This window comes from Bradyrhizobium sp. I1.14.4, assembly GCF_050435825.1.
GTDB lineage: Bacteria > Pseudomonadota > Alphaproteobacteria > Rhizobiales > Xanthobacteraceae > Bradyrhizobium.
The window spans coordinates 1-55,588 of sequence record NZ_JBNDLA010000037.1 but is presented as its reverse complement, the minus strand read 5'-3'; the positions used below and the strand labels follow the sequence as shown (position 1 = coordinate 55,588).

General features: G+C 65.1%; 52 protein-coding genes. 20 read left to right on the top strand and 32 right to left on the bottom strand.

What is annotated here, in order from left to right; genetic code table 11:
* Positions 1 to 133 precede the first annotated feature (133 nt).
* Entirely contained in the window at positions 134 to 919 is a 786-nt protein-coding gene (locus tag ABIB78_RS36305; protein ID WP_429033757.1) for a 2-keto-4-pentenoate hydratase, read from the bottom strand.
* A 108-nt stretch (positions 920 to 1,027) separates the two neighbouring features.
* Positions 1,028 to 2,056: an SDR family oxidoreductase gene (locus ABIB78_RS36300; protein ID WP_429033756.1), complete on the bottom strand. Its 1,029-nt coding sequence runs from the start codon at positions 2,054 to 2,056 to the stop codon at positions 1,028 to 1,030.
* Between the two features lie 98 nt (positions 2,057 to 2,154).
* On the opposite strand from ABIB78_RS36300, the gene ABIB78_RS36295 reads away from it, so the two are divergent.
* Positions 2,155 to 2,583 (top strand): winged helix-turn-helix transcriptional regulator, encoded by a 429-nt coding sequence (locus ABIB78_RS36295; RefSeq protein ID WP_429033754.1) that lies wholly within the window; start codon positions 2,155 to 2,157, stop codon positions 2,581 to 2,583.
* A 30-nt stretch (positions 2,584 to 2,613) separates the two neighbouring features.
* On the opposite strand, the gene ABIB78_RS36290 is transcribed toward ABIB78_RS36295, so the two are convergent.
* The 3 genes from ABIB78_RS36290 to ABIB78_RS36280 form a co-directional block, all read right to left on the bottom strand.
* Positions 2,614 to 3,420: a phytanoyl-CoA dioxygenase gene (locus tag ABIB78_RS36290; RefSeq protein WP_429033752.1), complete on the bottom strand. Its 807-nt coding sequence runs from the start codon at positions 3,418 to 3,420 to the stop codon at positions 2,614 to 2,616.
* A gap of 237 nt (positions 3,421 to 3,657) precedes the next feature.
* Positions 3,658 to 4,023 carry an RNA polymerase-binding protein DksA gene (dksA, locus tag ABIB78_RS36285; RefSeq protein WP_021077973.1) on the bottom strand — a complete coding sequence of 122 codons (366 nt, stop codon included), beginning with the start codon at positions 4,021 to 4,023 and terminating at the stop codon, positions 3,658 to 3,660.
* A gap of 222 nt (positions 4,024 to 4,245) precedes the next feature.
* Entirely contained in the window at positions 4,246 to 4,857 is a 612-nt protein-coding gene (locus ABIB78_RS36280; RefSeq protein WP_429033749.1) for an NAD(P)-dependent oxidoreductase, read from the bottom strand.
* Positions 4,858 to 4,960: 103 nt separating this feature from the next.
* Here ABIB78_RS36280 and ABIB78_RS36275 point away from each other — a divergent pair, with 103 nt between their 5' ends.
* On the top strand, positions 4,961 to 5,347 hold the full coding sequence (locus ABIB78_RS36275) for a winged helix-turn-helix transcriptional regulator (RefSeq protein WP_074131694.1): 387 nt from the start codon (positions 4,961 to 4,963) through the stop codon (positions 5,345 to 5,347).
* Between the two features lie 38 nt (positions 5,348 to 5,385).
* On the opposite strand, the gene ABIB78_RS36270 is transcribed toward ABIB78_RS36275, so the two are convergent.
* Complete coding sequence (locus ABIB78_RS36270) at positions 5,386 to 5,799, bottom strand: flagellar assembly protein FliX (protein ID WP_429033747.1); 414 nt, start codon at positions 5,797 to 5,799, stop codon at positions 5,386 to 5,388.
* A gap of 265 nt (positions 5,800 to 6,064) precedes the next feature.
* On the opposite strand from ABIB78_RS36270, the gene ABIB78_RS36265 reads away from it, so the two are divergent.
* The 4 genes from ABIB78_RS36265 (at position 6,065) to ABIB78_RS36250 (ending at position 8,605) form a co-directional block, all read left to right on the top strand.
* Positions 6,065 to 7,189, top strand: a complete 1,125-nt coding sequence (locus tag ABIB78_RS36265; RefSeq protein WP_429033745.1) for a flagellar basal body P-ring protein FlgI — start codon at positions 6,065 to 6,067, stop codon at positions 7,187 to 7,189.
* Complete coding sequence (flgJ, locus tag ABIB78_RS36260) at positions 7,189 to 7,545, top strand: flagellar assembly peptidoglycan hydrolase FlgJ (protein ID WP_429033743.1); 357 nt, start codon at positions 7,189 to 7,191, stop codon at positions 7,543 to 7,545. Before ABIB78_RS36265 ends, flgJ begins: the two co-directional genes overlap by 1 nt.
* Positions 7,546 to 7,567: 22 nt before the next feature.
* Positions 7,568 to 8,068, top strand: a complete 501-nt coding sequence (locus ABIB78_RS36255) for a hypothetical protein (protein ID WP_429033742.1) — start codon at positions 7,568 to 7,570, stop codon at positions 8,066 to 8,068.
* Between the two features lie 159 nt (positions 8,069 to 8,227).
* Positions 8,228 to 8,605, top strand: coding sequence for a hypothetical protein (locus ABIB78_RS36250; protein WP_429033740.1), 378 nt, complete (start codon positions 8,228 to 8,230; stop codon positions 8,603 to 8,605).
* Positions 8,606 to 8,623: 18 nt separating this feature from the next.
* Here ABIB78_RS36250 and ABIB78_RS36245 read toward each other — a convergent pair whose 3' ends face one another.
* The 3 genes from ABIB78_RS36245 to ABIB78_RS36235 all read right to left on the bottom strand — a co-directional run bounded on the left by ABIB78_RS36245 (position 8,624) and on the right by ABIB78_RS36235 (position 10,766).
* Positions 8,624 to 8,989, bottom strand: coding sequence for a hypothetical protein (locus tag ABIB78_RS36245; RefSeq protein ID WP_429033738.1), 366 nt, complete (start codon positions 8,987 to 8,989; stop codon positions 8,624 to 8,626).
* A gap of 28 nt (positions 8,990 to 9,017) precedes the next feature.
* The gene (gene flaF, locus ABIB78_RS36240) at positions 9,018 to 9,383 is read right to left on the bottom strand and encodes a flagellar biosynthesis regulator FlaF (RefSeq protein WP_429033736.1); all 366 of its coding nucleotides are present in this window, start codon (positions 9,381 to 9,383) and stop codon (positions 9,018 to 9,020) included.
* A gap of 207 nt (positions 9,384 to 9,590) precedes the next feature.
* Positions 9,591 to 10,766 (bottom strand): flagellin, encoded by a 1,176-nt coding sequence (locus ABIB78_RS36235; protein WP_429033734.1) that lies wholly within the window; start codon positions 10,764 to 10,766, stop codon positions 9,591 to 9,593.
* Between the two features lie 359 nt (positions 10,767 to 11,125).
* On the opposite strand from ABIB78_RS36235, the gene flbT reads away from it, so the two are divergent.
* Positions 11,126 to 11,557 carry a flagellar biosynthesis repressor FlbT gene (gene flbT / locus ABIB78_RS36230; RefSeq protein WP_429033732.1) on the top strand — a complete coding sequence of 144 codons (432 nt, stop codon included), beginning with the start codon at positions 11,126 to 11,128 and terminating at the stop codon, positions 11,555 to 11,557.
* 76 nt (positions 11,558 to 11,633) lie between these two features.
* Here flbT and ABIB78_RS36225 read toward each other — a convergent pair whose 3' ends face one another.
* From ABIB78_RS36225 to ABIB78_RS36205, 5 genes are all read right to left on the bottom strand, one after another.
* Entirely contained in the window at positions 11,634 to 13,517 is a 1,884-nt protein-coding gene (locus ABIB78_RS36225) for a flagellar protein (RefSeq protein ID WP_429033730.1), read from the bottom strand.
* A gap of 7 nt (positions 13,518 to 13,524) precedes the next feature.
* Complete coding sequence (flgK, locus tag ABIB78_RS36220; RefSeq protein WP_429033728.1) at positions 13,525 to 15,402, bottom strand: flagellar hook-associated protein FlgK; 1,878 nt, start codon at positions 15,400 to 15,402, stop codon at positions 13,525 to 13,527.
* Positions 15,403 to 15,448: 46 nt separating this feature from the next.
* A complete protein-coding gene (locus ABIB78_RS36215; protein WP_429033727.1) occupies positions 15,449 to 17,284 on the bottom strand; it encodes a flagellar hook-basal body complex protein in 1,836 nt (611 codons plus the stop codon).
* 267 nt (positions 17,285 to 17,551) lie between these two features.
* A complete protein-coding gene (msrB, locus tag ABIB78_RS36210) occupies positions 17,552 to 18,052 on the bottom strand; it encodes a peptide-methionine (R)-S-oxide reductase MsrB (RefSeq protein WP_429033725.1) in 501 nt (166 codons plus the stop codon).
* A 99-nt stretch (positions 18,053 to 18,151) separates the two neighbouring features.
* On the bottom strand, positions 18,152 to 19,648 hold the full coding sequence (locus tag ABIB78_RS36205; RefSeq protein ID WP_429033723.1) for an NAD(P)/FAD-dependent oxidoreductase: 1,497 nt from the start codon (positions 19,646 to 19,648) through the stop codon (positions 18,152 to 18,154).
* 95 nt (positions 19,649 to 19,743) lie between these two features.
* Between ABIB78_RS36205 and ABIB78_RS36200 the strand changes: the two genes are divergently transcribed.
* Together ABIB78_RS36200 and ABIB78_RS36195 are read left to right on the top strand one after the other, a co-directional pair.
* The gene (locus tag ABIB78_RS36200) at positions 19,744 to 20,286 is read left to right on the top strand and encodes a SixA phosphatase family protein (RefSeq protein ID WP_429033721.1); all 543 of its coding nucleotides are present in this window, start codon (positions 19,744 to 19,746) and stop codon (positions 20,284 to 20,286) included.
* A 170-nt stretch (positions 20,287 to 20,456) separates the two neighbouring features.
* A complete protein-coding gene (locus tag ABIB78_RS36195; RefSeq protein WP_429033719.1) occupies positions 20,457 to 20,882 on the top strand; it encodes a universal stress protein in 426 nt (141 codons plus the stop codon).
* A gap of 189 nt (positions 20,883 to 21,071) precedes the next feature.
* Here ABIB78_RS36195 and ABIB78_RS36190 read toward each other — a convergent pair whose 3' ends face one another.
* Positions 21,072 to 21,308 (bottom strand): DUF1127 domain-containing protein, encoded by a 237-nt coding sequence (locus ABIB78_RS36190; RefSeq protein WP_429033718.1) that lies wholly within the window; start codon positions 21,306 to 21,308, stop codon positions 21,072 to 21,074.
* A 181-nt stretch (positions 21,309 to 21,489) separates the two neighbouring features.
* Between ABIB78_RS36190 and ABIB78_RS36185 the strand changes: the two genes are divergently transcribed.
* Positions 21,490 to 22,833: a PLP-dependent aminotransferase family protein gene (locus ABIB78_RS36185; protein ID WP_429033716.1), complete on the top strand. Its 1,344-nt coding sequence runs from the start codon at positions 21,490 to 21,492 to the stop codon at positions 22,831 to 22,833.
* 100 nt (positions 22,834 to 22,933) lie between these two features.
* Here the strand turns inward: ABIB78_RS36185 and ABIB78_RS36180 are convergent, their stop codons facing one another.
* Positions 22,934 to 23,293, bottom strand: coding sequence for a hypothetical protein (locus ABIB78_RS36180; protein WP_429033714.1), 360 nt, complete (start codon positions 23,291 to 23,293; stop codon positions 22,934 to 22,936).
* A gap of 89 nt (positions 23,294 to 23,382) precedes the next feature.
* Positions 23,383 to 24,003 (bottom strand): hypothetical protein, encoded by a 621-nt coding sequence (locus ABIB78_RS36175; RefSeq protein WP_429033712.1) that lies wholly within the window; start codon positions 24,001 to 24,003, stop codon positions 23,383 to 23,385.
* Positions 24,004 to 24,074: 71 nt separating this feature from the next.
* On the opposite strand from ABIB78_RS36175, the gene ABIB78_RS36170 reads away from it, so the two are divergent.
* Positions 24,075 to 24,509 (top strand): hypothetical protein, encoded by a 435-nt coding sequence (locus tag ABIB78_RS36170; protein WP_429033710.1) that lies wholly within the window; start codon positions 24,075 to 24,077, stop codon positions 24,507 to 24,509.
* Between the two features lie 21 nt (positions 24,510 to 24,530).
* Here ABIB78_RS36170 and ABIB78_RS36165 read toward each other — a convergent pair whose 3' ends face one another.
* Positions 24,531 to 26,933 carry an EAL domain-containing protein gene (locus tag ABIB78_RS36165; RefSeq protein WP_429033708.1) on the bottom strand — a complete coding sequence of 801 codons (2,403 nt, stop codon included), beginning with the start codon at positions 26,931 to 26,933 and terminating at the stop codon, positions 24,531 to 24,533.
* A 182-nt stretch (positions 26,934 to 27,115) separates the two neighbouring features.
* Positions 27,116 to 28,534 carry an MFS transporter gene (locus ABIB78_RS36160; protein WP_429033706.1) on the bottom strand — a complete coding sequence of 473 codons (1,419 nt, stop codon included), beginning with the start codon at positions 28,532 to 28,534 and terminating at the stop codon, positions 27,116 to 27,118.
* A gap of 605 nt (positions 28,535 to 29,139) precedes the next feature.
* Between ABIB78_RS36160 and ABIB78_RS36155 the strand changes: the two genes are divergently transcribed.
* Both ABIB78_RS36155 and ABIB78_RS36150 read left to right on the top strand, forming a co-directional pair.
* On the top strand, positions 29,140 to 30,216 hold the full coding sequence (locus tag ABIB78_RS36155) for a lysylphosphatidylglycerol synthase transmembrane domain-containing protein (protein WP_429033704.1): 1,077 nt from the start codon (positions 29,140 to 29,142) through the stop codon (positions 30,214 to 30,216).
* A gap of 118 nt (positions 30,217 to 30,334) precedes the next feature.
* On the top strand, positions 30,335 to 32,293 hold the full coding sequence (locus tag ABIB78_RS36150) for a hypothetical protein (protein WP_429033703.1): 1,959 nt from the start codon (positions 30,335 to 30,337) through the stop codon (positions 32,291 to 32,293).
* Between the two features lie 187 nt (positions 32,294 to 32,480).
* Here the strand turns inward: ABIB78_RS36150 and ABIB78_RS36145 are convergent, their stop codons facing one another.
* Positions 32,481 to 33,056: a DUF2147 domain-containing protein gene (locus ABIB78_RS36145; protein ID WP_429033701.1), complete on the bottom strand. Its 576-nt coding sequence runs from the start codon at positions 33,054 to 33,056 to the stop codon at positions 32,481 to 32,483.
* A 126-nt stretch (positions 33,057 to 33,182) separates the two neighbouring features.
* On the bottom strand, positions 33,183 to 34,211 hold the full coding sequence (locus ABIB78_RS36140; protein WP_429033699.1) for an NAD(P)/FAD-dependent oxidoreductase: 1,029 nt from the start codon (positions 34,209 to 34,211) through the stop codon (positions 33,183 to 33,185).
* A gap of 161 nt (positions 34,212 to 34,372) precedes the next feature.
* Between ABIB78_RS36140 and ABIB78_RS36135 the strand changes: the two genes are divergently transcribed.
* Complete coding sequence (locus tag ABIB78_RS36135; protein WP_429033697.1) at positions 34,373 to 34,828, top strand: acyl-CoA thioesterase; 456 nt, start codon at positions 34,373 to 34,375, stop codon at positions 34,826 to 34,828.
* Between the two features lie 24 nt (positions 34,829 to 34,852).
* Here ABIB78_RS36135 and ABIB78_RS36130 read toward each other — a convergent pair whose 3' ends face one another.
* Positions 34,853 to 35,173 carry a 2Fe-2S iron-sulfur cluster-binding protein gene (locus ABIB78_RS36130; protein ID WP_018272592.1) on the bottom strand — a complete coding sequence of 107 codons (321 nt, stop codon included), beginning with the start codon at positions 35,171 to 35,173 and terminating at the stop codon, positions 34,853 to 34,855.
* Positions 35,174 to 35,362: 189 nt separating this feature from the next.
* On the bottom strand, positions 35,363 to 35,740 hold the full coding sequence (locus ABIB78_RS36125; protein ID WP_429033695.1) for an Hpt domain-containing protein: 378 nt from the start codon (positions 35,738 to 35,740) through the stop codon (positions 35,363 to 35,365).
* A 380-nt stretch (positions 35,741 to 36,120) separates the two neighbouring features.
* Between ABIB78_RS36125 and ABIB78_RS36120 the strand changes: the two genes are divergently transcribed.
* Positions 36,121 to 42,015 carry a negative regulator of septation ring formation gene (locus tag ABIB78_RS36120; protein WP_429033693.1) on the top strand — a complete coding sequence of 1,965 codons (5,895 nt, stop codon included), beginning with the start codon at positions 36,121 to 36,123 and terminating at the stop codon, positions 42,013 to 42,015.
* A gap of 106 nt (positions 42,016 to 42,121) precedes the next feature.
* Positions 42,122 to 42,484 carry a hypothetical protein gene (locus ABIB78_RS36115; protein WP_429033691.1) on the top strand — a complete coding sequence of 121 codons (363 nt, stop codon included), beginning with the start codon at positions 42,122 to 42,124 and terminating at the stop codon, positions 42,482 to 42,484.
* Positions 42,485 to 42,538: 54 nt separating this feature from the next.
* Here ABIB78_RS36115 and ABIB78_RS36110 read toward each other — a convergent pair whose 3' ends face one another.
* From ABIB78_RS36110 to ABIB78_RS36100, 3 genes are all read right to left on the bottom strand, one after another.
* Positions 42,539 to 43,402, bottom strand: coding sequence for an MlaD family protein (locus ABIB78_RS36110; RefSeq protein WP_429033689.1), 864 nt, complete (start codon positions 43,400 to 43,402; stop codon positions 42,539 to 42,541).
* A gap of 119 nt (positions 43,403 to 43,521) precedes the next feature.
* Complete coding sequence (locus ABIB78_RS36105; protein ID WP_429033688.1) at positions 43,522 to 44,292, bottom strand: ABC transporter ATP-binding protein; 771 nt, start codon at positions 44,290 to 44,292, stop codon at positions 43,522 to 43,524.
* Positions 44,293 to 44,294: 2 nt separating this feature from the next.
* The gene (locus tag ABIB78_RS36100) at positions 44,295 to 45,428 is read right to left on the bottom strand and encodes an MlaE family ABC transporter permease (RefSeq protein ID WP_429033686.1); all 1,134 of its coding nucleotides are present in this window, start codon (positions 45,426 to 45,428) and stop codon (positions 44,295 to 44,297) included.
* Between the two features lie 143 nt (positions 45,429 to 45,571).
* Here ABIB78_RS36100 and dgcA point away from each other — a divergent pair, with 143 nt between their 5' ends.
* Complete coding sequence (dgcA, locus tag ABIB78_RS36095; RefSeq protein ID WP_429033685.1) at positions 45,572 to 46,573, top strand: N-acetyl-D-Glu racemase DgcA; 1,002 nt, start codon at positions 45,572 to 45,574, stop codon at positions 46,571 to 46,573.
* On the opposite strand, the gene ABIB78_RS36090 is transcribed toward dgcA, so the two are convergent.
* Positions 46,543 to 47,742 carry an MFS transporter gene (locus ABIB78_RS36090; protein WP_429033683.1) on the bottom strand — a complete coding sequence of 400 codons (1,200 nt, stop codon included), beginning with the start codon at positions 47,740 to 47,742 and terminating at the stop codon, positions 46,543 to 46,545. The genes dgcA and ABIB78_RS36090 overlap by 31 nt on opposite strands.
* 75 nt (positions 47,743 to 47,817) lie before the next feature.
* Between ABIB78_RS36090 and ABIB78_RS36085 the strand changes: the two genes are divergently transcribed.
* Complete coding sequence (locus tag ABIB78_RS36085) at positions 47,818 to 49,086, top strand: hypothetical protein (protein WP_429033681.1); 1,269 nt, start codon at positions 47,818 to 47,820, stop codon at positions 49,084 to 49,086.
* 170 nt (positions 49,087 to 49,256) lie between these two features.
* Here the strand turns inward: ABIB78_RS36085 and ABIB78_RS36080 are convergent, their stop codons facing one another.
* The 4 genes from ABIB78_RS36080 to thiD form a co-directional block, all read right to left on the bottom strand.
* Positions 49,257 to 50,246: a threonine/serine dehydratase gene (locus tag ABIB78_RS36080; RefSeq protein WP_429033680.1), complete on the bottom strand. Its 990-nt coding sequence runs from the start codon at positions 50,244 to 50,246 to the stop codon at positions 49,257 to 49,259.
* 115 nt (positions 50,247 to 50,361) lie between these two features.
* Positions 50,362 to 51,453, bottom strand: a complete 1,092-nt coding sequence (locus tag ABIB78_RS36075; RefSeq protein WP_429033678.1) for a glycosyltransferase family 4 protein — start codon at positions 51,451 to 51,453, stop codon at positions 50,362 to 50,364.
* Positions 51,450 to 52,262 (bottom strand): UDP-2,3-diacylglucosamine diphosphatase, encoded by an 813-nt coding sequence (locus ABIB78_RS36070; RefSeq protein ID WP_050403538.1) that lies wholly within the window; start codon positions 52,260 to 52,262, stop codon positions 51,450 to 51,452. The genes ABIB78_RS36075 and ABIB78_RS36070 overlap by 4 nt, the downstream gene beginning before the upstream one ends.
* A gap of 246 nt (positions 52,263 to 52,508) precedes the next feature.
* A complete protein-coding gene (thiD, locus tag ABIB78_RS36065) occupies positions 52,509 to 53,306 on the bottom strand; it encodes a bifunctional hydroxymethylpyrimidine kinase/phosphomethylpyrimidine kinase (RefSeq protein WP_429033676.1) in 798 nt (265 codons plus the stop codon).
* A gap of 182 nt (positions 53,307 to 53,488) precedes the next feature.
* Here thiD and ABIB78_RS36060 point away from each other — a divergent pair, with 182 nt between their 5' ends.
* Positions 53,489 to 53,734 (top strand): Lrp/AsnC ligand binding domain-containing protein, encoded by a 246-nt coding sequence (locus tag ABIB78_RS36060; RefSeq protein WP_016845986.1) that lies wholly within the window; start codon positions 53,489 to 53,491, stop codon positions 53,732 to 53,734.
* A gap of 119 nt (positions 53,735 to 53,853) precedes the next feature.
* On the opposite strand, the gene ABIB78_RS36055 is transcribed toward ABIB78_RS36060, so the two are convergent.
* Positions 53,854 to 54,783 carry a c-type cytochrome gene (locus ABIB78_RS36055; protein WP_429033674.1) on the bottom strand — a complete coding sequence of 310 codons (930 nt, stop codon included), beginning with the start codon at positions 54,781 to 54,783 and terminating at the stop codon, positions 53,854 to 53,856.
* A 164-nt stretch (positions 54,784 to 54,947) separates the two neighbouring features.
* Between ABIB78_RS36055 and ABIB78_RS36050 the strand changes: the two genes are divergently transcribed.
* Positions 54,948 to 55,370 (top strand): CHRD domain-containing protein, encoded by a 423-nt coding sequence (locus ABIB78_RS36050; RefSeq protein ID WP_429033672.1) that lies wholly within the window; start codon positions 54,948 to 54,950, stop codon positions 55,368 to 55,370.
* Positions 55,371 to 55,588: the final 218 nt, after the last annotated feature.

The window sequence follows — 55,588 nt, the reverse complement described above, 5'->3', positions numbered from 1 at the left end:
CCGGACATATGGATGCAAGCGATCCGATCTACTCAAAAAGCTCTTGTGCCACGGGGGCCGTCCACATATGGGTCCCTGCTTTCGCAGGGACGACATCTTTATGTGGAGGCGAGCTTGTCAGCACAACATTGCCTCACGTGAACGTCGCTTCCACCTTTCCGAGACCATCGAGCTCCATCACGACCGTGTCGCCCGCCTTCAGCCACACCGTCTTGACCAGGCTGCCGGTCAGCACGATCTGGCCGGCGTGCAGGCCGCGGCCTTCGGCGGCGAGATGATTGGCGAGCCAGGCGAGCGCGTTGTGGGGATGCCCGAGCACGTCGGCGCCGGTGCCGCGCCCCTCCTCCTTGCCATTGACGATCGCGCGTCCCGCGACCGCACGCAGATCGGGCACGGTGATGCGCGGCACGGCCTCCCCGAGCACGCAGCCTGCGGCGAAGAAATCGTCGGCAATCAGCGTCGGGGCGCCCAGCGTCTCCCACTTGACGTAGCGGTCGTCGACGATCTCGATCGCGGGATGGTAGGCCTCGACCGCCTCCGCGACCCATTCGGCGGTGAACGGCGCTTCGCTCGGAGCGAGACTGCGCGCCAGCCTCACCGCGATCTCGCACTCGACGCCGACATGAACGAAATCGGCCGCCGGCAGCCGCACGCTGTTGTCATGCACGACCTTCTCGAACACCCCGCCGCCGCAGGGGTGCGGGATGTCGATATATTCCTGCATCACCGCGCTGGTGCAGCCGATCTTGTAGCCGACGAGGCTGCCCAGGTGTGGCTGCAGCAAATCGTGCAGCGCATACTGGACGCGGTAGCCTTCGGCCTCGTCGCGCGGCACGACGTCTTTGGCGAGCGCCTTGAGCGGCGCGCGGCTGCGGCGCGCGCTGGCAATCACCTTTGCGGCCGCGAGGACCCGATCCATCTGCGCAGCCTCCCTGATGTTCTCGGCGGCGCGGTGGCGCCTCCGTCTGCTCGTAGCAATTCAGCACTCGCCGACGCGTCTGGCAAGCGCGCTGGACGGGAGAGGCCGTCAAGCCTTGACCAGACCGAGCCTGATCAGGCTCTCGGCGGTCGCCACGATCATCTCCTCATTGCCGCGCGGGCGCCAGCCGAGCAGGGTCTGTGCCTTGGTGCTGGTCGAGCGGCGCACCTTGCCCAGCAGCGGCAGCGCAGCACGGGCCAGCGGGTTGCGTCGTGCGGCGAGCCGCATCGTCCAGTCCGGCGCCTGGAACCGGGGCACACGCCGCGCCTTGCTGCCAAGCTTTGCGCGCAGCAGGCGGGCGACCCCTAGCACCGACATGGTCTCGCCGGCGACCGCCAGGAAGCGCTCACCCTTGGCTTTCGGCGATGTCATGGCGCGCAGATGCAGGTCGGCGACATCGCGCACGTCGACGAGCCCGAAATGGATTCGCGGCACCGCCGGCATTGCGCCGTCGAGCAGCGCCTTGATGATGCCGATCGACTCGGAGAAATCGGCGCCGAGCGCCGGGCCGAACACGGCGGTCGGATTGACCACGGCCAGCTCGAAGCCATTGCCTTCGCGCGCGACGAAATCCCAAGCGGCGCGCTCGGCCAGCGTCTTGGATTTCGGATAGGCCTGCACATCAGGGCCATCGAGATTGGACCAGACGGTCTCGTCGAATGGCTTGGCTTGCGGCGCATGACCATAGCCGATCGCGGCAAACGACGACGTGATGACGACGCGCTTCACGCCGGCGTCGCGCGCCGCGCGCAACACCCGCAGCGTTCCTTCCCGCGCCGGGACGATCAGCTCGTTCTCGTCCTCGGGAACATGAGCGCCGAGCGGCGACGCGACATGCAGCACGTAATCGCACCCCGCGGCCGCCTCGCGCCAGCCGTCATCACGCAGCAGGTCGGCCGTGACGAAGCCGACCTGGTCGGGCGTGTCAGCGCCACCCTCGCGCAGCATCGCGATCACGTCCTTGCTGCGATCCGGATTGCGCAGGGTGGTTCGCACCGTATGCCCGTCGGCGAGCAGCTGCAGAATGGTATGCACGCCGATGAAACCCGATCCGCCCGTGACCAAAACCGTGCGCATATCCCTGCCCTCCTCATGGTTCGGCAGGTGGGCCCAACACTGCACCGCCCACCCTGCACAGGCCGCATCTGGTCACTATCTGACCTTGGACAAGTAGGATGAAATTCGAGACCGGTATGGAAAACAATACTAGCGATGTTTGTGACGGCGGTGAATGCGATAGCTGCCCGACCGACCCAAGCTTGCTGATCGATTTCAAGCACGCGATCCACGCGCTCGGGGGAAAATGGAAGCTCGAGATCCTGTTCGCGCTGATGAATGGCGGCGTGCGGTTCGGCGCGATGCGCCGCGCACTCGTGCCGATCACCCAGCATATGCTGAGCGCGCAACTGCGCGAGCTCGAGCGCGACGGGCTGATCGCGCGCAAGGTGCTCGCCGAGAAGCCGTTGCAGGTCGAATACGAGCTGACAGATTCGGCATGGGGCCTGACGCCGGCTTTCCGCGAATTGCTGGCGTGGTCGAAGACCTACGGCCCGCGCCGTCACGCGGAGGCAAGCGGGACGACACGCGGGGCCGGACTGGCCTGAATGTCGTCTCGCCTTCAGATCGGCATGCGATCAACCCATGCCGAGCGCCATCCGGATCGCGATCTCGACCGGCGAGTAGGTGCCGTCGTCACGCCGGAGCCGGTAGGGCGCACCGGCGCCGAGCGAAGGCTGGGCCATGAAGCGCGGCGTCGTGCCCCGATGCTTCTGCGCGGCATGCACCAGGAACGGATGACAGAGATAGACGGTGCCCGCCTCGCCCGTTGCCAGCGCGACCTCGCAGTCGGCGCCCATCTCGTCGAGCACCATGCGTGCGCGCCCGGCTTCGCCCGCCGGCGCGAGGTAGCGGGCCATCGGCCAATGCGAGCCGACCCTGATACGGGTCGGCGCATCGTCCTCGCCGACATCGGAGAACAGGAACAACATCAGCAGTGCGCGGCCGCGCGAGACGACGTTGACGCGCCATGCGGAGAAATCGCTCCGCTCGTTCGGGTCGCAATCGTCCCCCGGAAAGCTGACATCGACGTGCCAGCCGCCATCGCCGGGATCGTCTGGATGCGGGAAGCGCACCGGAAAGGTTCCGATATTGTGACGCGGAGACCAACGGCCGGGGCCGACGATCTGATCGAGCGCCCGATACAGCAATGGCGCGTTGATCGCCAACCGGAACGGTTCCTCGCCGTAGCCGGGCAGCCGAACCACCGGCTGCGTCCAGGTCGAGGGATCGTGCTCGCTGCACGGCAGGTCCCGCCACATGATGGCGCGTCCCGCATCGGCAAGTTCGCGGGGAAAGGCGTTGTCGATCCTGACAAAGCCTTGTGCAATGAATTGCGCGATCTGCGCGTCGCTCAGCGCACGCGCGTCGTCTCGATGAGTCATGATTGTCTCTCAAGCTGTCGCCAGCCATCGGCGCTCCACGCTGCGCGGAACCTGGCCGGCTCATTCGGTTCGCTGGAAGCCCACGAGCCCGAGCTCGCGGGAATGATCAACGCTTCCTCGTGGAAGCGGGATCAGCCCAGGAAGAAGACCGAGGTGATGTTGAGAGTACGTGTCATCATCGCGGCGCGAACCTACAACCGGTGCGCGCCGCAATCAATCCGTGGTGGTCCGCCACCACTACTCGTCGCGATAGACCTTCTCGCGCTTCTCGTGGCGTTCCTGCGCCTCCACCGACAGCGTCGCGATCGGGCGGGCTTCGAGCCGCTTTAGCGAGATCGGGTCACCGGTCTCTTCGCAGTAGCCGTAGGTGTTGTCTTCGATACGCTGGAGCGCCGCGTCGATCTTGGAGATCAGCTTGCGCTGACGGTCGCGCGCACGAAGTTCGATCGCGCGGTCGGTTTCCGAGGAAGCTCGGTCCGCGAGATCGGGATGATTGACGTTCTCTTCCTGCAACGTCTGCAGCGTGACCTTCGATTCGCGGAGGATCTCATCCTTCCAGGCCAGCAGCTTGGCGCGGAAATAGTCGCGCTGCCGCTCATTCATGAAAGGCTCTTTTTCAGTCGGCCGGTAGTTCTTCAGCTTTTCCAAAGGCAGCCATGTCCCTGTCAGGCGGAGGGAACAGAACCCCTCCGCGCGGCGCCTTATATAGCCACGTCATGTGACAGACAATATCTGCCACCGCGAAAGGCGGGCTGGCCCCAAGGCCTTGCACAGGCAAACTTATCCGCCCTGCCCGGGGCCCGCCTCATCCCCTCTTCTGCCCCCTCAATAGCCGACCGTGAAACGCTGGCGAATATGGGCCGGGCGCTCGATTTCGTCGGCGAGTGCAACTGCGAAGTCCTCGAACGAGATCGAGCTTTTCCCGTCCGCGGCGGTCAGAAGCTGGTCGGTCCCCAGGCGGAACTTGGCGGTCCGCTCACCCGCCACGAACAGCGCCGAGGGCGACAAAAAGGTCCAGTTCAGGTCCTTCTCCTGCCGCAGCAGGTCAAGGAATTCGGCCCCCCTCGAGGCCTCGGCCTTGTACTGGGCCGGGAAGTTCGGCGTAGTCACCAGGCGAACGCCCGGGGCCACCTCGAGGCTGCCGGCGCCGCCGACCACGAGATAGCGGCCGACCCCGGAGGCCTTGGCGGCCCCGATCAGCTTGACCGGGTCGCTGACCAGGAAGTGGATCGAGCTGATCGCGGCATCGTGGCCGGCCCAGAGCGCGGCCAGGGCGGCCTGGTCGTTGGCATCGCCCGTCCTGGCCGTGACATTGGCCAGCCTGGCGATCTTCTCCGGGTTGCGGGCGATGGCGGTGACGGTATGGCCACGGCGGGCGAGTTCCGCCGTGATGCGCGAGCCGGCCTGGCCCGATGCGCCGGCGATGGCGATCTTCATCTCAAGTCTCCGATTGATAGTTTCCAATGGTGACTAGATAGCGAAATGGATGTAAGTGTGAAGAAGGCACTCTTGTCTCACCTGATTACGCCGGAGTAACCCGATGAAAGCCGCCAGCCTGAAGCCGGACGCCTATGCCGCCAATTGCCCGACGCGCCAGATCCTCGACCGCGTCGGCGACAAATGGGCGGTGCTGATCCTGCTGCTGCTGCGCAGCGAGCCGATGCGATTCAACCAGCTCCGCCGCGCCATCGAGGGCATCTCGCAGAAGATGCTGTCGCAGGTGCTCAAAAGCCTGGAGCGCGACGGGCTGCTGCGGCGGCGTGCGATCGCAACCGTTCCGGTCACCGTCGAGTATTCGATCACGCCGCTCGGTTCAACGCTGGCCGAAGCGGTCGATCCGCTGCGCGACTGGGCCGAACAGAATCTGAAGGAGGTGCTGGCGGCGCAGCGCCGCTACGACGCGCAGCGCAAGGCGTTGGCGGCCTGAAGCGATGGTGTGAGACAGGTTAGTTGATCTGGAGGAGCCTAATATTGCCCAGCCTTGGCGAGCTCGACTTCGACGCGCAGCTCGATCTCGCCCAACACGGCATCGAGGCCGGGGTCGCCGGAAGATGCCTTCAGGCTCGCCGCAGCGTCACGCAGCCGGTTCACGGTCGAGGAATCGAAATTGCCGGACAGCAGTCCGAGCTTGAGCGCGTCGAGCACGTCGAGCGCGCCCTTGCCGCGGGCCACCGAGCGCTTGCGGCGTTCGGTCGGATCTTCGACGCCCTGCAGCGCGAGCAGCGCATCCAGACTGGCGGCGGCCTTCGGCGCGGCGGTGGAGCGAACCTCCTCCTGCGCGGTCGTCGCGTCCGGCAGCGAGAAGCCGCTCGACGAGGTGCGCCGCGTGGAACTGGTGGAGGTGCCAAGCGTGGTGCCGTTCGGTCCGTAGATGCGCATCGTCATGATCCCGCAGGCCTGAATGCCCCAAGGATCGCCGTTTTATGGTTAACGGCACGTAAACGACCCGGCAATTTCTGCCGCCGCACGGCAGTTTCGCGCTCCCTGGCCAACTCGAGGAAAATGACGACCCGACAATTTCGATAAATATATCAATACATTGCCGGAGCGAAACGAGGTGGCACGGAGCTCGCATGGTTAAGGCGGATCGCCGTCATGGGAGTGTCGCGTGATCCGCGAGTTGAAGTTCAAGGGGAGCATTGGGATGCCCGGCATCCGCATCGCAAGTCTATTCGGGTTGGCCTGCGCCGCGCTGCTGGCGCTGGCGGCTTCCGCCATGCCCGCGGCCGCGACGTCGCGGATCAAGGATCTCGCCAACATCGAGGGCGTGCGCCAGAACCAGTTGATCGGCTACGGCCTCGTGGTCGGCCTCAACGGCACCGGCGACACGCTCAACAACATCCCCTTCACCAAGCAATCGCTGCAGGCGATGCTCGAGCGCATGGGCGTCAACATCCGCGGCGCCACCATCCGCACCGGCAACGTCGCCGCCGTGATGGTGACAGGCAATCTGCCGGCGTTCGGCACCCAGGGCACGCGCATGGACGTCACCGTCTCCGCGCTCGGCGATTCCAAGAACCTGCAGGGCGGCACCCTGCTCGTCACTCCCCTGCTCGGCGCCGACGGCAATGTCTATGCGGTGGCGCAGGGATCGGTCGCGGTTGCCGGCTTCGCGGCCGAAGGCGCCGCGGCCAGCGTCGTCCGTGGCGTGCCGACCGTGGGCCGGATCGCCAACGGCGCCATCATCGAGCGCGAGATCGAGTTCGCGCTCAATCGCCTGCCCAACGTGCGGCTGGCGCTGCGCAACGCCGACTTCACAACCGCCAAACGGATTGCCGCCGCGGTCAACGACTATCTCGGCGTCAAGACCGCCGAACCGATCGATCCTTCCACCGTGCAGCTCTCAATCCCACCGGAGTTCAAGGGCAACGTCGTCGCCTTCCTGACCGAGATCGAACAGTTGCAGGTCGATCCCGATCTCGCGGCAAAGATCGTGATCGACGAACGCTCAGGCATCATCGTGATGGGCCGCGACGTTCGCGTCGCCACCGTCGCGGTCGCGCAAGGCAATCTCACCGTCTCGATCTCCGAGAGCCCGCAGGTCAGCCAGCCCAATCCGCTGTCGCGAGGCCGGACCGTGGTGACGCCGCGCACCAGCGTCGGCGTCACCGAGGATGGCAAGAAATTCGCAGTCGTCAGGGACGGCGTCTCGCTGCAGCAGCTCGTCGACGGCCTCAATGGCCTCGGCATCGGACCGCGCGACCTCATCAGCATCCTGCAGGCGATCAAGGCTGCCGGCGCGATCGAAGCAGACATCGAGTTGATGTGATGGCGAGCATGATCAACAGCACCACGGGCAGCATGCCGAACAAGGCGCTGATGCCGATGTTCAACGGCCGCCCCGATCCCGTATTGCAGGACGCGCTGAAGAAGGTCACGCCGCAGCAAGCGGCCAAGGCCAAGGCGACCGCGACCGATTTCGAATCGATGTTCCTCAACTCGATGTTCTCGCAGATGACCACCGGCCTGAAGGGCGAAGGCCCGTACGGCGATACGGTCGGCACCGGCGCGTGGCGGTCGATGCTGACCGACGAATATTCGAAGAACTTCGCCAAGGCCGGCGGCGTCGGTATTTCCAACGAAGTGTTCCGCTCGCTGATCCTGCAGCAGGCGAACAAGAGCTAATTCTGTTTCAAGGAGCAGCGCGATGAACCAGCGTCAACAGCAGCAGCGACCAGCATCCGCCTCCGCCGCGCGGTCCGCAACGTCGACGCCGCCCGACGTTGCGCGTCTCGCCAACGAGCTGACGGAAGTGATGAGCGCGCTGCTCGCCGTCGTCGAGCAGGAGACCGAATTCGTCCGCGCCGGCAAGATCCGCGAGGGCATGCGGCTCGAGGCGCAGAAGTCGGAGCTGTCGCGGCGCTACATGCTCGCGGTGGAGCATCTGAAATCGATGCAGAAGATGCTGTCGCAGACCGATCCCGAGCTGCTCGCGACGCTGCGGCGTCATCACGAGACGTTCCGCGCCATGCTGCAGGTCAACTTGACCGTGCTTGCGACCGCGCACGCCGTCTCCGAAGGGATCGTGCGCGGCGTCAATGCCGAGGTACAGCGCCGCAATATCCCGAACACCTACACCGCGAATGGACAGCGCGCCACGCCGAGCCCGCGCAACATGACGCCGATCGCCGTCAGCCGCACGCTCTGACTGCACGCCGACAATTTAGCTCAATTCGATACCTGTCGGTCAGCGCGGCGTTCAGCGTGTTTTCTAACAGCCTATTGAGAGGTTCCCCGTAGAGTTGCGGATCGTGAGGGGTTGGGATTTGACTCAAGCAAACTAGTGCCTGCGCACTGCGAGGCTGCCATGAGTACAGATTTCAACATCAAGCCGGTGGGGGCACCGGTCGCAGCGCCGATGATCACTCCGACGAGCGATACGGCGCAGAAGGCGGTCAGGACCGAACTGCCGACGGGCCAGAGCGTCACCGCTCCGGAGCCGAGCGTACGCGTCACGATCGATCCGAACGCCGCCAACGCGTCGCTCTCTGCATCGGTCACCGACCAGGTCATCATCGACCGCGACGCACGCGCCGTGGTCTATCAGGTGATCGACAATCGCACCAACCTGGTAGTGAGGCAGTTTCCGGAAGAAGCCGTATTGCGCCGCCGCGCCTATTTCCACGCGCTCGATCTCAGCAAGGATGCGCCGGCGCGGGTGCGTGCCACCGACCGCCGCGCGTAGGCGCAGACGGACGAACCCTCAGGTCTTCTGCGTGGCGTAAGCCTTGTCGAGATAGGTCGATCCGGTGGCCGGATCGGTGACGACATTGGCAATCAGCGCCGTGCCCTGCTGCACCAGCGAGAACTTGGTATCGCCGATCCGGAACGCACTGTCCTTGATCAGGACGTCCTGATACTTGCTGGTGCCGTCGCTCTGATAATGGACCTTGGCACGGAAGCCATCGACGTTCGACACCGAGATGTTGAACGACTTGTTGTTGGCATATTTGCCGCTCCAGCTGCCCTCATAGAGGTTCGGATCGACGGCCACATAGGGCGTCTTTGACGGAACCGTCAGGCCGGCGGCCTTGTAGTTCGCCGACAGGATGCTCAGTACGTCGGCCATGCCGAAGCTCCGCTCGCGAACTGGTCGATCAGCCGCGGCCCGAGAGACCGGCGGCGATATTGCAATTGATCTCGATCAGCGACTTCAGCTTCGCCGGGTCCGGGTTCATCTGGATGTCGACGGTCTGCTTCATCACGAACACGCCGATGTTGGCGATGTTCTGACGCACTTCGAGCGGCTGCGGATTGTCGTCGCCCTGCGCTGCGCTCAGGAAGATCGACCACAGACGGCGGTTGAACAGCAGCGCGTGATCGAGCGCCTTGTCGGGACCGTTCCAGTTGGTCTGGACTTCCTGCAGCTGCCGCGCGGCCTTCAACAGCGCCTGCGCCTCGATTTCACGTGGGGACGCCGTCGTCGCGGACGTACGAGCGTAGGCCTGGGCTGCATTCGACATTCAATGACCTCGATGGGATGCGGATTTCTTGAGCCGCGGAGACGCAATTCTAGCGCCCGATATTTATGCATCCGGCGCCTTTAAATATGGTTAGCAGGCGTTACGAAATGCGCCGTTCCGACGGCACAGACAGATACCGTAATACCCCGGAGACAAAGAGAAACGGCGGGGTTTCCCCCGCCGTTCTTGACGCACTTGTCGGCGCGCTTAGCGGAGCAGCTGCAGCACGCTCTGCTGGCTCTGGTTGGCGAGCGCGAGCGCGGAGACCGCAATCGACTGGCGGGTCGACAGCGCCTGGCTGTTGGCCGCTTCCTCGTTGGTGTCGGCCAGCGTCAGGTTGGACGAGCCGGTCTGCAGCACGTTGATCAGGTTCTTCGAGAAGTCCTGACGGATCTGCACGATCGAGAGGTTCGAACCCAGCGTCGAGGCTTCGCTGCGCAGCGAGGAGCTCGCCGTACCCAGCGCCGTCAGCACCTTGTTCGCCGAGTTGTTGTCGAGGAAGTCGGTGCCGGCCGTCAGCGAGTTCAGGCCGAGGCCGGCAGCGTTGAAGGTGACGCCGGTGATGCTGAGCGTGGACTTGCCGGTCTCGTTGAAGGTCAGCTTCAAGCTATCGCCGTTCAACAGGTTGATACCGTTGAACGACGCGTCCTGCGCTGTCGTCGTGATCTGCGCGATGGTGTTGTTGTACTGCGTCACCAGGGCGGCGCGCGCCGACTGCGAAGCCGAGTCGGCAACCGGAGCCGTACCGGCTGCGCTGAACGTCGCGGTGCCGCCGCCGGTGTTGGTGAAGGTCACAGCACCGATCGTCGAGGACGCCGCGTCATTGGTCGTGGAGATGACGAGCTTGTTGGAGCTGTCGAGCGTGGCCGTCAGGTTGCTGGCCGCCAGCGACGAGTTCAGCTGCGCGAGCGAGCTGCTGGCCCCGAAGGTGAAGGTGAAGGCGGGCTGGCCGGCCGAAGCCGCGATCGCCAGCACGTCACCGCTCTTGATCGTGGTGCCGTCGACGAGGTTGGCCGCCGTGCCGCCGAGCGCCGCGGTGGAGGTGACCGTCGACCTCGTGGTGTAGCCGGTCGGGCTCTGCAGCACCTGGTTGGCGATCGACTTCGCGGTATCGACCAGCTTCTGCAGCGACGTGATGCCGGTGTTGGCGGACTGCAGCACCTGCACACCGTTGCCGATGCCATCGAGCAGGTTGTTGATGTCGCTGGCGCGGTTGTCGAGCGACTGTGCGGTGAAGAAGTTGGTCGGGTTGTCGAGCGCCGTGTTGACTTTCTTGCCGGTGGCAAGACGGTTCTGCGTGGTGGAGAGCAGATCGGCGGTGGACTGGAGGGAGAGGAGGTTCTGACGAACGGAGGAGGAGAGAATGATATCGGACATTTTCATACCTTTCTGGTGTGAAACTGAGAAAAAACCGCACCAATCCTTTCTGATCGGGCGGATGGCCGATCCTGCGGTCAAGCCGCGAAGGAAAAAGAAATCTCCAGCACGGCATTTGAGACAAATGCCGAAGAATAAAATTCTCGCCGTCAGGCGACGTCGTCGCAAAAACTACTGAGGCGATTGCCGAATCCGGCCGAATGCCGGCGCCCGCGCCTGCGCCTCGTTCACGAAGCATTAACCATCATGGGAAAGGATCGCTGTCGCATCGGCCCCGGGCCGCAGCGGCGGCTGCTAAGCAGTGCCGCACACAACTTCGTTCCGCTGCAACGACATCGCGCGACTGCCGGCAAAGGAGAACGGTCATGGCCCTGAAGGTCGAACTCAAACCGAACGAGCGCATCATCGTCGGCAATTGCGTGATCACCAACACCGATCAGCGTGCCCGCCTGCTGATCGACGGCGACCGCATCCCGATCCTGCGCGAGAAGGATATCCTGACGCCCGAGACCGCGGACACGCCTGCGAAGCTGATCTATCTCGCCGTGCAGCTGATGTATCTGTCGCCGGACCCGATGGCGCACCACCCGACCTATTTCAGCCTGGTGCGCGACATCATCACCGCGATGCCGAGCGCCTGGCCGTTCATCGAAAGCGTCAACAACTTCATCCTCAACGGCGATCTCTATCACGCGCTGAAGGAATCCAAGAAACTGATTGCGCACGAGGAGAAGCTGCTGGAAACCGCACGCAGCCAGCAAAACGCCGATCGGGACGACGCACGCAAGAGCGCGTAGACGCGTCCCCCCGCCTGAACGAACAAGGCCTCCGCAAGGAGGCCTTTTTTGCTGTCCGAAGATGCGCGGCAAACAATCAGCCGATCGGCAGATATTTCAGCAGCGTCGTCTGATACAGCATCGACGTGGTCTGGTACGACGCCTGCAGGCTGGTCTGCAGCGCCAGGATCTTGGTCGCGACCTCGTCCTGATTGACGCCCTCGACCGAGTCGAGCATCGTTTCCGCCATGCCCTTGAGCTGGGTCTGGCGATCGGTGGCCGCCTTGGTCGCGGTCTGGGCGCCGGCGAATTCAGCCTGCACGTCCTGGATCTGCTGCTGGCCGTTTTGCGGGGCGAGGTTCGCGCTAACCCGCTGCGCGAGCGCCGTCACCTGCGCGCTCGCATTCGGGTTGCTGGCGTTGGTGGTCACCGCCGCATACGCGGCGACGTTCTGCAGCAGATAACGGAAGGCCTGCTCGTTGGCGCGCGCGCCATACTGCACGGTGATCGACTGATCGACCTGTGCGACGGCCGTGCCGCGGGCCGATCCCGGGCCGTTCTCGGCGGTGTACCAGTAGACGGTGTTGTCAGGCGTGCCCGCGACCAGGTTGGTCGCCGTATCGAACGGCGGTCCCCCTACCCTGAGCGGCGCCGGGGTCGCGCTGGTATTGTTGGCGATGCCGAGCGCGCCGAGTGCCGCCGTATTGGAGCTCGATATCGAGAGGCTCGCACCGTCGGCGCCGTGCAGCGTGATCGCACCATTGCTGATGGTCGACGGGTTCTTGGTCCCGCTGATCTGGTCGATCTTCGCCATCAGCGTCTGCACGCTGTCGGTGATGTTGACCTGGTTGCCGGTGGCGCCCGAGGCCACGAAGGTGATCGGGGTGCCATTCACCGTGACGGTGTCACCGGCCGCGAAGCTCGTCGACAGCGAGTCGGTGCCCGCCGCACCCGAAAGGGCCGTGGCACCGCCGATCGGCGCCGGCGGCGTGTTGTGGTTGTTGACGGCGGCGCCCGAGACGGTCGCGACCGGATTGAAGAAGTTGTTCGACGCCGCGACCGCGGAGGCTGCGACCAGCGACGTGTCGCTCAACGTCTTGATCGACGAGGTCAGCGTCGACTGAAGGTTGGCCGTCGTCGCTGCGGTGTCGGCGCCAATCAGGAACGAACCGGCCGGCGGCGGGTTCGTCGTCGTCGCCGTGAGTTCGATCGCATCGGTGGTGCCGTCTGGCAGCGTGAAGTTGAATTTGATCTTGTCGCCGTCCTTCGGATTGACGGCGCCGAGATCGACCGAGGCGGACTTCGGCGTGCCGGTCGGCTGCGTCACCGTGGCACCGCCGGTCAACGACGATTGCACCGACAACAGCTTGAGCCCAAACGACGAGCCGTCCTCGGCAACGCTGGTCACCGTCGTGGTCGCCGGCGGCGACGAGACGCTCAGGCGTCCCATCATGTTGGCGCCCTGATCGGCCTGCTTGCGCTCATTGATGAGCTGGGTGAGGCCGGCCTGGGTGGCTGTGCCCTTGAGCATGGTGTCGGCAGAGACCGTGGCCGGCGTATCCATCGCACGGCCCGAGAACAGATAGCGGTCGCCCGACTGGCTGTTCAGCATCGCGACCGCGTTGGCGAACGCCGCCTGCGCCGTGATCTGGCCCGAGGTCTGCCCGCTGTCGTTGAGCGTCAGCGTCGCCGTGGTCGCGGCGTTCTTCACCTGTGTCCCGACGTCGGACAGCCCCTGCAGGGTGAGATTGGCGACACTGAGGCGCGTGTTGAGATTGGTCGCGGTATCTGAGAACGCGTTGATGCCGCTGATCTGGGCGCGCAGGCTGAGCGCAAAGCCGCGATCAAGCCCCTGCCCCGCATAGGTCGTCGATACCTTGCCCGTTGCAAGCTGCGTCGTCAGGTCGTTGAGCTGATTCCGCAGGTTGAGGATCGTGGTGCCGATATAGGAAGTTCTGCCGCTTACGCCGTCGATCGACATGTTACCCTCACGTGAGCTGCAGCAGCGCGTCGTACATCTGCTTGATCGACGACATCACGCGCGCATTGGCGGAATAGGCGTTCTGGAGCGAAAGCAGATGCGCCATCTCCTCGTCCATGTTGACGCCGGAGGTCGAGTCCATCTTGGTTTGCAGCGTGTTCAGCACGACGTCCTGGCCGTCAGCCAGTTGCTTGGCGGCGGTCGCCGACTCGCCCTGCTGGCTGATGAACTGTTTGGCAAAGTTCAGCAGCGTGCCGGTGAACGGCGCGCCAGTCGTGCCGAGGCCGGTCTGCGGCGAGTAGCTGTACGATGCGTTCGACAGCTGGTTCAGGACGAGGTTGACACGCGTGGTGTCGCCGGCCGGGGTCTGCGGATTGGTCGAGAACACGACCATGCGCGAGGGATCACCGACCAGCGCGGTGTTGACGCTGATGCGCGCGGCAAGGCCGGTCGTCTGCGAACCATTCGCGGTGATCGCGCCGGTATAGAGCCCGCCATTGTCGGTGAACAGCGGAAGCTGCGGATCACCTGACGTCAGTGACGAGACCGTTGACGTCACCGAGGCTGCGGTCACATCCGCCTTGTTGGCGGCGCCGTCGTCGAGCACACGCAGCGCCGATCCGGACGGATTGGAGAATTGCAGGCCGGTTCCGCCGAGCGCCCCGTTGAGCTGCGACAGCACCGAGCTCATGCCGCCGGAGAAATCGATGCCCAGCACCTCGTCGTTCGGATCGACGGTCGCGGTATTGCTCAGCGGCAGCACGCTCGGATCGTTGACGCGGATAATCGACAGATTGTGCGTGAGGCCGGTGGTGTTGTCCTTGTAGGAGACGTGGATGGTGTTGCCGCTCTGCAGCCCCGAGAGATCGAGGTCGAACCCGGACTGCGCCCCCGCTGTCACTGCCGAGCCCGAGGTCGTTTTGTCCGACAGCGCGCTCGACATCGCGGCAGCAAACTGGTCGATCTGCGTCTGGGCCTGCGCCAGCGTGTTGTCGCGCAGCTCGAGATAGGCTGCGATCTTGCCTGATCGGATCGAATTGGTCGACACCATGTCGTAGGTGCCGCCATGCGGAAAATTGATGGTGATGGTGCCGACGGTGCTCTTGGTCGGGTCGCTATTGTATTGCGTGTTGGGCGTCATCGTGCCCTGGGCGTTGAAGCTGAGCGTCGCCGCCTCGGTGCCGACCAGCTGCACGCCGGAATTGGTGAACACGGTCACCTGGTTCTGGCTGTTGGTGACGGTGCGGATGTCCATCAACTGCGAAAGCTGGGTGACGTAACGATCGCGCTGATCGAGCAATGCCGCGGTCGAGGCGTCGGTCGTGCCGCCGTTGGCCTGCAGCTGCACATTGAGGCGCGCGATCTGCTGCAACGCATTGTTGGCGGTATTGACGGAGTCGCTGATGCCGGCCTCGGCGTTGGCACGCAGCGTCTGGATTCCCTGCGAGGTCGCGTTAAGCTGCTGCGCCATGGATTGCGCGGCATTGACGACGCCGATGCGGGCCGACTGCGAGTCCGGGCTGGTCGACAGCCCCTGCAGCGCGGTCAGGAACTTGTTGTAGGCGTCCTCGATCGTACCGGTGGAGTCGGGATTGCCGTAGACGCCCTGCAGATTGGCAAGGAAGCTCGAGCGGACGTCGGCGTAGGACGCGCCCGACGTCTCGGTGCGAAGCTGGGTCTGCAGGAATTCGTCGAGCTGGCGGTTGACGCCGGTGATGAGAACGCTCGACCCGAACTGGCCGGTGGTGCCGGTATCCTGGTTCAGCGTCTTCCTGACGTAGCCCGGCGTCTCCGCGTTGGCGACGTTCGACGACACGAGCGAGAGCGAGGCCTGGGTGGCGCGCAGGCCCGACATCGCGGTGGAAAGGGCTTGGCTCAAACCCATGATGTGTACTCGCCTTTACTTCTTGACACGCGCATCATCGATGCGATCAGCGCACGACGTTCAAGAGGTCCTGCACCATCGAGTTGGTTGTCGTGATCACCTTGGTGTTCGCCGAATAGGCCTGCTGGGTCACGATCAGCTTGGTGAACTCGTCGGCGATATCGGTGTTCGAGCTCTCGAGCGATGAGCCGACGATGGTGCTACCGCCCTTGCCGAACAGCGCGCCACCGGACTCGTCGGTCGCCTCGAACGCGCCACCGTCGATGCGCTTGAGGAAGTTGGTGCCGTTGAATGTCGCCACCGAGATTTCGGCAAGGTCGATGTTGCGGCCGTTGGTGTAGTTGCCGACGATGCGGCCGTTGGTGGAAACGCTCACCGACTGCAGCTGGCCGGCGGGGAAGCCGTCCTGCTGAATCTGGTTGACCTGGACGTTGCCATTGGCGTCCGCGAACTGGGTCACGCCGCCGGAGCCGAAATTGATCACGGGATTGCCGAGCGACACGCCGTTGACGACGGCATTGTTGAGCGCCACCGAGGAGATCGCCGGCGACATCTGGCCGTTCGATCCGAAGGTGAAGTTGATGTTGGCGTTCTGCCAAGAGACCTGCGTGCCGGTTGCATTGGGATTGACCTGATAGAACAGGTTCCAGCTATCGGTATGTCCGGTGCCCAGTGAGGAGCTGTCGGTCTTGGCCCAGCGGAATTGCAGGTTCACCGGCGCACCCGACACGTCGTAGGCCGTGACGGCGCCGCCCGAGACGGATTGGTTCAGGAAGGTCGAGTTGTCGTTGCCGACCACCTGGCCGGTGCCGACCGTGCCGCCGCCGCCGCGGGTCGCAACCGCCGAGCCGGTGAAGCCGAGCGCCGCAAGCGCGGTCGAGTTCGAGCTCGTCACGTTGAGATCGGCCAACTTGCCGGAATGCAGGGTGATCTTGCCGCCGCTGATCGTCGATGACGTCGTGGTACCGGTAATCGAGTCGATCTTGGCGAGCAGCGTTCCGATGCTGTCGGTGACGTTGAGCTGGTTGCCGGTCGCTCCCGAAGCCACGAACGTGATGACGGTGCCGTTGACTGTGATCGTATCGGCCGGCACGACGGGCGGGCCGGCAGAGCCGGCGCTGAAGCTGGCGTTGATCGAATCAGTGCCCGCAGCGCCCGAGAGCAAGGTCGCGGCGGTGTTGGCCACCGACGGCGTCGCCTTGTTGTTTTGCGCGGTGCCGGTGACGGAGGAATCGGTATACGGCGCGGCGGGCGTGCCCAGCACCAACGGATTATTTCCACTGCTGAACGCGCCCGGCCGGATCAGCTCGGAACCCGGAACCGAGGTGTCGTGCGCGGTGGTCAAGGGATAGGACGCGAGGTTGGCGCGATAGTCGATCTTGGTGGTCTGCTGCGCCGGCAGGAAGTCGTTCTTGAAGCGCAGCACCTGCGGCGAAGAGCCCGAAGGGTTGCCGGTGGTCGCGTCGATCGGCACGCCCTCGAGGTAATAGCCGGCGCCGTTGACCAGATAGCCGTCCTTGTTGAGCTGGAAATCGCCGCGGCGGGTATAGCGGTCGACGCCATCGAACACCGGCGAGCCGTCGGTGAAGCCGCCGGGCTTCTGCACCGCGAAGAAACCGTTGCCGTTGATCGCCATGAAGGTCGCGACTGACGCCGACTGCACGTCGCCCTGCACCGAGTTGGTCGAACGCGACTGCGCCGTGACGCCGCCGGCGAGCTGCGCGGTCAGCGCGGTCTGCGGAACAAGATCGAGGAAGGAGGTATCGATGCGCTTGAAGGCCGTGGTCTGCGAGTTGGCGATGTTGCCGGAGATGTTTTCGAGCGCGTACGACCCTGCGCGCAACCCACCGACCGCCGTCGTAAGAGCGCCGAAGATACCCATGACATGTTCTCCAATTCGATTCCCGGCGGCTGGCAATCACAGGAATGGCCGCATCGGCGGAGCATGTCGCAAGGGTCGTGCCAAGAAACGAAACGCAACAAAATCATGCGCTTGAAAAAAAAGCCCCGGCCGTTTAACCGGGGCACAATTGCCGGGCAGGCAACAATTGCCGGGAGGGAGCGCAGTTCTGACCGCGCTCCCTCTTTTTGTTTGACGCGTTTTTGTGACGCGAACCGGTATTCACTCCGCTCGAAAACGCTATGAGTGTCAGGTCGCCGATGGCGCCGCCGGGTGAAACACCAGCGCAAAACCGTCCATGCAGTAGCGCAGTCCGGTCGGTTTCGGGCCGTCGTCGAAGACGTGGCCGAGATGGCCGCCGCAGCGGCGGCAATGCACCTCGGTGCGCACAATGCCGAAGGTGCGGTCCGACGTGGTGCCGACCGCATTCTCCAGCGGCTTGTAGAAGCTCGGCCAGCCGGTGCCGCTCTCATACTTGGTCTCGGACGAGAACAGCGGCAGGTCGCAGCCGGCGCAGGCGAAGATGCCCTTGCGGTGCTCCTTGAGCAACGGGCTCGATCCCGGCCGCTCGGTGCCCTGGTTGCGCAGGATCTCGTATTGCTGCGGCGTGAGCTGCGCGCGCCATTCGGCGTCGGTCTTCTCGATCTCGAATTTCTCGGCGGCCTGCGCCGGCGAGGCGCGCAGCCAGCGGAAGGCAGCGAGGCCGAGCAGGCTGGCGGCGGAAGCAAGCAGGATACGGCGATTGAACATCAATCATCTCCGATGCGGACGGCCAGGACTTGTAATCAGGACTGCCAAACAAGACTGGCCAACAGGTTCGTCAACAAATACGAACCCCGTCGGCAGACGTTACATCCGCCCGTCGGAGGTCCGCTCACTTTCTTGCGAGGCGTGAGGATACGGCTCCCCATCGTCCCCAACCGGCCGGGGCGCAGGCGGCTGCACCGGCCGCACGGCGGGCCCCGGCGGACGGCGGGGCGCCGGTCCCCTGGTTCCCGCCTTGAGATTAGCCTCAGCCAGCCGCGCCTCGCGGAGACGCTCCTTCGCACGTGCACCCTCGCGGTAGCGCGCCAGAACGCCCGCGGCGGACGCGGCACCCCTTGCCCACAGGCTGATGAAATGACCGGCAACGCGGCCGGTGGTACCGCCGGCCCAGACCAGCTCGAACGGCGAAAACAGCCGCCAGCGGTCGTCGCCCCACAGGATGCTGCGTGCGATCAACTGCCCCGCGAGCGCCGAGGTGTTGAGCCCCTGCCGGCCGAAGCCGCTCGCCACCCACAGGCCTCTGCGCAACTGCCCGATCTGCGGCATGCCATGCACGGTGACACCAACCGCGCCGCCGAACATCTCTGCGATTGGAACCTTGCCGAGTTGTGGAAACACCGTGGCGATGCGGCGCTGCACCGCCGTGCCAAGCCGCTGCGGCCGCGCATCCCAGGTGGTTTCGGGACTGGCCCACAACAGGCGATCGCCATCGACGACACGGAAATGGTCGATGCCGTCGCTGTCGACGACCGAGCCGGAAAACGTGATCGTCTCGGCCAGCCGCTCCCCGAGTTGCTCTGTCAGCGCCGCGTAGCGCCACACCGGCAGCAGCGTGTCGGACAGGCGCTTCAGCGGCGCGCCGAGATGGATATTGCCGGCGAGGACGATGTGCGTGGCGCGCAGCCGCGCCGACGGCGTCACGATCCGTTTGCGAACGCCGGAAAAATCGATACTGACGACCGGCGTCTCCTCGAATATCCGTGCACCCGCCCGCGTCGCCAGCGCGGCGAGCCCGTGCACATATTTGCGGCCGTCGATCTGGAACGCCTTTGGGTAATAGATGCCATGGAAATAGCGGCCGGTCCGCAGCACGCTGCGCACGCGATCGACCTGCCAGCCCTCGACCTCGGTCGCGAAATCCTCGCCCAGCGTCTGCAGGCGGCTGATCAGCGCCTCGCCGACGTCGACATTGGAAACTTCCAGCACACCATCGCTCGGGCTGATGCCCGGGATCAAATCCTCGGTGGCGGTGGCACGGACATAGTCGGCGCCCTCCTTCGACAGCGCCCACAATTCGCGGGCATCATCGAGGCCGACGCGTTCGATCACATCTGATATCGGCAGGCCGAAGCCCGGCATCACGGTGCCGAGATGATGGCCGGAGGCGTTCCAGCCGATCCGGCGGCCCTCGAGCACGGCGACGCTGGCACCAAGCCGCGCGGCCTCGCGCGCCACGGTCAGGCCGGCCAGCCCCGCTCCGACCACGCAAATGTCGACGTCGAGGTCGAACGCCAGACGGTCGCGGAACGGCGAGGCCGCGTCGTCGGGGCCGTCCGCCGCACTTGTGGAAGTCTCGCTCATGGCGTTTTCTTACGAACCGCTGCGGCGCTTGTCACCTTGTCCAGAGCATGAGCCTGTAGAATTAATTCGACCAGGCCGAATCGAGATGGAAGTCCATGCGCCGTTTACTGCTGCTGCGCCACGCCAAGACCGAAACCGACGCGCCTTCGGGGCGGGACCAGGACCGTCGTCTCGACGAGCGCGGCCACCGCGATGCGGCGGAGATCGGCGGCTGGCTCGCCCGCCATCCGCGCCTGCCCAACCTGGCGCTGGTGTCGCCGGCGGTCCGCACCATACAGACTTGGGAGATCGTGCGCGAGGCGCTGAAGGACGCCGGACCGCGGCCGAAAGTCGAATACGTGCCGGACCTCTACGGCGCCGATCCGGCGCAACTATTGACCGCGATCCGGATGGCTTCAGTTACCGATCCGAAGCGGCTGATGCTGATCGGCCACAATCCCGGCATGCACGAGTTCGCGCTGATGCTGACCGGCAGCGGCGACGAGGCGGCAAAGCGCGCGCTCGGTAACAATCTGCCGACCTCGGGGCTCGCCGTCTTCGACTTCGCGACCGACGACTGGAACGACGTCTCCTTCCGGCGCGGCAAGCTCGTCCTGTTCGTCAGCCCTAAGCTGTTGAAGCAGGCCTCGCGCAGCTGACGCAAGCGGACAGCGCCGTTCCATCATGCTATATTGATATCTGCGCGACAGGGGGACCGGTTCGCGTCGACACCACAAGGTATCTCAAGAAGGTACCTAAACAAGAAGAAGGCGCGCGTCCCGGCACCGGGACCAAACGGCTCCAGACCAATCGCGGACAGGAGGCGCAGATGTACAAGTCCATTCTCGTGCCGATCGACCTCGCCGATACCGATCTGGCGAAGCCGGCGATCGCAACCGCTGCGACGTTGTCGCAAACATGGAACGGGGCGGTGCGTCTGCTCAACGTGCTGCCGATGACGCCGGTGATGCTCGCCGAATATGTGCCGGCTGATTTCGACAGCCAGCAGCGTGAAACATCGGAGGAGGCGCTTGCGATCGTCGCGCGCGAATCCGGCATCGCGCCCGAGCGCATCTCGGCCGTGGTCCGCCAGGGCGGCATCTATCACGAGATTCTTGAAGAGGCCGCGACCATGAAGGCCGACCTGATCGTGATGACCTCGCACCGCCCGGCGATGCGCACCTACTTCCTCGGCTCAAACGCCGGTCACGTGGTGCGCTACGCCAAATGCTCGGTGCTGGTGGTGCGGCATTAGTCCAGCCGCCCACGCACCATCTCAACGACCGCCGCGGGTGCGCGCTGCCGAAATATCGAAAACAACCCCATGCAAAGGAGCCGGCGGCTGCCGGCGTTCGACACGGCAACTTGACACGTCGGGCAAATCAGGGATATTTTTCCAATATTCCGAAATCGTGCAAGCACCCCCTCGCCTGCAAGTGTCATATCAACGGATTCGCACCAACTCCAGGTCGAGATCACCGGTGACGGCGGGCTCGATCTGGCAGCGCGAGATTCCGATATCGCGCAGCGTCCGGTCATCGAGCTGACGCAGCGTCTTGATCGCCTCGCGGCGCACCCAATAGGTCGCCAGTGCATCGCCCCACACTCGGAGCAATCGGAGCAATCCGCCGAACACGCTCGACCATGCGGGCGGTGCGGCGGCTAAGGATATCGTCGTCATTGTCATCTCCTTCAACGTCCAAGCGGCAAATCTATGCCATTGACGCAAATGCTGTTTCAGCGCCTGCGCCGTCGGGACCTCAGATTGCTTGCGCGCTCCTCGGTGCAATCATGGGCTTGTTCCCTTCTAAATGATCCGGTACATTGCTCGGAGCAAGTAAAACATTGCTCTCGGTGCAATAATGTCGAGGTTCGAATATCTGAAGCTGGCGGATGCGATGGCCGCCGAGATCGCCAGCGGCGCGCTCAAGGCGGGGGACCGCCTGCCGCCGCAGCGCCATTTCGCCTATGACCGCAACATCGCCGTCTCGACCGCGAGCCGGGTCTACACCGAGCTGTTGCGGCGCGGGCTGGTGGTCGGCGAAGTCGGCCGCGGCACCTTCGTGTCCGGCGAGGCACGGCGCGGCATCGCGGCCCCGACCGAGCCGCGCGGCGCCCGCATCGATCTCGAATTCAACTATCCGCTGCTGCCGCATCAGGCGACGATGATCGCCAAGAGTCTTGAAGGGCTGGAGCGGCCCGAGGTGCTCGAGGGCGCGCTGCGGCCGGCGACCAGTTTTGGCACCCGGGCGGCACGAACCATCTCCTCGGAATTCCTGGCACGCAAAAGCTGGACGCCGAATCCCGACCAGATCGTGTTCACCGCCAACGGCCGGCAATGCATCGCCGCCGCCCTTGCCGCTGTCGTGCCGCCGGGCGGACGCTGCGGCGTGGAGGCGCTGACCTATCCGTTCGTCAAGGGCATTGCGGCACGGCTCGGCATCTCGCTGGTGCCGCTTGCGATGGACGAGCACGGCGCCCGCCCCGATGCGGTGCAGAAGGCGCACCGCGAGGCGCATCTGTCCGCGATCTACGTCCAGCCCACGATCCAGAACCCGCTCAGCATCACCATGCCGGCCGAGCGCCGCGCCGAACTGTTGCGCGTGGTGGAGAAGCTCGGCCTCGTCGTCATCGAGGATGGCGTCTACGGTTTCCTCGACGACGAGGTGCCGCTGGCCGCGCTCGCGCCCGACAGCTGCATCGTGCTCGACAGCCTGTCGAAGAAGGTGGCGCCGGGCCTCGCGCTCGGCTTCATCGTCTCGCCGCCGCGGCTGCGCGAGAGCATCATGGCCGCGGTGCGCTCGGGCGGCTGGACTGCCTCGGGCTACGCCTTCGCCGCGGGACAGCGGCTGATGGCCGACGGCACAGCCGCCGAATTGTCACGGCTGAAGCGGATCGATGCCGGGCGCCGCCAGGTTCTGGCGTTGAAGCATCTGGCCGATTTCGAGATCCAGACCAATCCGAAGTCCTATCATCTCTGGCTGACCTTGCCGCCGCACTGGCGCTCGCAAACCCTGGTTGCGGCCGCGGCACGCCGCGACATCGCGCTGACGCCGTCGACCACCTTCGCCGCCACGCCGGGGCACGCGCCCAATGCGGTGCGGCTCGCGCTTGCCGCGCCACCGATGGAGCAACTCGACCTCGGCCTGCGGACACTGGCGGGAATGCTGAGCGCGACCGAAGAGGATTTTGATTCGACGGAGTGACATCGCCTATTCACCCCGAAGTACTGGCGTTCTTCCATCCCCGGCGGCCAGCTTCAATTTTTCGAACGGCCTGGTGTCGTTGGAGCGCAGCGCCAGGACATCAAAAACCACACGCAGCATACGTCTTTCTAGCGAGACGAAAATGCGCGCCCTCGGCTACGAAGTCCACATCCAGGCATTGATTGCCTCTGCGATATTCGCCGATAACGCCGCACTGCAGATACTCGAGATTTATCCGCCAGCGCTTTTCCTGCGGTGAGTAGGTCGCGAAGTCGTGCAGCGCGACCGGCGTTCCCTTGCAAATTCCGGCAACGTATTGCCGCACGTCGGGGGGCAGAGAATCGATGTGATGGGGATCAAGCGGATCTTGTTTGTTGCCTACGCTGCCGCCCTTGGAAAGAGCCGGGGGCACGCTCAAGAGCACGAGGCATAGAGCCAGAAAGGGGGTCCGGATTGTCATCTGACACTCCAGCGTGAAGCAAATCAGTTGCCAAGTTTACAGCGCGTTGCTTACAGCCCGCTTACAGTCCGATTGCTAGAACCGCGGCCTCACTGATTGCGAACCGCCTGCGGCAGCAGCGCGTCGGGCAATCGATCGAAGCTGTAGCGGCGCGGCCGGTTGCGCGTGACGAAGCCGCCGACCTGCCAGGCGAACAGCGCGGCAAAGCCGACCAGAAACAGCGCGCCCGTCCAATTGAATGTCAGCAGCGCCATCAGCAGCAATCCGATCATTGCCGCCGCAAGGCACGCCAGCAACGCCAGCGCGGCCGTATATGTCTTCGGCCCAAGGCCTCCGACCAGCCTGGCGGTGCTGCCCGCCGCCTGCATCCGGCGATGCAGCTCGACGATGAAGTCACGATAGAGATGCCCCTGCGGCGCCATCAGCGTCGCGGTCTGCCAAGTGGTCGAGAGGATCGCGATCCGACCGCCCTGGGCGTTGTCGATGTCTGCGCGAAACCGCTGCTGCTGCATCGAGACCGGGCGATAGGACAACTTCATCGCGGAGATGTCGGCGTAATCCCATACACCCGACCTGCCGGCGATCCGCCACGACAGCCCGTCCTCGGTCAACTCGAACTGGTGCGCTGAGCCGATCAACGAGGCCTTGTAGGCATAGCGCACCGCTGTGCCCTCGCCCGCCCCCGAGTGATCCTGCAACGCTGTTGGCAATCCGCCGTTCCACCCGTTCGAGCCCGTGCGCGCGCTTGCGCTGCACGTCACGCCTATCCTACAAGCGAGCCATGCCCGAGACGACCTATTTTCCGCGTTACCTCATCCTCGGCGGCGCGATGATATCCGGCGTGCTGCTGGCGCTGGCCGTGCACATGCTGGGCGCGCGCTACGGGCTCGATCTCGGCGGCCTGTGGCGCTCCGATAGCCACGAATTCATGCCGGCGGGCGCGGCGATTGCGTGGTGGCTGATCGCAAGCGTCGGGTTTTCCGGCGGCTACTTCACCGCCAATCTGATGCACAGCGCCGTCGCCGGCCAGATCCCGCAGCGGATGCGGCAATTCCTGATCGTCGTCGGCGTGCTGATGCTGGCCGGCGCCGGCCAGGCCGCATCGGCGCCAAGCACAGTCTCGAGCATTTCTGCCGTGCTCGCCGGCCTGGCCGCCTTGTGCCTCGGCGCCGTGATGGCGTTCTGCGGCGCCTATTTTGCTCTGCGCAAAGGCTGAGCGCGCCCGCCGTCTCCCAAATCAGGCCACCGACCGCTCCGGTGCCCAGCGCAACATCTTGGCGACGTCGGCCGCCGGCCGCGGCGGGCTGAACAGATAGCCTTGCGCCTGCGTGCAGCCCTCCTGGCGCAGCAGGTCGAACTGGGTATCGGTCTCAACGCCCTCGGCCGTGGTAACGATGCCGAGGCTCTTGCCGAGACCGGTGACCGCGCGCACGATCGCCATGGAGTCCTCGCGCGTTGCGAGGTCGGTCACGAACGAACGGTCGATCTTGATCTTGTCGAACGGGAAGCTGCGCAGATAGCTCAGCGAGGAATAGCCGGTGCCGAAATCATCCAGCGAGATCCGGACGCCGAAACCGCGCAGCTCATGCAGCACGGCGAGCGTCGCCTCGCTGTTCTGCAGCAGCACCGATTCGGTGATCTCGAGCTCGAGCCGATCCGCCGACAGGCTAGATGCTTTCAGCGCCGCCTTCACCGACGACACCAGGTTCGGGTTCTTGAACTGCACCGGAGACAGGTTGACGGCGACCGCGATGTCCTTGGGCCATCTTGCGGCCTCGGCGCAAGCCTTGCGCAGCACGATCTCGCCGAGCGGAACGATCAGCCCGGTTTCCTCGGCGACGGGGATGAAATTGTTGGGCGCGATCAAGCCACGCAGCGCGTGGTTCCAGCGCGCCAGCGCCTCGAAGGCGACCACCCGATCGCCCGCGACATCGCGGATCGGCTGGTAGTAGACCTCGAACTCGTCGCGCTCGAGCGCGAGCCGCAGGTCGTGCTCCAGCAGGCGGCGCGCCTGCGCACGCGCATCCATTCCGGTCTCGAAGAACCGATAGGTGCCGCGGCCGTCGGCCTTGGCGCGGTACAGCGCGAGATCGGCCTTTTGCAGCAGTTCGTCGGGACCCTTGCCGTCCTCGGGCGCGAGCGAGATGCCGATGCTGACGCCGATCACGAGCTGGTGGCCGCCGATCTCGTAAGGCGCGGCGATCCGCTCGACCACGAGACTTGCCAGCGACGACACGACGGACGGTTCGCAGTTGCTGCAGAATTGCACGATGGCGAATTCGTCGCCGCCGAGCCGCGCCACGGTGTCATGCTCGGTCACGCATTCGCCCAGCCGACGCGCGACTTCGCGCAGCAGCGCGTCGCCGATCGGATGTCCGAGCGTGTCGTTGATTTCCTTGAAATGGTCGAGATCGAGACAGAGCACCGCCAGCTGGTCGGAGCGCTTGGCTAATCTGGAGGCCTTCTCCAGCTGCTCACGGAACAGCGTCCGGTTCGGCAGATTGGTCAGCGCGTCATGCCGCGCCATGTGTGAAATCTGTTCCTGTGCCTGCTGCCATTCGGTGATGTCCTCGAAGGTCGCGACCCAGCCGCCGCCCTTCATCGGCTGATCGACGACACGGATCGCACGCTCATTGCGGCTGACGATCCGCGTCGCGGTGTGGCCGCCCTTAGCCTCGGCGACGAGCGCGTTGCAGAACTCCTCGGGATCGCCGTCCCACTCACCGATGGAATGGAGGTCCTGCAGAACGTCAATCAGCAGGCGTCCCTGCAGCGGTACGCGATTGCGCCCCATCATGTCGCTGTAGCGCTCGTTGAACAGCATGATACGGCCATCAGCATCGAACATGCACAGCCCCTGCGACATGTTTTCGAGCGCGGTATCCAGCACCACCTTCTGCTTCTGAAGTTCGGTCTTGGCGCGACGATCGAGGATGGAGGCGATCAGCGAGAGGCCGAGGATCGCGAACGCAGCAACCGCGGTCATGAACGAGAGCACGCGCGGCGAGACCGTAAGTCCGCCGGGAACGATCGCCGGATCCGGGACGAGTGTCACCGCGCCCATCGCGGTGAAATGATGCGAGACGATCGCAACGGTCAGCAGACCGGTCGCGGCGGCAGTGTATCCAAAACGTTCGCCACGCGCGGCAACGACGAGCGCGAGCGCGCCAAACAGGCTTCCGAATACGACCGACACGGCCACGATGCCTGGCGACCAGACGATGCGCGCGGGCAGCTCCAGCCCCAGCATGCCCGTGTAATGCATCGCCGCAACACCGGCGCCGACGATTGCGCCACCGGCCGCGACCGTCCACCAGCGTTCGTCGAGCGTTGCGACGGCCAATCCGACGGCCAGGATCGCGACCGCGAGCACCAGCGACAGCAGCGTGATGGGAATGCTGTATCCGGCTTCAATACCGGGATCATACGCCAGCATGGCGACGAAATGGGTGGCCCAGATACCGCAACCGCCGACTGCCGCATCAAGACCGATCCAGATCTCGCGGGCGCGGCCTTGTGCGGCGCGGGCACGGTGAAACAGGCTGACCGCGACGGCGCTGGCGAGCAGGCAGATCACCCCACCAAGCACGACCAAGCGCCAGTCATGTTCCAAGGTGAGACAGGTTAGAACGCGATGCATATAGGCCCCCGTTATGGACCCATAAGAACAAGCGTATTCGTGTACGAACGGTAACCGCACCGCAACAAGGTTCCACGCATGGTGAAGAAGCCTTGAATTCGGCCGAGATCGCGTCGAAAGGCAGGATGCCTATGTGACTTGCTCACGCTGGCGCCGGTGCAATTTCACGTTCGCGGCAGTTCTCATTGCCGCGCTTGCGATGATGTGCCGATCCAGATCAGCGCAGCGGCCGCAAGCAGCACAGCGGCGGAGATCACGAGGGCCGCATGCAGGCCGGCGATGAACGCCGCGGACCGGCTGACCATCGAGCCGAACAGCGCAACACCGAGCACGCTGCCGGTCTGCCGGGTCGCATTCAGCACCCCGGCCGCGATGCCGGCATGCTTCGGCTCGGCACTGCCGAGCAACGTTGATGTCAGAGGCGGCACCAGCAGCCCGAGGCCGCCGCTGATGGCCAGCAATTGCAGACAGATCGCGAGATAGCTTGTGCCGGGACCGATGAACAGCAGTGCCAGACATCCGGCGGCCGAGAGCGCTGCGCCGAGCGCGATCGCCGCCGGCGCGCCGATCCGCTCCGCGACGAGCGGCGCGATCAGGTTGGCGGGCAGCACGGCGCCAAGCATCGGCACGAACGCCAGACCGGTTGCGAACGCCGACAGCCCGTTGACCTGCTGGAAGTAGAGGCTGAGCACGAAGATCAGCCCGTAGAACGCAACGTTCACCAGAAGGCCGACCAGCGAGGTCACGGCAAACATCCGGTGGCTGAACAGCGAGAGCGGCAGCATCGGCTGCGGCGCGCGTGCCTCGTGCCAGATGAACAGCGCGGAGAAGACGGCGGCGAGAACGAAGCCAGCGACCACGAACGGGCTGCCCCAGCCGAGCGCGCCGCCTTCGATGAGCGCGCCGGCCAGCGTGCCCAGCGCAGCAATCGCGGCCAGCTGGCCCGGCAGGTCGAGCTGGTGCTGCTGATGAGGCATGGTTTCGCCGGCAAAGCGCCAGGCGAGCCAAAGGCCGGCCAGGCCGATCGGCAGATTGACCAGGAAGATCGCGCGCCAGCCGACCAGCGTGATCAGTCCGCCGCCGACGAACGGACCCGCGGTCAGCGCAAGGCTGGCGCCTGCGGCCCAGACGCCGACCGCGCGTCCACGCGCCTTCTCGTCCGCATAGGCATGGCGCAGCAGGGCGAGTGAATTCGGCACCAGGATGGCCGCGGCCAGCCCCTGCACGCAGCGCGCAGCGATCAGCGTCATGGCATCAGGCGCGACCGCACATGCGAACGATGCCGCGGTGAAGATCGCAAAGCCCGCCATGAAGATGCGCTTGGCACCGATCCGGTCGCCGAGCGCGCCCGCGGTCAGGATGAAGGCGGCAAAGGCGATGGTGTAGGCGCTGACCACCCATTGCAGTTCGGCAACGCCGCCGCCGAGCGAGGCGCCGATGGCGTTGAGCGCCGTGTTGACGATGGTGACGTCGAGCTGCACGACGCCGTAACCGAGACTCATCGCGGCGAGCGTCAAGGTCGCCGCAAGCCCGGTCGACGGGTGATGCGACGCCGCGCGCTGGTCCGGCATGCGTCCGACGTTGAGGGATGTCTGTTGCATGGTCTCGTCCTCGCTCTCGGCAAACAATGCGAGACATAGGCGTTCGTTTCGCCAGAACATTTCGCCGCTGGTCGAAGTGTGGCATCGTCGTGCCGATCCGGCCATCTGGCCGCAGCGACCTTGCGCGGCGTTTTGCCTCAATAGACCTACGGACTGTCCCCGGGGCGTCTCATTCCGGCCCGAACAGCGGTCCACAGCCGGATCATGCGCAGGCACGCGTCGACTTCACACTTTGGTAAACGCCACGACCGGTTCGGATGTCCCCATGCTGATGCATATCGTCTATTCGTGTTCCGCCAACAGCGCCGCGGCAGTGTCGGGACGATCACAAAATCGGCAAAAATACCGACGAAATCGCCTGGAACAGCGGAACATGCAGCAGTCCCGTGGCAACGGACGGCATGCCCGCGACTCACATTCCGCAGAGCGAGAACATATGTAGCGCGTATGACAACGACGCTGGACAGAAGCCAAAGCTTGGCTTGTCAAGGGCTGCACAACGCATCAGTTTTGCCTTATGGGTCATCGCGTACGGTGCGCTTGCCCGTCACCCGTCGCCGTCCGTGACCGGGTCCCACTGAAATTGCCGCCCGCCGGGAGGATGAATGCTTCGGCTGCTGACCACGCTTGGGCGTGGTTTCAAGGAAAAGATCGGCTGGAAACGGCTCGGGATCGCCGCGAGTGTGTTGATCATCGCGTTTGCGATCACGACGCTGGTGCACACCCTGAAGGGCGTCGATACCGGTATCATCCTCACCGCGTTGACCGACATCGCGCCGCACCGGATCGCGCTCGCGGCGCTCTGCGTGGTCGGAGCGTTCTGCACGCTGACCTTCTATGACTTCTTCGCGCTGCGCACGATCGGCAAAACCCATGTCCCTTACCGCATCGCAGCGCTATCGAGCTTCACCAGCTACACGATCGGTCACAATATCGGCGCCACCGTCTTCACCGGCGGCGCGATCCGCTTCCGGATCTATTCCGATTACGGCCTCTCCGCGATCGACGTCGCCAAGATCTGCTTTCTGTCGGGCCTGACCTTCTGGCTCGGCAATTTGTTCGTGCTCGGGTTCGGCATGGCCTGGCACCCCGCGGCGGCGTCGGCGATGGACCTGCTGCCGCCGGCAATGAACCGGCTGATCGCGCTCGGCTGCCTTGCCGGCATCGGCGCCTATTTCGTCTGGCTGCTGACCGGTGAGAAACGCCGCGAGCTTGGCCAGAACGGCTGGAAGGTGGTGCTGCCCTCCGCCAAGCTGACGCTGCTGCAGATCATCATCGGCGTGGTCGACCTGGGCTTCTGCGCGCTCGCAATGTACCTCCTGATGCCGACCGAGCCGCATATCGACTTCGTCTCGCTGGCGGTCGTGTTCATCCTGGCGACGCTGCTCGGCTTCGCCAGCCACGCCCCCGGCTCGATCGGTGTGTTCGACGCCGCGATGCTGGTGGCGCTGCCGGAGTTCAGCAAGGAGCAGTTGCTGGCGACGCTGGTCGTGTTCCGTATCCTCTATTTCCTGATTCCGTTCGGGATTTCGATCTCGATCATGGGCATGCGCGAGCTGTGGCTCAACGTGGTGCAGCCGTGGCAGGAGCGAAAAAGATTGAGCCAAGCCTGCACGGCTTCGGCGACCGTGCGGCAACCGATCGAAAGCCGGCAGCAGCGGATCAGGCAGCTGAAACGGTAACAGGCGACGTCATCGGGCCCAAGGCCCCTGCTTTCAGTCCCGGTTTTTCGATCCCGGATTTTCGATCCCCGCAGCCGCTTCTCTTATTTTCGCCGTACCGCTCGCGTCAAACCGCGCCATGATTGGCATTTTGGTTCGATTTTCGTTTCGTGTGACGGTCTGCAGCGTGCTGCTCGGCAGCGCGCTGGCGGCGGTACTCGCATCGGCGGCGGCGGCGCAGGACAACTCCCTGCAGATCTCCTGGGAGGTCCGCAACCGCTTCCGCCTGTTCCGCGAGGAGCGCGACTTCCGCCTGCATGTCGAAAGCGGGCTCGGCCGCAGCGTGCTGGCCTCGGAACAGGCGCTGGAACTGCAAAGCGACGGCCGCGGCTGGTCGCGCAACACGGTGAACCGGCTCTGCATCGACCTGCAAGGCCGCGTCAACGAGCCCTGCACCCGCGACAACGTCAAGGAAAGCTATCTGACGCCGATCGATCACCCGATCGTCGCGCAGCTCACCGGCCCGGTTCCGGTTGGCGCGACCTGCGCCTGGTCGTTCGACGACGGCGACGGGCCACAAACCTCAACATTCGACTGCGCCGAGCCGGTCAACCTGCGCGTCCGCTACGGCCGCACCACGGTCGCGACCGTCGACGTCGCAAGCGGCTCGGACGCCAACCAGCGCGTGACGACGCAGATCGAGGTGCGTGATTTGCTGATCGCGGGCCTCGGCGACAGCATCGCATCCGGCGAAGGCAATCCCGACCGCGCGATTGCGCTCTCCGACGAAGGGTTCTGCTTCCGCTCCTATCTCGGCGGGGCACAATATTACCGGCCGAGCCGCGCCGGCTACAAAGGCGGCCGCGCCTGCGAGGCGCCGGATACCCTGACAAACTGGCAGCGCCAGAGCGCGTTGTGGCTCAACTCGGCCTGTCACCGGTCGCTGTACAGCTACCAGACCCGCACGGCGCTCGCGCTCGCCGTGCAATATCCGCACATCGCGGTGACCTATCTGCCGCTGGCCTGCACCGGCGCCACCATCGCCGACGGCCTGCTCGGCTCGCAGCAGGCACGGGAATGTCTGCCGACGAAAACCGCCAACACCTGCTCGGGCACCGTCAACGGCCAGATCGCGGAACTGCGCACCGCACTCGCCGCCGCCAGGCGCCGGCAGCCGGACCGCACGCTCGACCTCGTGCTGCTGTCGATCGGCGCCAACGACATCTACTTCTCCGGCCTCGTCGCCAACGTGATCGTCGACACGCCGACCGAACGCACGCTGTTCAACCGCGGCGGCTCGATGGCCAGCGTCGACGATGCCCGCTCGGCACTGGCGCGCGACCTGCCGGCTGGTTTCGCCAAGCTGCGCGATGCGCTGAAGCCCTTGGTCGGCGGCGACCTCTCGCGCGTGATCTACACGGCCTACGCCAATCCGGCGCTGGCCAATGGGGGCACGCCGTGTCCCGGCGGCCGAGCCGGCTTCGATATCCATCCCTCGTTCAATGCCGATCCGCGGCGGCTCGCGGAGGTCTCGAGCTTCGTGCAGAACGAGTTCCTGCCGCAACTCAAGGCGATCGCGCAGTGTCAATCCGGCATCATCTGCCGCAATCCGCAGGCCGATCGCATGACTTTCGTCGATGCGCATCAGGAAGCGTTTGCAAGCCACGGCTTCTGCGCGCGTGCATCGACCGACCCGGAGTTCGACCGCGACTGCTTCGCCACCAACGGCGACAGCTTCGTGTCCGACATCGTCGCCGCGGCCAGCCAGCCGCTCAAATGCGGCCGCAGCGCCGGCGAATACCGCGCCTATCTGCCGCGTGCACGCTGGATCCGCGACGCCAACGACAGCTATTTTGCGGCAATGACCTACCCGCAAGGCCTGCCGTCCTCGATGCAGCCAACCGACATTCACGACGCGACGTGGGGGATCTTGTCGGCGGTGTATGGCGGCGCGGTGCACCCAAGCGCGGAAGGCCATGCGGCGATGGCCGATGCCGCGGTGCCCGCGGCCGCCACCGTGCTGCAGTTGAACACCACTGTGCCTGAGGTGATTTCCGAGCCGGTCGCGCCGCTGCCGAATGTACCCGAGCAACGCTAGAGTCTTTTCCGTTCCGATTGAATCGGAACGGGGCTCTGGATTCTTGTTTTGACGCGTTTTCTTCAACGCGAACCGGTATCCACTTCGCTCGAAAACGCTCTAAACGCTCGGACCGCACGAGTGCGGACGCGAGCGTTCGTAATCCAGGTCAGAAGCGAGAAAGAGAGTGAGAGAGAGACAGAAGTCCCTAGTGCCGCTTCGTCGCAGGCACGGGCGCTGGCGGTGGTGGCTTCACCGCCGCGGCTTGCGCCGGCAGATATTTGGCGACGATCGCGGGATCGAGCTGGGCTATCGCACTGTCCGGCAACCGCGTCCAGACCTCATCCTTGCCAAACAGTGAGATGCCGAGATAGCCGCGCATGGTCAGCTTCTGCCCGTCGGCGCTCAGTGTCATCTTGGCTTTGTAGATCTTGCCGTCGCGCGGATCGAGCACATTGCCGTTTTCGTACTTGAGGCCATCGCGCTTCATATCGCGGATGAACGACAGACCAAGCCACGGCGCATTCTTGCGATCATCGGTGCATTTCGAGCAGACCGGATTGGGCGGCTCATCGGGATCGGAAAACATCTTGGCGATCACGCCTTCAAAGATGCCGTTGTGTTCAATCACCAGGAACCAGCCCTCGGGCTTGCCGTCCTCGATCTTCTGCCAGAGGCCGGCCGCCGATGATGGATCGGCCGCCGAAGCCGCAAGCGGAGCAGCCAGCGCAAACGCCGTGGCGATCGCAAAGATCAGCCGAAGTCTGGACAGCTTGTTCCGCATCATCATCACCTGATCAATCGACAAACTCGAATAGCAGCAGACTACGGCCATTTCACGGAGTGTTCCAGTACCCGCGCCGCGCAGGGACTGGCCGATGCCCCCGGCATTGGTCGCTGTCGGATGGATTCAGTTCACTCCAAGTTTCTTCTGCAAACTCGATGACGAGGTTGTGTATTGGAACACCAGCCGCTTGTCCGGATACACGTAGCGGTGCGCCTTCTGCGCCATCAGCGCGCCCTCGTGGAAGCCGGAGAGAATGAGCTTCAGCTTGCCCGGATAGGTATTGATGTCGCCGATCGCGAAGATGCCGGGAATGTTGGTCTCGAACGCCGCGGTATCGACCGGCACCAGATTGTTCTCCAGTGCCACGCCCCAGTTCGCGACCGGACCAAGCTTCATGGTGAGCCCGAAGAACGGCAGCATCGTATCGCAGGCGATCGTCGAGACCGCATTGTCGTTGCCCTTCAGGGCCGCGCCCGAGAGTTGACCGTTCGCGCCTTCGAGCCCCGTCACCTGGCCGATCTTCAGATCCATCTTGCCGTCGGCGACCAGCCCGCGCATCTGCTCGACGCTGTGCGGCGCCGCGCGGAAATCGTCGCGCCGGTGCAAGAGCGTGATGCGCTTGGCGATCGGATGCAGATTGAGCGTCCAGTCGAGCGCGGAGTCGCCGCCGCCGACGATCAGGATATTCTTGTCGCGAAACTGCTCCATCTTGCGCACGGCATAAAACACCGACGTGCCTTCATAGGCCTCGATGCCGGGCACCGGCGGCCGCTTGGGCTGGAACGAACCTCCGCCGGCCGAGATCACGACGACCTTGACCTCGAACTCCTTGCCGGCATCGGTCTTCACGCGGAACAAGGGGTCGCCGATCTTCTCGATGCTCTCCACCATCTCGTTGAGATGGAAGGTCGGAGCGAACGGCTTGATCTGCTCCAGCAGCTGCTCGGTGAGGCCCTGGCCGGTGACGAAGGGAATGCCGGGAATGTCGTAGATCGGCTTCTCGGGATAAAGCTCGGCGCACTGCCCGCCGATCTTGTCGAGGATGTCGACCAGATGCACCTTCATGTCGAGCAGGCCCAGTTCGAACACGGCGAACAGTCCGCAGGGGCCCGCGCCAATAATCAGCACATCGGTCTTGATCGCTTCGCTCATATCCGCTTCTTTTCAGTTGAGATCGACTGGACGGCTTTCGCCTGTCCGGTCGAGTATGGCCGGATCGGGACATGCATAATAGGGACAGCGGCTGGCGCGGCAACCCCTTGCCGAGCTAGCGCAACTCGGCTGTATGGCGGGAAACCGATGGAGATCCCCTCGTGAATGCCCCTGTCCGTGCCGACGATGCGCCGCGCCTGGAAGACTTTCCCTACCGCCTGTCCGACAATGTGCGCTTTGCCGATCTCGACCCCAACGGGCACGTCAACAACGCTGTCTATGCAAGCTATTTTGAAACCGGCCGCGTCACGCTGGTGAAAGACCGCAGCATGGGGCTGATGCCGGCAGGGCTCGGCTGGATCATGGTGCGCCTCGACATCCATTTCCGCGCCGAGTTGCATTGGCCGGGTCAGATCGAGCTCGGGCTCGGTCTCGTCAAGTTCGGACGGACATCGACCACGTTCGATCAGGTGGTGTTTTCGGAAGGGAGATGCGTGGCGTCGGCGAAGGCGATCACCGTGATGATCGATGAGGCCACGCGCAGGCCGACGCCGTTGCCGGCGGAGGTCAAGGAGAACTTCCGCCGCTGGGTCCGTCGCGGGGTGAATCCGGATTAGCGGGGTGAATCAGGATTAAGAGACTTAGGCCTGCCGTTCCGGCGTCGACACGACCAATCCGTCGAGATCGTCGGTGACCTTGATCTGGCAGGACAGCCGCGAATTCGGACGCACGTCGAAGCCGAAATCCAGCATGTCCTCTTCCATCGGCGACGGCGCGCCGACCTTCTCGCGCCAGGCTTCATCGACATAGACATGGCAGGTCGCACAGGCGCAGGCGCCGCCGCATTCGGCTTCAATGCCGGGAATGGCATTGCGGATCGCGCCTTCCATCACCGTCGCGCCGTTCTCGATCTCAACTGTGCGTTTCTCGCCGGAATGGTCGATAAAGTGGATTTTGGCCATGATTGCTCGTGCTGCCGGAGTGCGCCGGACGATAGATGGAAAGGTCCCGGGCAGTCGTATAACGGGTCGATCCGCACAGCGCTAGCGCGGAGACCGAAAACCTGCCGGCCGGCCCAGACGGGCCGCCCAGGTCGTTGCGGAGAGCCGTTGCGGAGAGCCGTTGCGGAGAGCCGTTGCGGCGTCAGGAGCCTAGGAGCGGCCCAGAATCAGCTCGATCGCCGTGCGCGCCTCGGCGATCGCGGCCCCAAGCGCAGCCAGCGGCTGGGCCGGATCGGAACCGCCGGTCAGCGCGGTCTCCAGCTTGGCGGCGGCCTCGGCGACGCCGAAGGCACCAATCGCCCGCGCCGACCCTTTCAGGGTGTGGGCGTGGGTCGCCGCCTCGGGCGGCAAGGCGGCCAACTCACCGAGGATCCGGGCCGACTGGGTCGAGAACATCGCCAGGACTTCCCGCTCCAGATCCGGGTCGCCCAGCGTCATGCGCTGGAGATGATCGACGTTGACCGGCCCGTCGCCGGGCGCGAGCGGCGGCGATTGCGTCCATTCAACCCGTTCAAGATGAAGCGGCATGGCCTGTCCCTGTCGTCTCCGCCGGGCCTCGCCGGCGGATCGTCGGACCAGCCAATCACGAAACTGGTTAACGGATTGTTGTCGGGATGATCGGCAAATCCGCCAGATTCTGGACAATTTCCGGACACAATCGGCGCTCTACAGCAGGAATTTCGAGTGCCCATAAGACCTTATGGCGCAAAGCTGTTAACGATGATTAAGAAAGTATTAATCGCAAGCATTTCATTCGCATCGCTCTCCCAATAGGATGTTTGCGGATGTAGCGGACAAGCCGCCGAGGGGGCCGCTTGCGCTCCGCTTGTGGGCACCGGCTTCGAGCTTGCGTGGGGACGATCGCAAGCTCGCCGACGCGTAAAATAGTGAGAGGGCTTAGACTGAACATGGCGAACACTCCCAAGAAGGTCAAAGATCCCACCGAAGTCGCGCTTTCTGCCATCCAGGAAGCCCTCAATATCAGCGAACAGGGCGCGGAGAACCGCAGCCCCCTCAACGAAGGCAGCGCGCCGCCGAACCTGCCGCCGCCTGCTCCGGATTTCTCAGCCGCATCGTTCGACTCTCGCGACTCTCGCCCGAATGCCGATCGTGCGGCGTTCGAGCCGATCGAGGAGCCGCGCGCGCCACGCCGCGCCGCCAACGATGATCGCGAAACCATCGGCCAGATGCTGCAGACACTGCAGGGCGGACGTTCGGCGCGCAACGCCTTCACGCTGTTCTTTGTTTGCTCCGGCGCCTGGCTGCTCGGCGGCGTCATCCTCACCATCGCTTTCTGGCCGGCCCTGCAGGCTTCGATGGCCCAGGGCACCGGCGTCCTGGTGTTCGCCGGCCTTGCCGCGCTGTTCGCCGTTCCGATCCTGCTGTTCTACTATCTCGCCAGCCTCGCCTCGCACGGTCAGCGCATGCAGATGATCGCGCAATCGATGGCGCAGGTCGCGATGCGCTTCTCCGAGCCGGAAAACGCCGCCGCGGATTCCATGGTGACGGTCGGCCAGGCGATCCGCCGCGAGGTCGCGGCGATGGGCGACGGCGTCGAGCGCGCGATCGCGCGCGCCGGCGAACTCGAGACCCTCGTTGCCAACGAGGTTGCGGCGCTGGAACGCGCCTATTCCGACAATGAAGTGCGCATCCGCGCGCTGCTGCAGGATATCGCCCACCAGCGCGACAATCTGGTCGGCCAGGCCGAGCAGGTGCGCAGCGCGATCTCCGGCGTGCAGATCGACCTGCGCCACGACATCGCGCTGATCTCGGACGCGATTGCCTCGCGCGTCGACGAGGTCGCCAAGAGCATCACCGGCGCGCTGGAAGAGCGCGGCCAGCACATCACGACCGCGCTGGGCCATGCCGGCGACAACATGATCCTCGCGCTCGGCGAGCGCGGCGGCGATCTGCTCGATCGCCTCGAGGAAGCCAGCGCCGAGACCACGCGCGCGGTGCTCGACGCCTCCGAGCGGCTGACCACCAGCCTCAACTTCAAGACCGGCCACGTCCATGACGAGTTCGTCGATCTGGCCGATCGCGTCCACGAGATGCTGAACGAGCGCATCGACCGCATCACCGGCGAATTCGAGCAGCGCTCGTCTGTTATCGTCGACGGCATCTCCGACCGCACCGAAGAAGTCCACGACTCCCTGAAGAACTCCGCGGACTCGCTGCTGCTCGAACTCGAGCTGCGCAGCAACGACCTCGTCGGCAAGATCGACGACGCCGGCAACCGCCTCGCCGGCCAGATCATGACGTCCGGCGACAAGGCGAGCGAGGCGCTCGACGTCACCGTCAATTCGCTGGTCGCCAAGGTGGTGGGCCAGACCGAGACCGCGCACGACTCGCTGTCGCTGCAGATGAGCGCGTTCGACGACCTGGTGAAGAACCACGGCAGCGAGCTCGCCGAGAAATTCGCCCGCGACTCCGGCACGCTCGGCGCGCTGATAACCCGCCACATCTCCGAATTCGACCGCACGGTGAAGACCTTCGGCGGCGACATCGTCGAACGCATGGGCCAGCGGACCCAGGACATCGCCGACAGCCTGAAGACCTATGTCGATACCTTCGACCATCGCGTCACCACCAATAGCGGCGAGATCACCGCCTCGCTCGATCAGCGCCTGCTGCAGTTCGAGACCACGCTCGGCAGCCGCGTCAGCAATCTCGATGCCTCGCTGACCGACAAGCTGTCGTCGTTCGACAGCTCGCTCGCCAGCAAGATCGGCTCGTTCGACGGCCGCCTGCAGTCGCTCGATGACGCGATCGACGGCCGCATGAAGACGCTCGAGGTCACCTTCGAGAGCCGCGCCAAGTCGGTTACCGACACCATCGACGGCCATCTCGGCACGCTCGCGACGCAGCTGACCGAAGGCGCCACCCAGGCGATCCACTCGATCGACTCGCGCCTCGGCCTGCTCACCACGACGCTGACCGAGGGCACCGTGCAGGCGATCGCCGCGGTCGACCACCGCATCAATGGCGTCACCGAGACCATCGACGGCCACAGCATCCGCCTCGTCGATACGATCAACGGGCACAGCACCCGCCTCGCCGACACCATCAATGGTCACAGTGCAAGCCTGACCGACACCATCTCGGCGCGCTTCGCCGACATCCGGCAGGGCATCGAGAGCCGTGTCGGCGTCATCGCCGGTGACATCGACACCCGCGTCGCGCAGTTCGAGGACCTCCTGGGCTCGCGCGTCGAGGCCGTCGCGGGCCGCATCGAGAGCAGCGGCCGCCAGGCGAGCGAGGACCTGATGTCCCGCGCCGAACTGCTGTCGTCGAGCATCAAGTCCCATGTCGAGGACGCCGAGCGCTCACTGACCAACCTCGTGGTCAACACCAGCGAAACCATCCAGACCGGCGCACGCACCGCGCAGCAGGCGCTGCTCACCGTGTCCGCGGACGTCGGCAACCAGCTCAAGCAAAGCTCCGCCGAGGTCGAGAGCGTGCTGACCGCGGTCGGCACCAGCGCCGCCAACTCGATCCTCACCAGTGCCCGCGACGCCCAGGTCTCGCTGGTCTCCGCATCCGGCGACGTCGCCTCGCAGATCAAGGCGCTGTCGGAGGACGTCGAGCGCACGCTGCAGGCGGCCGGCAGCGCCACCGCGGCCTCGGTGCTGTCCGGCGCCCGCGACGCGCAGACGACGCTGGTCTCGGCCTCGATCGAAGCCGCAAGCCAGGTCAAGTCGCTGGCCGCCGACGTCGAGCAATCGCTGTCGATGTCCGGCTCAGCGGCCGCCGAAGCGATCATGACCGGTGCCCGCGAGGCCCAGACCACGCTGATCGCGACGTCGGCCGACGTCACCGGCCAGGTCAAGTCGCTCGCCAGCGACGTCGAGCGCTCACTCTCGATGGCCGGCTCCGCCACCGCGGAAGCCGTCGTCGCCTCCGCCCGCGAGGCCCAGAGCACGCTTGCCGGTGCGTCGACCGAAGCCACCAACCTGGTCCGCACGCTGGCGGCTGACATGCAGCACTCGCTCTCGACCGCCGGCTCCGCCACCGCGGAAGCCGTCGTCGCCGCCGCGCGCGAGGCTCAGAGCACGCTTGCCGGTGCGTCGACCGACTCCACCAACCTGGTCCGCACGCTGGCGGCCGACATCGAACGCTCGCTGTCGATGGCCGGCTCCGCCACCGCGGAAGCCGTCGTCGCCGCCGCGCGCGAGGCCCAGAGCACGCTGGCCGGCGCATCCACCGAGGCAACCGATCTGGTCCGCACGCTCGCGGCCGACATGGAGCGATCGCTCTCGATGGCAGGCTCCGCCACCGCGGAATCGATCACGGCCGGCGCGCGTGAAGCCCAGAGCATGCTGGTCAATGCATCGACCGAGTCTGCGACAAAGGTGACGGCGCTTGCCGCCGATATCCAGCGCGCGCTGTCGATGGCCGGTTCCGGCACCGTCGAGGTGCTGACGGCCGGCGCTCGCGAGGCGCAGAACACCCTCGTCACCGCGTCGACCGAAGCGGCCAACCACGTCAAGTCGCTGGCAGCCGATGTCGAGCGCACCCTAACGTCGGTCGGCACCAACACCGCGCAGACGATCCTCGGCAGCGCCCGCGATGCCCAGACCTCGTTCGTCGAAACGTCCAGCGAGGCTGCAAGCCAGATGCGCGCGATCTCCGTCGAGATCGAGCGCTCGCTGACCACGGCCAGCGCGGAGACCGCGCAGACCATCCTGGGCAGCGCCCGCGAGGCCCAGAGCTCGTTCGCCGCGACCTCGGCCGACGCCGCCGCCCAGATCCGCACGCTCTCGACCGACATCGAGCGCGCGCTGGGTTCGGTCACGGCCAAGACCACCGACAACATCCAGACCTCGGCGCAGAACGCGCAGGCCGCACTGATCAACATGTCCAACGAGGTCTCGACCAAGGTCAAGACGACCTCCGCCGACATCGAACGTTCGGTGCTGTCTGCCTCCAGCGCATTCGGCTCGGCGATGACCGGCAAGACCGACGAGATCGTCACCTATGTGCAGCAGCAGACCGAGCGTCTGTCACAGATTGTCGACGGCCGCCGCGGCTCGCTGGTCGAGGCGCTGACCGCCAAGACCACGCAGCTTGCGACCGACATGGATCGCGCCACCGCGGACGCGCTGAAGGCGATCGAAACACGCGGCCTCGCCTTCTCGCAGTCGATGGCGGCGCATGGCGGCGATGTCGCGCGCAACATCACCTCGGCCGGCGATCAGGCAACCGGCGCGGTGGCGAAGTCGCTCAAGGAGCTCGAGCAGGCCTCGCGCTCGGCGATCGACCAGTCGCGCCAGGTCTCGATCTCGGCCGTCACGGAGATGCAGGAGACCAGCAAGATCCTGCGCACCGATACGGTCGCACTGTTCGAGCGGCTGCGCGAGGGCAACATCCTGCTGCAGGAAGTGTTGACCGGCGCCCACGACAACCTCAATTCGCTGGAGCGTGCGCTGGTGACCCGCGTGGCCGACTTCGTGTCCGCCATGAACGACGTCACCTCGCGCAACGGCGTGGCGACCCAGACGCTGGAGGACCAGCTTACGGTGTTCAACAGCAAGACCGGCAAGGCGCTGGAAGATCTCGGCGCGCTGTCGAGCCAGTTCGAGACCCATGGCAAGGCGCTGATCGAGGCGGCTGCCGTGGTCGAGCAGGCCAACCGCTCGACGACGGCCTCCGTCAGCGAGCGCAAGACGGCGCTGGAATCGCTGGTCACGACCATCGACCTGCGCACCACCGATCTCGACCAGCGGCTGTCGCGCTTCACCGGGTTGCTCGATGAATCGCTCGGCGCTGCCGAGGAGCGCGCCCGCGACATCGCACGCGTGGTGGCCGAGACCGCAGGCGCCGGTTCGGCTGCGATCAGCAAGCAGTTCGAGGCGGTGCGCATGGCGGCCGAGAACGAGCGTCAGCAGACCGTCGACGCCATGAACGACCTCTACCAGCAGAGCAACGCCGAGACCGATGCGATGTTCAAGGAATCGACGGAGAAGTTCTCCGCGATGGTCACGGCGATGAAGCAGATGGCGAGCGAGATGCACAACGAGCTCGAGGCTACCCGCAACGAGCTGCGCCGCGGCGTGCTGGAAATGCCGCAGGAGGCCGCCGAAAACACCGCGCAGATGCGCAAGGTGATCGTCGACCAGATCGAGGCACTCGCCGAGCTGAACCGCATCGTCGCCCACCACGGCCGCGGGCTCGACGTGGTCAGCACCAACCGCGCCAGCGTCCGCCACGAGGAGGCGGTGATGGCTGCCGCCGGCGGCCGTGGCGATGTGCGCATGCGGGACAATGGCAACAGCGCCGCGACGCTGCCGCCGCCTGATCTCGGCATGGCGACCTCGCGCCGCACTGAGGCCCCGTCGGTCAGCCCGGCCGGCCCCAACAACGGCGACGGCTGGCTATCCGACCTGCTCAATCGCAGCGACGCGCCGCCGCCTGCCTCGCAGAGTCGCGACGCCCAGCGCCCGCGTCCGCAGCAGCAGGCGGCCGCCAATCCGCTGGAGTCGCTGTCGCTCGATATCGGCCGGCTGATGGACCGCACGCTGGCGGCCGAGATGTGGGATCGCTACCAGCGCGGCGAGAACAAGGCGTTCTCCAAGCGCCTTTACACGCCGGCCGGCCAGAAGGCCTTCGATGAGGTGGCCCGCAAATATCGCTCCGACCGCGGCTTCAAGCAGACCGTCGACCGCTACATCGCGGAGTTCGAGCGCCTGCTCGACGAAGTCGCCCGCGACGGCCGCGGCCAGCAGGAGCTGAGCAGCCACCTGACCTCGGAGACCGGGCTGGTCTACACCCTGCTCGCGCATGCCGCGGGACGGCTGGGGTAGGCGTTCGAACCGATCGCGCGACAAGAAACGGAGGCAGCGATGCCTCCGTTTTGCATTTGACCGATGCAAGGATAAAATTGCGGGAGAACGAGCCGGGAGGGTTCAGATGTTGCTCGCAAGCTGGCGCCCCGTCGTCGCGCTGACGGTGCTCGGGACAATTGGATCGGCCACGATTGCGACAGCGGATCCGATCCAGCCATCCAATATCCGGACCATCAAGATAAGAGAGCCAAGCAAGCTCGCGACCGATGCGTATGTCGTGCGAACGACGCCCGTCAGGCCGAACCCCGATGAGCCTCACAATGCGTCCGGCCGCGAATGGTCGGCAACACAGGGCCTCGTCGATGCCGCATCGAATCCCCACCACATCCGCAGCTTGAGAATCCGTTCGGAGCCGACGGACCCCAGTCCCCGCTATAACCGCTTCGTTCCTGAAGCACTCGAGCCGTCTCAGGCAGCGCCCGAGTAAGCCCAGCAAGTGAGAGATACGACGGTCGTCGAAACCGACAGAGGCCCGCGCAGCCTACTGCCGCCGCCGCGGCCCGGGCGCTGCCGCCGGCGCGGGCTCGGGTGCGGCGTTGTTGCTGCCGCCGAAGATCACGCGGCTCGGGTTGCGATCGAAATTGTTCACGGCGCGGCTGATGTCGGACAGTGTGCGGCGGCCGTCGTTGATCAGGAGATTGGACCGCTTGTCGAGATCGTCGGCGAGTTCGCGGATCGACTTCACCATCAGGTTCAGCTCGCTACCATTGTTGCCGCCGGCGATCGCGTTGAGGCCCAGCATCAGATTGTCGGCCTTGCCCATCACGCCGTCGACCTTGAGCATGACGTTGTCGATCTTCTCGGAATTGCGCGCCAGCGCCTGAGTGAAGACCTCAAGATTCTTCAGCGAATTCTTCACCGACTGCTGATTGTCGGCGACGATGCGGTTGACGTTTTGCAGGGTGGCGCGGATCGCCTCGGTGACGTCCTGCAGCGCATTGGGGTCGGCGGTCAGGACCGGGATGCCGTCCTCATCCAGCGGCACCGGCGGGGCGGCCTCCTCGCCGCCCTTCAGCGAGATCGCGGCGACGCCGGTGAGGCCCTGGAATTCGAGACCGACCAGGGTGTCCTTGCGGAGCGGTGCGTTGTTCTCGATCATCGCCAGCGCGACCACACGTCGCGGGTTGTCGAGCTTGACCGAGACGACCTCCCCTATTCGGATACCGTTAAAATTAACATTGCCGCCATTGCGCAGGCCCGACGCCGGCCCCTCGAAGATCACCCGCAGGGGGCTGCGCTGCTTGGTGGTGTGCAGGCTCTGGAACCACAGCACGAAGCCGAACGCTGCGGCGATCACCGCCAGCGTGAAAGCCCCGATCAAGACGTAGTTCGCCCGCGTTTCCATCAAATACTCGCGTTAATTACTCTTGGACTCTCGCGCAGAAGCCTGCGCGTGAGCCCGTCGAATTCCCTGTTCAGCATGATCTCGTCGAAAAACCGGTCTCCACGTTTCGGGATCATGAGCTAGGCCACAACGGCACGGGCGCGCTTGCCGTTGAAATATTGCTGCAGCCATGGATGCTGCGATGCCTTCATGTCGGCGATCGATCCTGCAGCAATGATCTTACCGTTCCCTAAAACGGCGATCCGGTCGCACGCGGTGTAAAGGCTGTCGAGGTCGTGGGTTACCATGAAAACGGTCAGCCCCAAAGTGCGCTGCAGGGTGCGCACCAGTTCGTCGAAATCGCCGGCGCCGATCGGATCGAGGCCCGATGTCGGCTCGTCGAGAAACACGAGTTCAGGATCGAGCGCAAGCGCGCGGGCCAGTGCGACGCGCTTGATCATGCCGCCGGACAGTTCAGACGGATAGCGATCGGCGACTTCGGGCTTCAGGCCGACCATCACGAGTTTCGCCACCATGATCTCGTCGAGCAGCCGCTGCGAGACGCGCAGATACTCGCGCGCCGGAAACTGGATGTTCTGGCGCACCGTGAGCGAGGAGAACAGCGCGCCCTGCTGGAACAGGATGCCCCAGCGCCGCTCGACGGCGCGGCGCTGTGACGAGCTCGCGGCATCGAGGTCGACGCCGAACACTTCGATGCGGCCGGCGACCTTCGGCACGAGGCCGATGATGGTGCGCGTCAGCACCGACTTGCCGGCGCCCGACGGGCCGACGAAGCCGAGAATCTCGCCGCGCTTGACGTCGAGGTTGAGGCCGTCGAGCACGCGCGTGTTGCCGAATTGAACCGTGATGTCGCGAACCCGGATAATGGCGTCGATGTCCTGCTCCGCCATGATCACATCCCGATCGAGGCGAAGAAGATCGCGAACACGCCGTCCATCACGATCACGAAGAAGATCCCTTTCACCACCGACGCGGTGGTGTGCTGTCCGAGCGACTCCGCCGAACCCTGTACCGCCAGCCCTTCGACGCAGGCGACGATGCCGATCACGGCCGCCATCACCGGCGCCTTGACCATGCCGACGATGAAATGGTCGATCGATATGGCATCACGAAGGCGAAGCAGGAAGGCCTCCGGATCGACGCCGCCATAGAGCCAGGCCACCAGGCCGCCGCCATAGAGCGCGGCCATCGCGCCGAGGAAGGCCAGGATCGGCAGCGCCAGCACCAGCGCCAGCATGCGCGGCAGGATCAGCACTTCGATGGGATCGAAGCCCATGGTGCGCAGCGCGTCGATCTCCTCGCGCATCTTCATCGAGCCGAGCTCGGCGGTATAGGCCGAGCCGGAGCGGCCCGCGACCATGATCGCGACCAGCAGCACGCCGATCTCGCGCAGCACCAGCACGCCCAGCATGTCGACCACGAAGATGTCGGCGCCGAACCTGCGGAAATGGAAGATGCCCTGCTGCGAGATGATGCAGCCGATCAGGAAGGTGATCAGCACCACGATCGGCACCGCGCGCCAGCACACCTGCTCGAGGTGATGCACCGTCGAGGTCAGGCGGAAGCCGCGCGGATGGATCAGCACCTTGCCGGCCGCGGTCAGCACCGCGCCGAGCATGTCGACCAGGCCGATGATCGTGCCGCCGATCCCGGCCACGGTGCGCCCGATCTGTTCGAGCATGCCCGTGATCGACAGGCGGTCGCTCACGACCCTGGGCGCGGGGCCGACACGGCGGACCTCGTCGACCAGGCTGGAATAATTGGCGGAGAGGCCCGCGATCTCCGCCTCGGCGCTGGCATCGCTGAGGCTGCGGCGCAGCCGTTCGATCAGCCAGGCGCCGAACGTGTCGAGGCTCGCGACCTGCGACACGTCGATGAAGATGTGGGGACGGCTGCCGCGCAGCTTCTCGGCGTCGGAGACGATCCGCTCGAGCGCGGGGGCAAAGCGGGCCGTCCAGTTGCCCGCCGCGCACAACGCCAGTCCTTCGCCTTGGGCTATCCGCTCCAGTGTCGGGTCGCCGCTCACCTTTTGCCTACCCCTCAAGCCGGCTGGCCGCCGCTCACGCAGATCTCCGGCGGCTTGCCGGATCGGCTTGTCGAATCTGCCACTAACCAGCCATAGTTGGTTGCGCGTCGCAAGCTACGGTTCAGGAAATAGTAGACTTTAAAATGACTTCCACCCCACCCGGAGCTATTTCCTTGACGACCCGGATCGAACGCTGGCCGATCGCGGGGACCTTCACGATCAGCCGCGGCGCCAAAACCGAGGCCGTCGTCGTGGTGGCCGAGGTGAGCCAGGGCGGCCTCACCGGCCGTGGCGAGTGCGTGCCCTACCCGCGCTATGGCGAAACGCCTGAGGCGACGCTAGGGGCGATCCAGGCGATGCAGGAGCCGCTCGCCGGCGGCATGGATCGCATTGCCTTGCAGGCCCGGATGCCTGCCGGCGCCGCCCGCAATGCGTTGGATTGCGCGCAGGCGGACCTCGAGGCCAGGCGCGCCGGACAGCGGATCTGGAACCTGCTCGGCTGGCCCGCGCCGGAGCCCCGCACCACTGCCTATACGATCTCGCTTGGGACACCCGAGGCGATGGCGGAGGCCACCGCGAAGGCCGCACATCGCGCGCTGCTCAAGATCAAGCTCGGCGGCGATGGCGACGCGGCGCGGATCGCCGCCGTGCGCAGGGCCGCGCCGGCATCCGAGCTGATCGTCGACGCCAATGAAGCCTGGACCGGCGACAACCTTGCCGCCAATCTCGCAGCCTGCGCCGATGCCGGCGTCACGCTGATCGAGCAGCCGCTGCCGGCCGGCAAGGACGAGGCGCTGGCGCGGATCAAGCGCCCGGTTGCGGTCTGTGCCGACGAGAGCGTGCATGACCGCGCCTCGCTTCAAGGCCTGCTCGGCCGCTATGACGCCGTCAACATCAAGCTCGACAAGACCGGCGGGCTGACCGAAGCGCTCGCGATGGCGGACACTGCCCGCGCGCTCGGCTTCGAGATCATGATCGGCTGCATGGTCGCGACCTCGCTTGCGATGGCGCCGGCGATGCTGATCGCGCAACAAGCGCGCTTCGTCGATCTCGACGGTCCGCTGCTGCTGGCGAAAGATCGGGATAACGGCCTGCGCTACGAGGGCAGCCTGGTCTACCCGCCGGACGCCGCACTCTGGGGATGATGGGTTAGACGTCCACGCGACAGCCACATCACAAGCCCGCCCGTTGCCGCCATCGCGGCCATCATGTCGTAGACGCCGAGGCCGAAGCGCGCATAGACCATGCCGCTGACGATCGCCGTGGTGCTCGCGACAATGCCGCCGCAGGCGGCCAGATAGCCCTGCGCGCGCGCCATCACGTGAACCGGCACGTGATGCACCATCAGGCCCATGATGCCGACCTGCGTCAGCCCGAAGCTCAGCCCGTGTCCGAGCTGGACCACGGCAAGCACCGCAAGCGGCGGGTCCTGCGCAGTGATCGCCCAGCGTGCCACGGCGCTGGCCGCCGCGATCATCACCAACGTCGCCGACGGCAGCGTGAAGCGCGGCGACAGCGCAAACAGCACGATCTCGGCGGTCACGCCGAGCACCCAGAGGGCCGCGATGGTCAGGCCGCTGAAGCCGGCCTGCTGCCAGGCGATCGATGCGAAGATGTAGTAGGCGCCGTGGCTGCCCTGGATCAGCGCCGAGGACGCGATGATGGCGAGGAAGGTGGGATTGCGCAGCAGCCTCGGCGCGCCGGCCGTCGGCGCGGCTGTGGCCGCTGGACGGCCCAGTGGCCGCAATGTCAGCCCGGCCAATGCACCGAGCACGGTCACGGCCGTGATAATCCAGATCAGATCGACCTCGGCGACGTAGCGGAGCAAGAACCCGCTGACGAGCGCGCAGACCGCGAAGGCGGCCGAGCCCCAGAGCCGCAGCGGTCCGTAGCTGAGGCCAAATTGCCTGACGCCGCGCAGCGCATAGGCGTCGGTGAGCGGCACCATCGGCGTCCAGACGCAGCAGGTCAGCGCATAGACCGCGAGCAGCACGAACGGCTGGTGCTGGGTGCCGATCACGGCAAAGCCCAACGCGGTCGCAAAGCCGGTGGCGATGATCGCGCCGCGCAGCATCTGGCGCCGCTCCGCCGCCGCGGTGACCAGCGGCAGGACGGTGAACCGCGTCACCGGCGGCACCGCCGTGATGATGCCGATCCAGGTGGCATCGATGCCGACCGCCTTTAGCCACACCGTGAAAAACGGCAGATGGACCCCGGTCATGCCGAACAGCGTGGCATAGAATGCCGCAAGGCTGACAGCGAATCGCCGCGATGCAACCTTTGCTGCGATGGGGATTTGTGATTCGGAAGACATCAATTCAATTGCGATTCGCGCGATATCGTGGTGATCGTTAGCGTAACGCGCAGTGATTTGCGCGGAGAGATTGTGATGGCCGAAGAAGCATTCGCCCTGTCGCCGATATCCGCCCGCGCGGCCCTGCCGAGCGAGGAGGACTATGCTGCGATCAGCGCGGCCTTCATGGAGACATCGCGGGGCCGCTGGTTCCTCGGCGAATATGCCAAGCGCAACCGCAATGCCGATACCCGCATGGTGCTCGATGCCGTCGCGCGAATCGAGGAAAGCCTGAGCACGCAGCGGCAGGCTGCCGCAGACGCGATCAGGGACGAGCAGCTGGCGCAGGCGCTGGCCGCCCTGCGTGGTGCGATCGAGGCGGCCCAAGCGTCCGCCATCGCCGCGCTCGACGGCATCAGCTTCGAGCAGAACCTCGCGCCGGTACGCAAGGGCGTGCGGGTGATTCGAGAGATCTCCTGGCGGCTGCGCGAAATCGGCAATGATGGCCGGATCTGCGACATCATCGATTCGCAGGTCAGCGCGATCGAGGCCGGTGCCGCCGAGGTCTCGATGGACGACGCCAAGACCGTGCTGGATGCCGCCTTCGCGGCGCTGGCCCGCCGGCTCAGCGAATTCGATCCGGACAAGGCGGCGACGCCAGCATCCGAACCTGATGTGGCCGAAGCACCGGTAGCGGAGCCGCCCGCTGCCGCCCCCTCGCCGCCACCGGTGGCCGAAAGCACGGCCGCCGATCGCGCCGTCCCCGATGCTACTGTGGCCGCTACGCCGCCAGCGCCGCCTCAGGAGACCGTTGCAACGCGGAGCATTGAGACTGCCGCCATGCCGGAGCCGAGCGAAGCATGGATCAAGGCGGAGGCCGCACTGGCCGAAGCCGAGGCCGCAGAACTCGCCCGCGTTGCCGGCGACGCCGCCGACGCCCATGACGAAGCGGTGCTCGACCGCATCGCGATGGAGATGGGCGCGCCCGATCCGATCGACGAAGCGGCGATCGCCGAAGAGATGCACGCTGCCGAGGAGATGCGGGTCGCCGAGGCGATGGCTGCCGACCCCGAGATGGTTGCACCGGCAGCCCAGCCCGAGCCTGCACCGGCGCCCGAGCCGAAGGTTGAGTTCAAGGTCGAGCTCCCACCGGCCGCTGCAGCGCCGATTGCAGCGGCTCCGGCGGCCGTGCCGCCGCCTCTCCCACCCGCCGTTGAGGCTACCGCTGTTCCCGCAGCAGAAGTCTCACTCGGCTCGACCATCATCGCCAGTGGCCTTCTGAAAAAGCCGAGTGTCGCGGCCAACGATCCGCTCGCGCCGTTCCGCCGCATGAGCCAGGCCGAGAAGATCGCGTTCTTCTCGTAAGCGGTGGCGCAGTTCGCTTTTCGTCATTGCCAGGCATAGCCGTCTGAAGGACGGCGTTGGAATGAGCGGCGGCCATCATGGCGGCTTCAGGCACTGATCGACGGAGCCGCGCAACGAGCCGGGTCAGAGCGACCACCGCCCTGCGCCCGCTCGTTCTCAAACAATTGGCGTCAGGCGACGAGCTTCGCAAACAGGTCGGCATCGACATTGCCGCCCGAGAGCACGATGACGACGTTCTTGCCCTTGGCGTCGATCCGCCCCGCCAGCAGCGCGGCAAGTCCGACCGCGCCGCCGGGCTCGACCACGAGCTTCAGCTCGCGATAGGCAAACGCAACGGCTGCGCCGACCTCATCATCGGAGACGCTGACGCCATTTGCGAGCAGCTTGCTGTTGATGGCGAAGGTCAGTTCGCCTGGAATCATCGCCATCAGCGCATCGCAGATGGTGCGCGCCGCGACCGGATGCGCCTCGCGATGGCCGACCTTGAGCGACAGAGCGTGATCGTCATAGCCTGCGGGCTCGGCGACGATCACCTGGGCCTGCGGGAATTTCGCCTTTATTGCGGTGGCAACGCCCGCGATCAAGCCGCCGCCCGAGGCCGGCGCAACCACGATATCGGGCACGAGCCCGAGCGCCGCCATGTCCTCGGCGACCTCGCGGCCGGCGGTGCCCTGGCCCGCGATCACGAAGGGATCGTCATAGGGGCGCACCAGCGTCGCGCCGCGCTTGCCGGCGATGCCGTTGGCGATCGCCTCGCGGTCGTCGCGATCGCGATCGTACAGCACGACCTCGGCGCCATAAGACTTGGTCCGCTCGCGCTTGGTGATCGGTGAGTCCGCAGGCATCACGATGGTCGCCTGCATGTTGAGGATCTTGGCCGCCGCGGCAACGCCCTGGGCATGGTTGCCCGAGGAGAACGCCACGACACCGCCACTCCGCTTGTCCTGCGGGATCGAGGCGAGCTTGTTGAAGGCGCCGCGGAATTTGAACGATCCGGTCCGCTGCAGCATCTCGGGCTTGAGGAAGACCTGGGTGCCGACGCGTTCATTGAGAACGGGAAAGGTCAGCAGCGGCGTGCGCACCGCGAACGGCGCGACCACCCTTGCGGCGGCATCGATGTCCGCGGCAGCGACGGGTGGATTTAGAACGGTGTCCGTCATCCACGATTTGTATCGCGGCGCCGGGCTGCCCGGCAAGACGCTTCATAGCGCTTTCGAGCGAAGTGGGTACCGGTTCGCGTGAAGAAACGCGTCAAAACAAAGGCGCGTGAGTTATCTAGCGTGAGGTCGGCTGGCTGGCCGGCAGGACCGCGAAATGGTGCTCCTCGGCACCGAATTCGAATACTTCCCCCTCGCCGTCCGGTGCAGCGGGGCGGACGTTCATGCAGCGATCGATGAACACCCGGGCCGACGCCTGCCAGGTGTGGAGCGCGGCGAAATCGACGCAGGCCTGCCGCGGGATGCTGAGCGCCTCCAGGCAGGCATGGCGCAGGTCGTCGTCGAGGACGCCGACCGGGGCGGCGCCGATCACGTCGCGGGGGCCGGTGACCGGAAAAGCGGCAACCGGCAGGCCGCTCGCCAATGCCTCGAGCAGCACCAGGCCGAAGGTATCGGTCCGGCTCGGGAACACGAACACGTCGGCGGCCGCGTAGATCTCCGCCAGTTCTTCGCCGTGGCGGGCGCCGAGGAAGACGGCTTCCGGATGTTTCCGCTCCAGCGCCACCCGCGCCGGGCCGTCGCCGACCACGACCTTCGTGCCGGGCAGATCAAGTTCGAGAAATGCCTCGAGATTCTTCTCCACCGCCACCCGGCCGACACTGAGGTAGACCGGCTGCGGCAGGCAGAGATCGACATCGCGCGGATGGAACAGCGCGGTATCGACGCCGCGCGACCACAGCACCACGTTGCGGAAGCCGCGCTGGCGCAGCTCGGCTGCCAGCGCCGGGGTGGCGGCCATCACCGCCCGGCTCGGCCTGTGGAACCAGCGCAACGCCCGCCACACCCAGGCTTCCGGGACCGGCGTGCGTGCCGAGACATATTCCGGAAAGCGGGTGTGGAAGCTCGTCGTAAACGGCAGGCCGCGCCTGCGGCAATAGCGGCGGACCGAAAGCCCGATCGGGCCTTCGGTCGCGATATGGATGCTGTCGGGCTTCGCCGCCTCGATCAGGCTGGCGACCTTGGCCTGGTACGGCAGCGCCAGCCTCAGATCGCGATAGCTCGGCATCGCGAAGGTGCGGAACGAGTCCGGCGTCAGGAAGCTCACCTCGACGCCGAGCGATTCCGCCGCCTGCGCCATCATGGTCAGCGTGCGGACAACCCCGTTTACCTGGGGATGCCACGCATCGGTCGCGACCAGGATATGCGTCATGCAGCGCGTGCCGTCACTCGCGGGACTGGCGCGATCCGGCGCACCGGATCGGTCCAGGTGATGATCTCGAAATGGCCGTCCTCATGTTCGGCGAGCGCGGTGCAGCTCTCCACCCAGTCGCCGCAATTCATGTAGCGGATGCCATGCTCGTCATGGATCGTCGCGTAGTGGATGTGGCCGCAGATCACGCCGTCGCAGCCATGACGCCGCGCCTCGCCGGCAAGCGTCGCTTCGAACGCGCCGATATAGTTCACCGCCTTTTTGACCTTCAGCTTGGCCCATTGCGACAGCGACCAGTACGGCACGCCGAACATCTTGCGGAAGAAGTTGACGAAGCGATTCATCTGGATCGCGAAGTCATAGGCCTTGTCGCCGAGATGGGCGAGCCAACGCGCATTCTGCACCACGAGGTCGAAGATGTCGCCGTGGATCACCAGGTAGCGCTTGCCGTCGGCACCGGTGTGAACAGTGTTCTCCACCACGTCGATACCGCCGAAATGCGTGCCGTAATATTTGCGCAGGAACTCGTCGTGGTTGCCCGGGACGTAAATCACCTTGGCGCCCTTGCGCGCCTTGCGCAGCATCTTCTGCACGAAATCGTTGTGGGTCTGCGGCCAGTACCAGTTCGACTTCAGCGCCCAGCCGTCGACGATATCACCAACGAGGTAGATCGTGTCGGCATCGTGAGAGCGGAGGAAGTCCAGCAGGCGGTCAGCTTGCGAACCGCGGGCTCCGAGATGGACATCGGAGATAAACAAAGTGCGAAAGCGCCGCTCGGGGCTTTCTTCACTCAAGGAGTCACTTCCCATGCCTGTGCACCTACCGGATTCCTGTGACAAGGCGATGACGATCCCCGCGACCCAAGGCCTCACTAACAGTTAACGAGAATCAGCAGCACGCCCCCTCCACAGCGGATAACAGCGGCGTGCGACAATCTGGCGACATGGGCGGGCGCGGGTGTGTGGAACAGGCGTTGTGTTGCCTGCATATCGCAGTGGAACAACGCGTGCAGTTGTCGGGTATGACGATGCAGATTGCTACGCGGCTACGCAGCTTCAGTAATATTTGTGGAAGTGATGCACGGGACCGTGGCCGTGCCCGACCGCGAAGCGATCGGCGGCGGCGATCGCTTCGGTGATCCAGGCCTTGGCGTTGCGCACAGCGGTCTCCATCGCCTCACCCTTGGCGAGCCCCGCCGCGATCGCCGACGACAGTGAGCAGCCGGTGCCATGCGTGTTGGCGGTCGCAATGCGCGGCGCTGACAGCGCGATGCTGCGCTCGCCATCGATCAGATAGTCGATGCTCTCCGCACCATGCCCATGGCCACCCTTGACCAGCACCGCGCGACATCCCATCGCCAGCAATCGCTTGCCCTGTCGCTCGACGTCGGCCTCGCTCGAAGCGACCGGCTCGTTCAAGAGCGCCGCCGCTTCCGACAGGTTCGGCGTGATCAGCGACGCCAGCGGAAACAGCAGGGTCTTCAGCGCATCGACAGCCTCGGCGGCGAGCAGCCGATCGCCCGAGGTTGCGACCATCACCGGATCGAGCACGATGTGGCGCGGCGCCCAGCGCTTCAGCCCAGCGGCGATCGCCGCGATCGTCTCGGCCTGCGCCACCATGCCGATCTTGACCGCGCCGACTTTGAGGTCGGAGAAGACGGCATCGATCTGGGCCGTGACGAATGAAGCGGGCACCGGATGGATGCCGCTGACCCCCGTGGTGTTCTGCGCGGTCAGCGCCGTGATGGCGGAGGCGCCATAGACCCCGAGCGCGGCAAAGCTCTTGAGGTCGGCCTGGATACCCGCCCCACCCGAGGAATCCGAGCCGGCAATGGTGAGCGCGACCGGCGTCATTGTGCAGCACCGGCGGTTGATACGGATGAGACGCTCAGCAATAACACCATCGCCTGTCCTAGCGCGGCCGCCCATCGGCAGCAAGTTCGCCTGACTTTACCGCGAGTTGGCCTTGACTTGACCCCTTGCGTTGGCCGCCTGTTTTTGGCCTATAGTCGCGGAAATCCCCGGAGACGACTTTGATGGTTCCTTTCTTCGTCCAGATCAAATGCAAGCTCGGCCAGTCCTACACCGTCGCGAACGCGCTGGCGGAGGCCGAGATTGCGTCCGAGATCTATTCCACCGCGGGCAATTACGATCTCCTGGTCAAGTTCTACGTCGACCACGACACCGACATCGGCCATTTCATCAACGAGAAGGTTCAGGTGATCCCGGGCATCCAGGATACCCTCACCATCATCACCTTCAAGGCGTTCGGCGCGAAGTAGAGCATGATCGGGAAAAGTGCGAAGCGGTTTTCCCTCGCGACAGACGCCGAACGCGTTTGCACGGAAATCATGCTCGAGCAAGGACCTAAGGCGCGATCCAACATGATCTGATCGTGCCCTTAGGACGGCTTCTCGGGCTTCTTCGGCTTCGGCGGCCCCTCGACCGGCGGCAGCGACTTGATGTACTCGGCGATCGCGGCGCGATCGGACGATGAGAGCTGCGAGGTGTTGCGGATCACGCGTACCATCGATCCACCGGCGCTATCGCCGTCCGGCATCTGCCCGCTCTCGAGGAAATAGGCGATGTCCTTTACGCTCCAGTCGGACAGCCCCTTCTCCGTGATGTTGGGCACCCAGCCCTCGCGCTCCGGATCCGGGCCGCCGGCGAAGCGCTGCCCGCTGACGATGCCGCCGAGGAAATTCCGCGGGCTGTGGCACTCGGCGCAATGGCCAAGGCTGTTGACAAGATAGGCGCCGCGATACCACTGCGCCGACCGGCTCGCATCCGCGATGAACGGCTTGCCGTCCATGAACAGGAATTTCCAGACGCCGACATTGCGCCTGATGTTGAAGGGAAATGGCAAATCGTGATCGCGCACCTTGCCGGCAACCGGCGGCAAGGTCTTCAGATAGGCGAAGAGGTCGCGCACGTCCTTGACCTTGGCGTGCTGATAGGACGTGTAGGGAAACGCCGGGAAATAGTGCGCGCCTGACGGCGAGGTGCCCTTCATGACCGCGGTGACGAAGTCGGCCTCGCTCCAGCGGCCGATGCCGTCATTCGGGTCGGGCGAGATGTTCGGCGCGTAGAACGTGCCGAACGGCGACGGTATCGCAAGCCCGCCACCCAGCCTGGTACGGTCGTCCTGCTTCGGCACGGCATGGCAGGAGGAACATCCTCCGGCATTGAACGTTGTGAGGCCGTTGGCCAGGTCAGGCTGGTAGGCCGGCAGCGCGCTCGCGGAGACGATCGCGGGAATCGTCAGCCACCAGAACACACCAAGGCCGATGAGGCCGACCAGGCCGGCCAGGAGGAGAATTCGTCGCAACATTCACCGATCCGTCATTGGTCGCGTCAGCGCATCAACCAGTATGATGGCAACCCGTCGCACAAGCTCGCATCAAATTCGCCGCACTCACGATCATTTTGGGAATAAATCGGCAGAGCCGCTGTTGAACACTGCAACCGTCCTGTGACGTCAAAGGGGAGAGAACGATGCCAAACAAGACCTTGCTTGCTACGCTGACGCTCGGCGCCGCAATCGCGTTCGCCGGTCCGGCCTTTGCCGAGAAGTTGCACGCCAAGTTGGACGGCAAGTCCGAAGTGCCTGCGAACACCAGCGCCGGCGCCGGCACTGCGGACATCGACTACGATGCCGCCAGCAAGAAGCTGACCTGGAAGCTGACCTATTCCGGCCTGTCGGGCCCGGCAACCGCCGCGCATTTCCACGGCCCCGCCGAGGCCGGCAAGAATTCCGGCGTCGCGGTCGCCATCCCGAACGCAACGTCGAGCCCGGTCGAAGGCAGCGCCACGTTGACCGATGCTCAGGCGGCCGATCTGCTCGCCGGCAAGTACTATGTCAACGTCCACACCGCGGCCAACCCGGGTGGTGAGATCCGCGGCCAAGTCACGAAGTAATCCGCCACGAAGTAATCCGCCACGAACTAAATTCCTGACGAAGTCACTCCAACAAGAAACGGCCGACACAAAAAAAGGCGGACGCTTCGCGGCGTCCGCCCTTCATTGATTGACCGCGCTTAGCCCGCATTTCTCACACGGCGCATTGATCTGCGACGGGTATTGGTGGAGCGTCGCGAAGGCGACGAGGGCCGTGGCGCCGGAGGCGCGGGCGAGGA

Bases quoted from the DNA above. Each gene is read 5' to 3' on its own strand.
- ABIB78_RS36305 (WP_429033757.1), bottom strand. From the start codon at position 919: ATGGATCGGGTCCTCGCGGCCGCAAAGGTGATTGCCAGCGCGCGCCGC.
- ABIB78_RS36300 (WP_429033756.1), bottom strand. From the start codon at position 2,056: ATGCGCACGGTTTTGGTCACGGGCGGATCGGGTTTCATCGGCGTGCAT.
- ABIB78_RS36295 (WP_429033754.1), top strand. From the start codon at position 2,155: ATGAAATTCGAGACCGGTATGGAAAACAATACTAGCGATGTTTGTGAC.
- ABIB78_RS36290 (WP_429033752.1), bottom strand. From the start codon at position 3,420: ATGACTCATCGAGACGACGCGCGTGCGCTGAGCGACGCGCAGATCGCG.
- dksA (WP_021077973.1), bottom strand. From the start codon at position 4,023: ATGAATGAGCGGCAGCGCGACTATTTCCGCGCCAAGCTGCTGGCCTGG.
- ABIB78_RS36280 (WP_429033749.1), bottom strand. From the start codon at position 4,857: ATGAAGATCGCCATCGCCGGCGCATCGGGCCAGGCCGGCTCGCGCATC.
- ABIB78_RS36275 (WP_074131694.1), top strand. From the start codon at position 4,961: ATGAAAGCCGCCAGCCTGAAGCCGGACGCCTATGCCGCCAATTGCCCG.
- ABIB78_RS36270 (WP_429033747.1), bottom strand. From the start codon at position 5,799: ATGCGCATCTACGGACCGAACGGCACCACGCTTGGCACCTCCACCAGT.
- ABIB78_RS36265 (WP_429033745.1), top strand. From the start codon at position 6,065: ATGCCCGGCATCCGCATCGCAAGTCTATTCGGGTTGGCCTGCGCCGCG.
- flgJ (WP_429033743.1), top strand. From the start codon at position 7,189: ATGGCGAGCATGATCAACAGCACCACGGGCAGCATGCCGAACAAGGCG.
- ABIB78_RS36255 (WP_429033742.1), top strand. From the start codon at position 7,568: ATGAACCAGCGTCAACAGCAGCAGCGACCAGCATCCGCCTCCGCCGCG.
- ABIB78_RS36250 (WP_429033740.1), top strand. From the start codon at position 8,228: ATGAGTACAGATTTCAACATCAAGCCGGTGGGGGCACCGGTCGCAGCG.
- ABIB78_RS36245 (WP_429033738.1), bottom strand. From the start codon at position 8,989: ATGGCCGACGTACTGAGCATCCTGTCGGCGAACTACAAGGCCGCCGGC.
- flaF (WP_429033736.1), bottom strand. From the start codon at position 9,383: ATGTCGAATGCAGCCCAGGCCTACGCTCGTACGTCCGCGACGACGGCG.
- ABIB78_RS36235 (WP_429033734.1), bottom strand. From the start codon at position 10,766: ATGAAAATGTCCGATATCATTCTCTCCTCCTCCGTTCGTCAGAACCTC.
- flbT (WP_429033732.1), top strand. From the start codon at position 11,126: ATGGCCCTGAAGGTCGAACTCAAACCGAACGAGCGCATCATCGTCGGC.
- ABIB78_RS36225 (WP_429033730.1), bottom strand. From the start codon at position 13,517: ATGTCGATCGACGGCGTAAGCGGCAGAACTTCCTATATCGGCACCACG.
- flgK (WP_429033728.1), bottom strand. From the start codon at position 15,402: ATGGGTTTGAGCCAAGCCCTTTCCACCGCGATGTCGGGCCTGCGCGCC.
- ABIB78_RS36215 (WP_429033727.1), bottom strand. From the start codon at position 17,284: ATGGGTATCTTCGGCGCTCTTACGACGGCGGTCGGTGGGTTGCGCGCA.
- msrB (WP_429033725.1), bottom strand. From the start codon at position 18,052: ATGTTCAATCGCCGTATCCTGCTTGCTTCCGCCGCCAGCCTGCTCGGC.
- ABIB78_RS36205 (WP_429033723.1), bottom strand. From the start codon at position 19,648: ATGAGCGAGACTTCCACAAGTGCGGCGGACGGCCCCGACGACGCGGCC.
- ABIB78_RS36200 (WP_429033721.1), top strand. From the start codon at position 19,744: ATGCGCCGTTTACTGCTGCTGCGCCACGCCAAGACCGAAACCGACGCG.
- ABIB78_RS36195 (WP_429033719.1), top strand. From the start codon at position 20,457: ATGTACAAGTCCATTCTCGTGCCGATCGACCTCGCCGATACCGATCTG.
- ABIB78_RS36190 (WP_429033718.1), bottom strand. From the start codon at position 21,308: ATGACGACGATATCCTTAGCCGCCGCACCGCCCGCATGGTCGAGCGTG.
- ABIB78_RS36185 (WP_429033716.1), top strand. From the start codon at position 21,490: ATGTCGAGGTTCGAATATCTGAAGCTGGCGGATGCGATGGCCGCCGAG.
- ABIB78_RS36180 (WP_429033714.1), bottom strand. From the start codon at position 23,293: ATGACAATCCGGACCCCCTTTCTGGCTCTATGCCTCGTGCTCTTGAGC.
- ABIB78_RS36170 (WP_429033710.1), top strand. From the start codon at position 24,075: ATGCCCGAGACGACCTATTTTCCGCGTTACCTCATCCTCGGCGGCGCG.
- ABIB78_RS36165 (WP_429033708.1), bottom strand. From the start codon at position 26,933: ATGCATCGCGTTCTAACCTGTCTCACCTTGGAACATGACTGGCGCTTG.
- ABIB78_RS36160 (WP_429033706.1), bottom strand. From the start codon at position 28,534: ATGCAACAGACATCCCTCAACGTCGGACGCATGCCGGACCAGCGCGCG.
- ABIB78_RS36155 (WP_429033704.1), top strand. From the start codon at position 29,140: ATGCTTCGGCTGCTGACCACGCTTGGGCGTGGTTTCAAGGAAAAGATC.
- ABIB78_RS36150 (WP_429033703.1), top strand. From the start codon at position 30,335: ATGATTGGCATTTTGGTTCGATTTTCGTTTCGTGTGACGGTCTGCAGC.
- ABIB78_RS36145 (WP_429033701.1), bottom strand. From the start codon at position 33,056: ATGCGGAACAAGCTGTCCAGACTTCGGCTGATCTTTGCGATCGCCACG.
- ABIB78_RS36140 (WP_429033699.1), bottom strand. From the start codon at position 34,211: ATGAGCGAAGCGATCAAGACCGATGTGCTGATTATTGGCGCGGGCCCC.
- ABIB78_RS36130 (WP_018272592.1), bottom strand. From the start codon at position 35,173: ATGGCCAAAATCCACTTTATCGACCATTCCGGCGAGAAACGCACAGTT.
- ABIB78_RS36125 (WP_429033695.1), bottom strand. From the start codon at position 35,740: ATGCCGCTTCATCTTGAACGGGTTGAATGGACGCAATCGCCGCCGCTC.
- ABIB78_RS36120 (WP_429033693.1), top strand. From the start codon at position 36,121: ATGGCGAACACTCCCAAGAAGGTCAAAGATCCCACCGAAGTCGCGCTT.
- ABIB78_RS36115 (WP_429033691.1), top strand. From the start codon at position 42,122: ATGTTGCTCGCAAGCTGGCGCCCCGTCGTCGCGCTGACGGTGCTCGGG.
- ABIB78_RS36110 (WP_429033689.1), bottom strand. From the start codon at position 43,402: ATGGAAACGCGGGCGAACTACGTCTTGATCGGGGCTTTCACGCTGGCG.
- ABIB78_RS36105 (WP_429033688.1), bottom strand. From the start codon at position 44,292: ATGGCGGAGCAGGACATCGACGCCATTATCCGGGTTCGCGACATCACG.
- dgcA (WP_429033685.1), top strand. From the start codon at position 45,572: ATGACTTCCACCCCACCCGGAGCTATTTCCTTGACGACCCGGATCGAA.
- ABIB78_RS36090 (WP_429033683.1), bottom strand. From the start codon at position 47,742: ATGTCTTCCGAATCACAAATCCCCATCGCAGCAAAGGTTGCATCGCGG.
- ABIB78_RS36085 (WP_429033681.1), top strand. From the start codon at position 47,818: ATGGCCGAAGAAGCATTCGCCCTGTCGCCGATATCCGCCCGCGCGGCC.
- ABIB78_RS36080 (WP_429033680.1), bottom strand. From the start codon at position 50,246: ATGACGGACACCGTTCTAAATCCACCCGTCGCTGCCGCGGACATCGAT.
- ABIB78_RS36075 (WP_429033678.1), bottom strand. From the start codon at position 51,453: ATGACGCATATCCTGGTCGCGACCGATGCGTGGCATCCCCAGGTAAAC.
- ABIB78_RS36070 (WP_050403538.1), bottom strand. From the start codon at position 52,262: ATGGGAAGTGACTCCTTGAGTGAAGAAAGCCCCGAGCGGCGCTTTCGC.
- thiD (WP_429033676.1), bottom strand. From the start codon at position 53,306: ATGACGCCGGTCGCGCTCACCATTGCCGGCTCGGATTCCTCGGGTGGG.
- ABIB78_RS36060 (WP_016845986.1), top strand. From the start codon at position 53,489: ATGGTTCCTTTCTTCGTCCAGATCAAATGCAAGCTCGGCCAGTCCTAC.
- ABIB78_RS36055 (WP_429033674.1), bottom strand. From the start codon at position 54,783: ATGTTGCGACGAATTCTCCTCCTGGCCGGCCTGGTCGGCCTCATCGGC.
- ABIB78_RS36050 (WP_429033672.1), top strand. From the start codon at position 54,948: ATGCCAAACAAGACCTTGCTTGCTACGCTGACGCTCGGCGCCGCAATC.